We start from the raw sequence: 55,316 nt of genomic DNA, 5'->3' as shown, positions 1-55,316 counted from the left end.
TTAGCTCAGCTGGTTAGAGCATCTCGTTTACACCGAGAGGGTCGGGAGTTCGAATCTCTCACCGCCTACCATTCCGTTGTCCGATGTTGCTCCCATTTCATCGTTGGATTTTGTCGATTGTCTGCGCGCTACGGGCGCCAGACCAATATGGCAGCATCCTTGGTGTAGGAGCCGCCCTGTTCGTCATGTGATAGTATTTGTCCCATGAAACAACGTGCGCGCAAATCGATGTCGGTCAGCTTCATCCGAACCGGCGAGCGCCGCTACGCGGTGCGGGCGACACTGGGTGATGGGCGGGTGCTCGAGATGAATCCGGCGCCCGGGTTCGATCCTTGGATGCCGCATGATCTGCAGCACTTCATTGTCGAGAAATGTCTCGGGCTCGAAGGCGCCATTTTCGGGCGGCTCGCCACGGGCGGCACAGCCAAGACCTTTCATGCGGTTGCAGGGGACGCGTCCAGCCGTACCACCTCGCGGTTGCAGCGGAAACATGCGGCGAAGGACCGTCGCCAGATGCCGGAACAGACCGAGGATTATGGTCGATCCGAGCGGGCCACCTATGTGTGCTGGCACGACTGGCTGCAGCACGCCGATGATCCAGCGCTGCGCGCGCGTGCTGCGGCGATGGCCTCGTCCGCAAGCGGCATGCTGGCGCGGATGGAGCCGAGAGAGCGGGCGCAATTTACGCCGCAACGGCTTGCCGAGATTCGAACCGAGTTTCAGCGCCTGAGTCATCGCTGGGCCGCGCTTGGGGTCGGCGAAAGCATCTCTGAGCGTTGGTGAGGCGCGCTGGGACCTAATCCTTGCCGCACCTTCATGGGTTTGGCTCGCTCCGGGGCTTGCGAATTCCGCATTGTTATCGGGCTTTATTCAGCTAGGCTGATCGCCGCTTGACGGTCAGTTTGGACGAGCACATGAGCGAATTCCTGCGCCACTGCACGGGTGGAAGCGAGCGGACCATTCCGGCAGGCTCCGACCTGCTTCAGGAAGGCATCGGCACGGGACACCTCTACATCCTGCTGGAAGGCCGCCTGGAGGTGATGAAGGCTGGCGCAACGGTCGCGGTCGTCTCCGAGCCAGGTGCGCTGTTCGGTGAGATGTCGCTGCTGCTGGATCAGCCGCACACGGCCACCGTCCGGACCTGCACGGAATGCCGTGTCTACGAGGTCGTCGATGCCGGGCGCTTCTTGGCGGAAACACCAGAACTCGCACTTTCGGTCGCTCGGATGCTGGCGCAGCGCCTGAATGCGGCAAACACCTATCTTGCCGACCTGAAGCGCCAATATGCCGGGCACGGGACCCACCTCGCGATGGTCGGCGAGGTCTTGCAGAGCATGATCAACCTGCCCCCACAGCAGGTTTCACCAGGAACGGATCTGGAATCCGATCCACGGCTTTGAGCCAATCGGGCGGATCGGCGACCGGCCGCGCCGGCCTCTGCAACGGCGCGCTGAGATCGATCCACTCGGCTTGTCCTGCAGCGAGCCAGTAGGCCCGACCAGCGGAAGGCTCGACGACGATGTAGGCCGGCGGACGCCCCGGCTGCCGGCCGGTATTGAACACCCATGTCGAACCCAGCCTATCGAACCAGGAGCCCTGGCCGATGAAGGGCGACTGGTGGACATGACCCGAAACGACCATCGAGGGCTGATAGCGAGTGATCCAGTTCAGGAGCTCAGAATCGCCGAAAAAACGCTTGCCGCCCCAGCTCACCGGCGAATTCGTCGGCGGAGCGTGATGCACCCAGATCCAGTTCGTCGCGCGCTCGGCGGTGGCATCGCTGAGCTGTCGCTCGATCGAGGCCTTGGCCAAGGGGCCATCCCACCAAGGACAGATGGTAAGGGTCAGATCGCCAAGCCGCAGCGTATCGCCATCGCAGGCGATCCCAAGCTCTCGGACCTCGCGTATCCAGCTTGCGATCTTCTCTCCCTCGGGACTCCTGTTGTCGAGGTCGTGGTTGCCCGAGCAGAGGACAACGCGGGTCCTGGCCGCGATGATCGACAGGTATTTTCGAACCACGACGATCTGAGCTCGGTAATCAACGATCGAGCCGAGATCCAGCGCGTCGCCCGCGAAGATGACGAGATCAAAATGAACGGCGGCCGCGACAAGCCAGTCGAACTGCGGCAGCGTGTAATGAAGATCGGCAACGACGAGATATCGCATGAAGTCACTCGGGCTTGCAAAATCAGCAAGCAAGAGAAAGGCCATTTGCGCCAGCGTGGCGACCCGCGCTATTCGGCCGCGCGCTTCTCAAGGCTGATCGCGATCCGCTCCAGATGCGCGTTCATGCGCCTGCTTTCAACGATCTGCTGCTCGTAGAGCTGCACCAGCTTTGCGGCGGAGCCGGCTGACCATCGACGGCTGAGCCAAAGCCAGACACCGATCAGTATGATAAATGGAAGCCACGACACGAACAGCTCCACCAGCCATCGATTTTGCACGCCAACCCTCCGCAATCCCAAAGCTCTGTCATCGGTAGTATGAGAGGTATAGCGCAGGCCTGCAGCGGCATGTAGCAGCACCGCTTTGGCTTATTAGGACACCGTTTACAAATCCCTTCGGCAACTGTTGCTCAACTGCCGCGAGCTGTGGACTACCAGTCTCTGCAACAAGCAGAAGCGGGAACTTGTATGACGGGTCCTGCGTTATGGGGTCATTTCGGCTGGGGCTTTGTCTTACTTATGCTGTTGATGTCAGACGCCGCTGGGGTCTGCTTTCGGCCGCCGGCGCCGGTGCCGCCGGCGGCCCGGTTGGGGCTATTCAGGTTATTGTCCACGCTCAAGCGCAATCCGCTGGAGTGCTGGAGCGCAGATTTTTTCGAGCAGCCGATCGCGCGGGTGACGCTGCCCTTTGCCGATGCGGTGCTGGTGCACGAACCCGCCGCGATCAAGCACGTGCTGGTCGACAACGCCGCCAATTACCGCAAGGACCCGATCCAGCGCCGCATCCTCGCAGTCGGTCTCGGCGACGGACTCTTGAGCGTGGAGGGCGAGCGCTGGGAAGTCCAGCGGCGTACGCTGGCGCCGGTGTTCGCGCGCAGGACGGTGATCGGGCTCACCGCCGCGATGCTGTCGGCCGGGCGAGGGCTGGTCGAGCGCTGGCGCCGATTTGCACCGACCGACGTTGTCGACGTCGCGACCGAGATGACGCTGCTCACGCTCAACGTGCTGGCGCTCACCATCTTCTCGGATGGCGTGGCCAGCGATCTCGACGAATTTCGCCTCGCCATGAACGCCTATTTCGCCACCATCGGCCGGATCGGGGCGCTGGATCTGTTCGGCGTCCCGGAGATCGTGCCGCGACCGGGGCGGAGGCGGCTCAAGCAGACCATGAGCTATTTCGAGGGCGTCATCGACCAGATCATCGCGGCCCGGCAGCGGCGCCTTGGCACCTGCCAGGAGCTTGGCGCCTGTCAACAGTCAGGACCGGCAACCGACCTGCTAACCTTGCTGCTGCGCGCGCTCGATCCCTCGACGGGCCGGCCGATGAGCCTCACCGAGGTCCGCTCGAATATTCTGACCTTCCTGTCCGCAGGCCATGAGACCACCGCCAATACGCTGGGTTGGTCGCTCTTCCTGTTGTCGCAGGCGCCGGACTGGGCCGGGCGGGTGCGAGAGGAGGCGGATCGCGAATTGGCCGGACCGCATGAGGGGCTCGTTGAACGGCTGGTCGTGACGCGCGCGGTGGTCGAGGAGGCGTTGCGGCTTTATCCGCCGATTGCCGCGCTCAGCCGCTCGGCCGAACGGCCCGATGAGATCGGCAGTTTTGCGATTCGGCCGCGGGCGCTGATCGTGGTCTCGCCTTACGTGCTGCATCGCCACCGCACCTTGTGGGACCGGCCGGACGAATTCGATCCCACGCGCTTCATGCCGGAGGCACGCGCCAGGATCGCCCGCTACGCCTACCTCCCGTTCGGTGCTGGTCCGCGCACTTGCATCGGTGCGTCCTTTGCGCTGCAGGAGGCCACCCTGGTCCTGGCCATGCTGATCCGGCACTTCGACCTGACGCTTGCGCCGGGCGCCAAGGTCTGGCCGCAGCAGAAGATCACCTTGCGGCCGGTGAACGGCCTGCCGATGCTGATCACGCCGCGCCACGCGAATTGAGAATGCGTCAAAGCCTCGTGGCTTGACATTGGGGGCGCGCACATGCGCCGATTGCGCCCCGTCATTGTCAGAAGCGCGGATCCCGCCATGCAAGTCACCTCAGGCCACGAACGGAATGCCGATCAGATCGCCTATTGGAACGGCCCCGGCGGCCAGCGCTGGTCGGACCGTGAGGCCGCGCAGGAGATCCTGCTCGCGCCGGTCTCGCAGATCCTGATCGAGCGGATCCAGGCCCGGCCGGGCGATCGCATCCTCGATGTCGGCTCCGGCTGTGGTGGCCTCGCGCTTGCGCTTGCCAAGCAGGTGGCCCCCGGCGGCTTCGTGCTCGGCGTCGACATTTCGGTCCCGATGCTGGCCCGGGCGCAAGCCGCCGCGGCCGCTGAGCTGCCGGTGCAGTTCGCTTTGGCGGATGCGACGGTCCACCCGTTCGAGCCTGCAAGTTTCGATTTCCTGGTGTCGCGCTTCGGCGTGATGTTCTTCGCCGAGCCCGTGGTCTCGTTTGCCAATTTGCACCGCGCCCTCAAATCGTCCGGCCGCGTCGTCTTTGCCTGCTGGCGTGAGCCCAAGCAAAATCCCTGGATGATGGCGCCGCTCCAGGCGGTCTATCGCCACGTGCCCAAGATGCCCGAGGTGGGGCCGGAAGATCCCGGCCCGTTTGCTTTTGCCTCGGAAGCGCGGGTCAGGCGCATCCTGGGCGAGGCCGGCTTTGCCGATATCGCCATGGAGGCATGCGCGCTGTCGCTCGATGTCGCGATCGGCAAGGGCCTGGAAGCGGCGGTGCAGTCGGCACTGGAGATCGGCCCCGCAAGCCGTGCCTTGCAGGGGCATCCTGAGGAGCTGCGCGAGGCGGCGCGCCAGTCGATCCGCGAGACACTGGCGCCGCATCTGCGCGGGGACAACGTGATCTTGCCGGGCTCGATCTGGCTGGTCACCGCCCGCGCCTGAGCTGCCTCGAGAGGCTTCAGCTCCGGTCAGGCTTGGTCGTGGATTGTCGTGCCGGCACATCGCCGGACTTGGTGGCCTCGTGCGGATCGGGCCGCGGTGTCGGCTTCGGCATGCCGGCTTGGCCGCCATGCTTGCCGCCCATATCCGGCGGGCCTTCGAGATCGTTCTCTTTGGGCATCGTGTCCTCCACTCGTTGCTTGCGGAAACGATGCCACGACGTGAATGGTTCCGGTTGCGAGAGGGCCCACGGCGCCGGCCTGCCGGTGCGGCCTGATGTCAGGCCCGCTCCTCCCAGATCATCGCCAGATGCACGATGGTCTGCACCGCCTTCTCCATGTCCTGCACGCTGACCCATTCCTGGCGCGAGTGGAAGGCGTGCTCGCCGGCGAAGATGTTGGGGCAGGGCAGTCCCATGAAGGACAGCCGTGAACCGTCGGTGCCGCCGCGGATCGAGGTCCTGACCGGCTCCAGGCCGGCGCGCCGGATCGCATCTTCGGCGTAAGTGACGATCGCCGGATGGCGATCGATCACCTCTTTCATGTTGCGATACTGTTGTTTGATCTCCATGCGATAGCTGGAGCGCGGGTAGCCCTTCATCACGTCCTTGACGATCGCTTCGAGCAACGCCTCCTTCTGCTTCAGGCCCGCTTCGGAGAAGTCGCGCACGATGAAATCGAGCCGCGCCTGTTCGAGCGCGCCGGAGATGCCCACCGGATGCAGGAAGCCTTCCTTGCCTTCGGTCGTCTCGGGCGAGCAGGTGTCCTTCGGCAGGCGCTCGACAATCGCTGCGGCGATCTTGATCGCATGCTCCATCCTGCCCTTGGCGAAGCCGGGATGAGCGCTGACGCCGGTGATCGTGATGCTGGCGCCATCCGCAGAGAAGGTCTCGTCCTCGATGTGACCGGCGGTCTCGCCGTCCATCGTGTAGCCGAAATCGGCCCCGAGCTTCTTCAGGTCGGCCTTCTCCACGCCACGGCCGATCTCCTCGTCCGGCGTGAACAGGATTTTGATGGTGCCGTGCTTGATCTGCGGATTGTTCACCAGAAACTGCGCCGCATCCATGATCTCGGCGACGCCGGCCTTGTTGTCAGCCCCGAGCAGCGTGGTGCCGTCGGTCGTGATGATATCGCTGCCGATCTGATCCTTGAGGGCCGGATGGTCGGCGGCGCGGATCACCTGGGTGGGATCGCCCGGCAGCACGATGTCGCCGCCCTGGTAGTTGCGCACGACCTGCGGCTTGACGTTGGCGCCGGTGCAGTCCGGCGACGTGTCCATGTGCGAGCAGAAGCAGATGACCGGCACGCGCTTGTCGGTGGTGGCGGGAATCGTCGCGTAGACATAGCCGTGCTGGTCAAGATGTGCGTCGGTGAGCCCCATCGCCTGCAGTTCGGCGGCGAGCACGCGCCCGAGGTCCTTCTGCTTTTCAGTGGACGGGCATGTCGGCGAGTTCGGGTCGGACTGGGTGTCGATCACGACATAGCGCAGGAAACGCTCGGTGACGGTATGGGTGAAGGCGAGGGGAGATTTGAGCATGCTGGCCACGGCGGAATGGGGTGAAGCTGGGCCGACGGTATAACAGACGCACGCCCGGCAGGTTAGACCGGAACCGGCTTTGTGGCTGAAGGACTGCGGCCGGCTGGGCCCGCTTGGACGGGTCGGGTGGCCCTGGGTCCGGTGCGGGCATTCGAGCCCGGCGAGGGGGACAGACCGACTTCCCACAGGGCATCTCATTGTCCTTGACTTCGAAAGTTGGCCCCTTTAAGTCCCGGCTCTCCGCGGGTTTTCGCGATCGCGCGGGAGTAGCTCAGTTGGTTAGAGCGCCGGCCTGTCACGCCGGAGGTCGCGGGTTCGAGCCCCGTCTCTCGCGCCATGTTTTCAATGGCTTAACATTCCATCCTCGATAGCGGCCGGTTCGGGCGCGCACGCTGCTTGGCGCGCCCTTTGGCGCGTTCCACTGTGTTCAGCACCTCCGGTCTGTCAGACACAAAAAAAGGCCGCCCAAGGGGGCGGCCGCGGCTGGGCTGATGCCGTATGCCAGGAGGACTCAGCGGACCATCGGGGTGTCGGAACTGGTGACGACGACCGGCTTGCCGGCTTTGACCACGCGGGCGGATGCGGTCTGGCTGTCGTCAACAGAAGAGCGGGCGGCGATCCCAAAAGCGGCCACCGCGATACCCGCCACCAGCGCCACCACCAGGATCTTCAGGTGGGTCGCACGATCGGCAGAATGGAATGTGTGGTTCATCTCAGCCTCCCGGCGTCTCAGAGCGCCATTTGGTTGCCTGCACCATTAATCGGTGTTTGTTTCGAACCGGTTTCTTCGCTTCCTCGAAATGGTTTCGTTCGGTTGCAATATTCCTAACTTCAATCGGGCTGGAGGTGCCGGGCTGCCGATCAGCCAAGCCGACGGTGATGACGCGCTCCGTGCGCGCCTCCTTCGGGGGCTGGACGTCGTCCTGGACAGTTCCGAATTCCAGCATCTCGCCCGGATACATTGAAGCCGCCAAAGCCGGAGACGCGCACCGCCTGCTGCGGATTGTAGGTCACGATGACGGTCGCATGATCCTGCCGGAGCTCGACGATGGTCTGCCGATCTTGGCGGACGAGATCGGATCGGCGCGGCGCGCAGGGCTCGCCCAAGAGCAGCACCTCGGATCGGACCGCGACGGTACGGGCCATGCCGCTGACCGGGACCTCGCCCTCGGCAGCGGGCCTCGGCGGGGCGGCTGCACCAAGTAGGATAGACGTCCAAGACGTCCATCGATCGAAGCGCGTGACATGGAGAAAAGCTCATGATCTCGCGGTTTGTGTTGAGACGAATCAATTCCTAGATTGCGGACAGAGGCGAGGGGGTGGCCAAGGCGACCTGGTTCTGGTTGCGCGCGAGCTCGCGGACCTATCGCCAAAAGCGCAGGCGCCTCGAGGGTGATGACGCCGCCGCTCGCTTTGTCATTGCTCAGATCCGACCGTGGCGGGGGGACTGCTGGCGCAGCATGCGACGCAGGTCGGATGCAGGCGCAATCCGGCTCTGTCGTATGCGCAGGGCCAAGGTGTGTCGGGCGGACCGCAATGTGGGGAGGGCTGACGGCGTCAAGATAGCTTGTCTTGCGCGGCTTAGTGCGCTGCGCTAAGGCTCAGAACAATTCCAATGCAACGAGTCTGCGGCCCGGTCCCGAAAACCGCAGAAGAAAGTCACGCCGATGACCGGCATTCTCCAGAATTATCTTCCTCTTGTGGTGTTTATCGGTGTCGCAACCTTGATCGGGTTGGCGCTCTTGATCGCCCCCTTCCTGGTCGCCTACCAGCAGCCGGACCCCGAGAAGCTGTCGGCTTATGAGTGCGGCTTCAATGCGTTTGATGACGCCCGGATGAAGTTCGACGTTCGCTTCTACCTGGTTGCCATCCTTTTCATCATCTTCGACCTGGAAGTGGCGTTCCTGTTTCCGTGGGCGGTGGCGTTCGGCAAGCTCGGCGCGGCCGGCTTCTGGTCGATGCTGGTGTTCCTGGCCGTGCTGACAGTCGGGTTTGCCTACGAATGGAAGAAAGGCGCGCTTGAATGGGATTGAGCCCGACCACGCCCGGAACCGGGCCGGCGATCGCTCCGGCTCCGAGGGGCATTCTCGATCCCGCGACCGGCAAGCCGATCGGCGCCAACGACCCGTATTTCCTCGAGGTCAACCACGAGCTGTCGGACAAGGGATTTTTCGTCGCTGCCGCTGACGACCTCATCACCTGGGCCCGCACCGGCTCGCTGATGTGGATGACGTTCGGCTTGGCCTGCTGCGCGGTCGAGATGATGCAGGTCTCGATGCCGCGGTATGATGTGGAGCGCTTCGGCTTTGCGCCGCGCGCTTCGCCGCGCCAGTCAGACGTGATGATCGTCGCAGGTACTCTGACCAACAAGATGGCGCCGGCGCTGCGCAAGGTCTACGACCAGATGCCCGAGCCGCGCTACGTCATCTCGATGGGCTCGTGCGCCAATGGCGGCGGCTACTACCATTATTCCTATTCGGTGGTCCGCGGCTGCGATCGCATCGTTCCTATCGATATCTACGTGCCCGGCTGCCCGCCGACCGCGGAAGCGCTGCTCTACGGTGTTCTGCTGCTGCAGAAGAAGATCCGGCGCACCGGCACGATCGAACGCTGAAGGTTTTTCGAATGGACGACGGCAAGCTCGACGCCCTTGGGCAGACGATCGTTGGCGCGCTTCCCGGCGCGGCGACGGGACATTCGGTGGCCTTCAATCAGCTCACGGTCCATGTTGAGCCGAGCCGGATCGTCGAGGTCGTGAAATATCTGCGCGACGATCCCGCCTGCCGCTTCATCAACTTCACGGATATCACGGCCGTCGACTATCCCGACCGCGGGAAGCGCTTCGATGTCGTCTATCACCTGCTGTCGCCGACACTGAACACGCGCATCCGGCTGAAGGCCGAGGCCGACGAGACGACCCAGGTGCCCTCGATCATCGAGGTGTTTCCGGGGGCCGACTGGTTTGAGCGGGAGACCTACGACCTCTATGGCGTGATCTTCACCGGTCATCCCGACATGCGACGGCTGCTGACGGACTACGGCTTCGACGGCCATCCGCTGCGCAAGGACTTTCCGCTCACCGGCTTCGTCGAGGTGCGATACGACGACGCCGAGAAGCGGGTGATCTACGAGCCCGTCCGGCTCAACCAGGAATTCCGCAAGTTCGATTTCTTGTCGCCCTGGGAAGGCGCGGACTATCCGCTGCCCGGCGACGAGAAGGCGAACAAGTGAGTGGGAGGTCCGAGCATGAACGAGCAAAGCCCCGCACTCCGCAACTTCACCATCAATTTCGGCCCGCAGCATCCGGCGGCGCACGGCGTGCTGCGCCTCGTGCTCGAGCTCGACGGCGAGGTGGTCGAGCGCGTCGATCCGCATATCGGGCTGCTGCATCGTGGCACCGAGAAGCTGATCGAGGCCAAGACCTATATGCAGGCGACCCCTTATTTCGATCGGCTCGACTACGTCGCCCCGATGAATCAGGAGCACGCCTTCTGCCTTGCGGCTGAGAAGCTGCTCGGCATCGAGGTGCCGCGGCGCGGCCAGTTGATCCGCGTGCTCTACTGCGAGATCGGCCGCATCCTATCTCACCTGCTCAACGTCACGACGCAGGCAATGGACGTCGGCGCGCTGACGCCTCCCTTGTGGGGTTTCGAAGAGCGCGAGAAGCTGATGGTGTTCTATGAGCGCGCCTCGGGCTCGCGCATGCACGCCAATTACTTCCGCGTCGGTGGCGTGCATCAGGACCTGCCGTCGAAGCTGATCGACGATATCGAAACCTGGTGCGACCCCTTCCTGAAGGTGGTCGACGATCTCGACCGGCTGTTGACCGCGAACCGCATCTTCAAGCAGCGCAACGTCGATATCGGCGTGGTGACGCTGCAGGACGCGTGGGCCTGGGGCTTCTCCGGCGTGATGGTGCGCGGCTCGGGCGCGGCCTGGGACCTGCGCAAGGCGCAGCCCTATGATTGCTATGCCGAGATGGAATTCGACATCCCGATCGGCAAGAACGGCGACTGCTACGACCGCTATCTGATCCGCATGGAAGAGATGCGGCAGTCCGTGCGCATCATGAAGCAGTGCATCGCCAAGCTGCGCGCGCCGGACGGGCAGGGGCCGGTGATGATCACCGATAACAAGATTTCGCCGCCGCGCCGCGGCGAGATGAAGCGTTCGATGGAAGCGCTGATCCATCACTTCAAGCTCTACACCGAAGGCGTGCACGTGCCGGCCGGCGAGGTCTACGTCGCAGTCGAAGCGCCGAAGGGTGAGTTTGGTGTGTTCCTGGTCTCGGACGGCAGCAACAAGCCGTACAAGTGTAAGATCCGTGCGCCGGGCTTTGCGCATCTGCAATCGATGGATTTCATCTGCCGCGGCCATCTGCTGGCCGACGTCTCGGCCATTCTCGGCTCGCTCGACATCGTGTTCGGGGAGGTCGATCGCTGATGGGGCTTGCGCCGATCCAGTTCGACCGTGCATCGGGGGCGCTCGAAGGAGCGAACCTGTGGGAGCGCACGGCTGCGTTGGCGTTGGCGACCGGCTCGAAGATTTCCTCGCATTTCTCGCATCGCGGCTACAATCACTGCGCCAACCTGCTGCGTAAGACGCTGCCGCGGCGCGACATCGCCATCAAGCTCAACACGGATGCGGTGTTCGCGTTTCCCTATGGTGACGGCTATTGGAGCAAGCTGCTCAACCGCGCCTACACTTACGAGGACGAGCTCGAGCTGTTGTTTCTGGGTGCGGTCGACGTCGACTACACCTTCATCGATTGCGGCGCCAACTACGGCTATTGGTCGGTCCTGGTGTCGAGCGCGCCGTTCGGCGCGCATCGAGTGATCGCGATCGAGCCGTCGTCGCAGAACTTTGCCAAGCTCGCCAACAACGCCGGCATCAATAACGACCGCTTCGAGGTGATGCAGTGCGCGATCGGCGCTGTGCGCGGCACCGCCAATCTCACCGGGACCAAGCACGAAGCGTTCAGCATCGCGGGCAGTGTCGAGGGCGGAGAGCAGGTACCGGTCATCGCGCTCGATGACCTGATCGACGACGGCAAGATCGCTGCATCCGGCAAGTATCTGATCAAGCTCGACGTCGAAGGCGTCGAGGTCGAGGCGATCAAGGGCGGCACTCGGCTGCTTGCGACCGACAGCATGATCCTGTGCGAGGAGCACGGCCATGATCGCAACCATACGGTTTCGCGCTACATCCTCGATCAGACCCCGCTGCAACTGATCGTCTATGACCCCGCGAGCGGCCGGCTCGAGACCGTGAAGGAGCTCTCGATCCTCGACCGCATCAAGGTCTCCACCCACGTCGGCTACAACGTTTTCGGCACCGCGAGCGCCTTCTGGCAGGACCGCATCGATGCGCTCAATGCCGGTGGCACGCGCCGCATGCAATGAAAGACTGAAGAACCATGTCTGTCCGCCGTCTTGCCCCCAAGGAATTGCAGCCCGCGAGCTTCGCGTTCACGGACGAGAACCTTGCCTTCGCCAAGGCCCAGATCGCGAAATATCCGGAAGGCCGGCAGGCGTCGGCCGCGATTGCGATCCTGTGGCGGGCCCAGGAACAGAACGAGGGCTGGGTCTCGGAAGCGGCGATCCGCGCCGTCGCCGACATGCTGCAGATGCCCTATATCCGCATGCTGGAGATCGCGACCTTCTACACGATGTTCCAGCTGCAGCCGGTCGGCAAGAAGGCGCATGTGCAGGTCTGCGGCACCACGCCGTGCCGGCTGCGCGGCGCCGAAGAGCTGATCGAAGTCTGCAAGCATCGCATCCATCACGACCCCTTCCATCTCTCCAAGGACGGTGATTTCAGCTGGGAGGAGGTCGAGTGCCTCGGCGCCTGCGTGAACGCGCCGATGGTGCAGGTCTGGAAGGACACCTACGAAGACCTGACGCCGGAGAGCTTCGGCAAGGTGCTGGACGGCTTCGCCACCGGCAATCCGCCCAAGCCAGGACCGCAGAACGGTCGCCAGTTCTCCGCGCCGTTGGGTGGTCCGACCACGTTGAAGGAGACGACATGAGCCGTCTTCCGACATCAGGCCCGGCCGGGGCAGGGAGGCGCGCGATGAAGAGCTGGCGCACCATCGTCCTGCACACGGCGGCCGCCGCCGTCTTCATGTTCGTGTTGCAGCGCTTTGCGCTCAACGCGTCGCTTGAAACCAGCCTGTTGTGGGCGGTGGTGTTCGGTGGCTGCGCCGCCGGCCTCGCCTACATGCAGTCCAACCGTTGATACGCGAGGAAGCAGTCTGACCATGCTCGACGACAAGGACCGCATCTTCACCAACCTCTACGGCCTGCACGATTGGGGCCTCGAAGGCGCACGCCGCCGCGGCAGCTGGGACGGCACCAAGGCGCTGATCGACAAGGGACGCGACTGGATCCTGAGCGAGATGAAGGCATCGGGCCTGCGAGGGCGCGGCGGCGCCGGCTTCCCGACCGGGCTGAAATGGTCCTTCATGCCGAAGGAATCGACCGACGGCCGGCCGAGCTACCTCGTCGTCAATGCCGACGAGTCCGAGCCGGGCACCTGCAAGGACCGCGAGATCATGCGGCATGATCCGCATCATCTGGTCGAAGGCTGTCTGCTCGCGAGCTTCGCGATGGGCGCGCATGCCTGCTACATCTATGTGCGCGGCGAATTCATCCGCGAGCGCGAGCACCTGCAGGCGGCGATCGACCAGGCCTATGAGGCCAACCTGATCGGCAAGAATAACATTCACGGCTGGCCGTTCGACCTCTACGTCGCCCACGGCGCCGGCGCCTATATCTGCGGCGAGGAGACGGCGCTGCTGGAGAGCCTGGAGGGCAAGAAGGGCCAACCGCGGCTGAAACCGCCATTCCCGGCCAATGTCGGCCTGTATGGTTGCCCGACAACGGTGAACAATGTCGAGTCGATCGCGGTAGCCCCGGCCATCCTGCGGCGCGGCGCCGCCTGGTTCGCCGGCATCGGCCGTCCCAACAATGTCGGCACCAAGCTGTTCTGCATCTCCGGCCATGTCGAGCGGCCCTGCAACGTCGAAGAGGCGATGGGCATTCCGTTCCGCGAGCTGATCGAGAGGCATTGCGGCGGCATCCGCGGCGGCTGGGACAATCTGAAGGCGGTGATCCCCGGCGGCTCCTCGGTCCGCATGGTGCCGGCCGAGCAGATCATCGACACGCCGATGGACTTTGACAGCCTGGGCAAGCTGCGCTCGGGCCTCGGCACCGCGGCCGTCATCGTGATGGACAAGTCGACCGACCTGATCCGGGCGATCGCGCGCATCTCGTATTTCTACAAGCATGAGAGCTGCGGCCAGTGCACGCCGTGCCGTGAGGGTACGGGATGGATGTGGCGGGTGCTGACCCGCATGGCCGAGGGCCGCGCCCACAAGCGCGAGATCGACATGCTGCTCGAGGTCACCAAGCAGATCGAGGGCCATACGATCTGTGCGCTCGGCGATGCTGCGGCCTGGCCGATCCAGGGCCTGATTGCGCATTTCCGGCACGAGATCGAGGCGCGGATCGACCAGTATTCGCACAAGGCTGATATCGACGACATCGGCGTGCGCGATCCCGTGCAGATGGTTGCGGCGGAGTAGGGGATGGCGCGCCATCCGACACCAGAACATTCATGCGCGCGTCGCGCCGATTGGGCGCTCGACGTGCGTACGCATTGAGAGAGATGTGAGGCGATGACCAAAATCATCATCGACGGCAAAGAGATCGATGTTCCGCCGGAGTACACGCTGCTCCAGGCGTGCGAGGCGGCCGGCGCTGAAATCCCGCGCTTCTGCTACCATGAGCGGCTGTCGATCGCCGGCAATTGCCGGATGTGCCTGGTCGAAGTGAAGGGCGGCCCGAAGCCGGTTGCCAGCTGCGCCTGGGGTGTGCGCGACTGCCGTCCGGGCCCGAAGGGCGAGCCGCCGGAGATCTCGACCCGGTCGCCGATGGTGAAGAGGGCACGCGAAGGCGTGATGGAATTCCTGCTGATCAACCATCCGCTGGACTGCCCGATCTGCGACCAGGGCGGCGAATGCGACCTGCAGGACCAGGCGATGGGCTATGGTGTCGACACCAGCCGCTTCGCTGAGAACAAGCGCGCGGTCGAGGACAAATATCTCGGCGCGCTGGTCAAGACCTCGATGAACCGCTGCATCCAGTGCACGCGCTGCGTCCGCTTCTCGGCGGAGGTCTGCGGCGTGCCGGAAATGGGCGCGATCGGCCGTGGCGAGGACATGGAGATCACGACCTATCTGGAGCAGGCGCTGAGCTCCGAGCTGCAGGGCAATCTGGTCGACATCTGCCCGGTGGGCGCGCTGACCTCGAAGCCCTATGCCTTCACCGCGCGCCCCTGGGAGCTCGGCAAGACCCAATCCATCGATGTGATGGACGGGCTCGGGTCGGCGATCCGGGTCGATACCCGTGGTCGCGAAGTCATGCGCATCCTGCCGCGCATCAATGATGCCGTGAACGAGGAATGGATCTCCGACAAGGCCCGCCATATCGTCGACGGCCTGCGCACGCAGCGGCTCGACCGCCCCTATGTCCGCGAGGGCGGCAAGCTGCGCGCGGCGTCCTGGCCGGAGGCGTTCAAGGCCATTGCCACGAAGCTTGGCCGCATCGACGGCAAGCGGATCGGCGCCATCGCCGGCGATCTCGCCGCGGTCGAAGAGATGTTCGCGCTGAAGGAGCTGCTCGCCAAGCTCGGCTCGACCAACGTCGCGGTGCAGGGTGGCGACAGCTTCGATCCGAAGGCTGGCCGCGCATCGTATCTGTTCAACCCGACCATCGCTGGCATCGAGCAGGCCGACGCGATCCTGATCGTCGGGGCCAATCCGCGCCGGGAGGCCGCGGTCTTGAACGCGCGCATCCGCAAGCGCTGGCGGTCAGGCCAGCTCAAGGTCGGCCTGGTCGGCCCGCGTGCCGATCTCACCTATCCTTACGAGCATATCGGCGCCGGTACGGATTCCCTGAGCGATCTTGCCGCCGGCAAACACTCCTTCGCGTCTGTTTTCAAGGGTGCCAAGAACCCGATCGTATTGGTCGGCGCCGGTGCGGCCGCGCGTCACGATGGCGCGGCGATCCTGTCGCTGGCGGCCAAGCTCGCGCTCGACGCCAACGGCGTCAGGGACGACTGGAACGGTTTTGCCGTGCTGCATGACACGGCGTCGCGGGTCGGCGCGCTCGACATCGGCTTCGTCGGTACCGGTTTGACCGCCGCGCAGATGACGACGTTCGGCACCATGGACGTCCTGTTCCTGCTCGGGGCCGACGAGGTCGAGGTGCCCGAGGGCGTGTTCACGGTCTATATCGGTACCCATGGCGACCGCGGCGCGCATCGTGCCGACGTGATCCTGCCGGGGGCGGCGTACACCGAGAAGTCCGGCATCTATGTCAACACCGAGGGGCGCGTGCAGATGACGGGCCGCGCGTCGTTCCCCCCGGGTGAGGCGCGCGAGGACTGGGCGATCATCCGCGCGCTGTCGGACGTGCTGGGCAAGAAACTTCCTTATGACTCGCTGGCGGCTCTGCGCGCCGCGATCTTCAAGGCCGTGCCGCATCTTCAGCGCCTCGACCAGATCGCGCCCGGCGCGATCGGCGACCTCAAGGCTCTGGCGGGCAAGGGCGGCAGCCTGGAGAAGGCGCCGTTCAAGCCGCCGTTCGAAGACTTCTATCTCACCAACCCGATCGCGCGTGCTTCGGCGGTGATGGCGGAATGTTCCCGCCTCGCCTCAGGGCGCGTGCTCGTGGCAGCGGAGTGAGCGTGACCTGATGGCTGATTTCTTCGCAAGCTCGTTCTGGACCGGCTTTCTGTGGCCGCTGATCATCATGGTCGCGGAAAGCGTGCTGCTGCTGGTCGTGCTGCTGGTCGCGATTGCTTACATCCTGTTGGCGGACCGCAAGATCTGGGCGGCGGTGCAGATCCGGCGCGGCCCCAACGTGGTCGGGCCGTTCGGTCTGCTGCAATCCTTTGCCGACCTGCTGAAATTCGTGCTGAAGGAGCCGATCATCCCGGCCGGCGCCAACAAGGGCGTATTCCTGCTGGCACCGCTGGTGTCATGCGTGCTGGCGTTGGCGGCCTGGGCGGTGATCCCGACCAATCTCGGCTGGGTGATCGCCGACATCAATGTCGGCGTCCTCTTCATCTTCGCCATCTCGTCGCTGTCGATCTACGGCATCATCATGGCGGGGTGGTCGTCGAACTCGAAATACCCGTTCCTGGCGGCGCTGCGCTCGGCGGCGCAGATGGTATCCTACGAGGTCTCGATCGGTTTCGTCATCATCACCGTGCTGCTCTGTGCCGGCTCGCTGAACCTCTCGGCGGTGGTCGAGGCGCAGAACACGCGCGGGCTCGCCAGCCTGATCGGCCTGCCGCAGCTGACCATCCTGAACTGGTATGTCTGGCCGCTGTTCCCGATGTTCGTGGTGTTCTACGTCTCGGCGCTGGCCGAGACCAACCGCCCGCCGTTCGACCTGGTCGAAGCGGAATCGGAGCTGGTCGCCGGCTTCATGGTCGAATACGGCTCGACGCCGTATCTGCTGTTCATGCTCGGCGAATATGTCGCGATCACCACGATGTGCGCGCTGGCGACGATCCTGTTCTTGGGCGGCTGGCTGCCGCCGGTGGCGCTGCCGCCCTTCACCTGGATCCCCGGCGTGATCTGGTTCGCGCTGAAGCTGTTCTTCATGTTCTTCCTGTTTGCGATGGCGAAAGCGATCGTGCCGCGCTACCGCTACGACCAGTTGATGCGGCTGGGCTGGAAAGTGTTCCTGCCGCTCTCTTTGGCGATGGTGGTGCTGGTGGCGGGCGTGCTGCATTTCGCCGGCATCGCCCCACAATGAGGCTTCCATGAACATCAACGCCACCGCACGCTCGCTGTTGCTGTCGGAGTTCGTCTCGGCGTTCTTCCTCGCCATGCGCTACTTCTTCCAGGCCAAGCCGACCCTGAACTATCCGTTCGAGAAGGGGCCGATCTCGCCGCGCTTCCGCGGTGAGCATGCGCTGCGCCGCTATCCCAATGGTGAGGAGCGCTGCATCGCCTGCAAGCTCTGCGAGGCGGTCTGTCCAGCGCAGGCGATCACCATCGAGGCCGGTCCGCGCCGCAACGACGGCACCCGCCGCACCGTGCGCTACGACATCGACATGGTGAAGTGCATCTATTGCGGCCTCTGCCAGGAGGCCTGCCCGGTGGATGCGATCGTCGAGGGGCCGAATTTCGAATTCGCGACCGAGACCCGCGAGGAGCTCTATTATGACAAGGCGAAGCTGCTCGCCAATGGCGACCGCTGGGAGCGCGAGATCTCCAAAGCCATCGCGCTCGACGCGCCGTATCGCTGAGGCCGTCCGATGATCCTGCCAGCGCTTTTCTTCTACCTGTTCGCTGCGGTCTGCGTGGCGTCCGCCGTGATGGTGATCGTCTCGAAGAACCCCGTGCACTCGGTGCTCTATCTGATCCTCGCCTTCGTCAACGCCTCCGGCCTGTTCGTGCTGATGGGTGCCGAATTCCTGGCGATGATCCTGGTCGTCGTCTATGTCGGCGCGGTCGCGGTGCTGTTCCTGTTCGTGATCATGATGCTGGACGTGGACTTCACCGAGCTGCGTGAAGGCTTCCTGCAGTATATGCCGATCGGCCTCGTGATCGGCGGCATCTTCCTGTTCGAGCTGCTGCTCACGGTCTCCTATTGGGTGATCGATCCCGCCAAGCCCAAGGCCATCACGGCGGCGATCCCGGCCAATGTGAGCAACACCGAGGCGCTCGGGCTCGTGCTCTATACGAAATATATCCACTATTTCCAGCTCGCCGGCATGGTGCTCCTGGTTGCCATGATCGGTGCGATCGTGCTGACGCTCCGCCACAAGGCGAACGTCAAGCGGCAGGACATCAACGTGCAGAATGCGCGCACGCCGGAGATGGCGATGGTCGTGCGCAAGGTCGCGGTCGGGCAGGGGCTGCAGGATGCGGACGCGGCGGAGTGGGTGAAATGACCATCGGGCTCGGACATTATCTCTCGGTCGCCGCGATGCTGTTCACGCTCGGCATCCTCGGCATCTTCCTCAACCGCAAGAACATCATCGTGATCCTGATGTCGGTCGAGCTCATCCTGCTCGCCGTCAACATCAACCTGGTGGCGTTCTCAACCTTCCTCGGCGACATCGTCGGGCAGGTGTTCGCGCTCCTGGTGCTGACGGTAGCCGCGGCGGAAGCCGCGATCGGCCTTGCGGTGCTGGTGGTCTATTTCCGCAACCGCGGCTCGATCGCGGTCGAAGACGTCAATCTGATGAAGGGCTAGCGCATGGTCCGCGAAGGTGGGGGCCGGTTCGCCGGCATGGTCATGCGTAAGGGAACGGACGAATGATTCAGGCCATTGTCTTTCTGCCGCTGCTCGGCGCGATCCTTGCCGGCCTGATCGCATTGTTCGGGGCGCATGCGCGCAATCCGAGCGGCGATACGGTCGAGCATCATGATGACGGCCATCACCACGGCACGGCGGCGCATGTCGGCGGCGATGCGGCGCTGGTGCACGTCGCCCACGACGAGCCGCTCGCGCATGACGATCATGGCCATGGCCATGACGACCATCATGTCGCCGAGCCGCCGGCTGCGGGTTCGCGCGGCGCGGAGCTGATCACGACGGCGCTTTTGTTCGTGGCGGCTGCGCTGTCCTGGGCGACCCTGATCAATGTCGGTTTCTTGCACCACGACGCCGGCGTCCTGGAGCTGTTCCCCTGGATCAATTCCGGCGAGCTGCAGGTGTCCTGGGCGCTGCGCGTCGACACGCTGACGGCCGTCATGCTGGTGGTCGTCACCACCGTGTCCTCGCTCGTCCACCTCTATTCGATCGGCTACATGGACGAGGACCCGAACCGGCCGCGGTTCTTCGGATACCTTTCGTTGTTCACCTTCGCGATGCTGATGCTGGTGACCGCGAACAATCTGGTGCAGCTGTTCTTCGGTTGGGAAGGCGTCGGCCTCGCCAGCTATCTCCTGATCGGCTTCTGGTATCAGCGCCCCTCGGCCAATGCTGCCGCGATCAAGGCGTTCGTGGTCAACCGCGTCGGCGATTTCGGCTTCGCGCTCGGCATCTTCGCCGTGTTCTGGCTGACCAACTCGACCGACTTCGAGACCATCTTCCACGCAGCGCCGAGCCTGACCGGCAAGACCATCAACCTCCTCGGCTGGCACGCCGATGCGCTGACGTTGACCTGCCTGCTGCTGTTCATGGGCGCGATGGGCAAGTCGGCGCAGTTCCTGCTGCACACCTGGTTGCCGGACGCGATGGAAGGCCCGACCCCGGTCTCGGCCCTGATCCACGCCGCGACCATGGTCACCGCCGGTGTGTTCATGGTGGCGCGGCTGTCGCCTTTGTTCGAGCTCGCACCGAATGCACAGGCCGTGGTGATGTTCGTCGGCGCCACCACCGCGTTCTTCGCGGCGACCGTCGGCCTGGTGCAGAACGACATCAAGCGCATCGTCGCCTATTCGACCTGCTCGCAGCTTGGCTACATGTTCGTGGCGATGGGGGCGGGCGCCTATTCAGTCGGCATGTTCCATCTGTTCACGCACGCGTTCTTCAAGGCGCTGCTGTTCTTGGGCTCGGGCTCGGTGATCTACGCGATGCATCACGAGCAGGATATCCGCAACATGGGCGGGCTGTGGCGCAAGATCCCCTATACCTTCGCAGTGATGTGCGTGGGCACGATGGCGCTGACCGGCGTGCCGGGTTTCGCGGGCTTCTTCTCCAAGGACGCCATCATCGAGTCGGCCTACGCCTCGCACAATACGTTCGCGACCTACGCCTATTTCCTTACGGTCGTGGCGGCAGGCCTGACCTCGTTCTATTCCTGGCGCCTGATCTGGAAGACCTTCTTCGGCACGCCGCACGATCAGCATCACTACGAGGCCGCACATGAGAGCCCGATCTGGATGCTGATCCCGATCGGGGTGCTGGCGGCAGGTTCGATCCTTGCGGGGTTCCCGTTCAAGGAGTTGTTCGTCGGCGAGCATGGGGTCGAGGAGTTTTTCCGCGAGTCCGTCAAGATGAACCCGCACATCCTGGCGGATATGGAGCACATGCCGTTCTGGCTGGGCCAGCTGCCGCTGTTCATGATGATCGGGGGCTTTGCGATCTCCTACTTCTTCTACATCAGCCGACCGGACATTCCGGAGGAGCTCGCGAGCCAGCAGCCGCTGCTCTACAACTTCCTGCTCAACAAATGGTACTTCGACGAGCTCTATGACGTCATCTTCGTCCGTCCGGCGAAATGGCTCGGCCGCTTCCTGTGGAAGAAGGGCGACGGCTTCGTCATCGACGGCTTCGGACCGGACGGCGTCTCGGCGCGGGTGCTCGACATCACGCGCAACGTCGTCAAGATCCAGACCGGCTATCTCTATCATTACGCTTTCGCCATGCTGATCGGGGTCGCCGGCCTGATCACCTGGTTCATGTTCATGGGAGGCCAGCAATGACCACCTGGCCAATTCTGTCGGTCGTCACTTTCCTGCCGCTGGTCGGCGCGCTCCTGATCTATCTGGTCCCGGGCGAGGATGAGGCGGCGCGTCGCAACGCCCGCTGGATCGCGCTGTGGACCACGCTGATCACCTTCGCGATCTCGGTGATCCTGGTGCTGCGCTTCGATCCGGCACAGTCGGACTTCCAGTTCGTCGAGAAGGCCAGCTGGCTGGCGAGCGGCATCACCTATCACATGGGCGTCGACGGCATCTCGCTGCCGTTCGTGATCCTGACCACCGCCTTGCTGCCGTTCTGCATCATCGCGAGCTGGAAGTCGGTGACGGTTCGGGTGCGCGAATACATGATGGCGTTCCTGATCCTGGAAACGCTGATGGTCGGCACCTTCTCCGCGCTCGATCTCGTGCTGTTCTATCTGTTCTTCGAAGGCGGTCTGATCCCGATGTTCCTGATCATCGGGGTCTGGGGCGGCCCGCGCCGGGTCTATGCTTCCTTCAAGTTCTTCCTCTACACGCTGCTCGGCTCGGTGCTGATGCTGCTGGCCATCATGGCGCTGTACTGGAATGGCGGCACCACCGACATCCCGACCTTGATGCACACCGCCGTGCCGCGGTCGCTGCAGACCTGGGCATGGCTCGCCTTCTTCGCCTCTTTCGCGGTGAAGATGCCGATGTGGCCGGTACACACCTGGCTGCCCGACGCCCACGTCGAAGCGCCAACGGCGGGTTCGGTGATCCTCGCCGCGATCCTGCTGAAGATGGGCGGCTACGGCTTCCTGCGCTTCTCGCTGCCGATGTTCCCGCTGGCCTCGCACGACTTCGCGCCCCTGATCTGGACGCTGTCGGCGATCGCGATCATCTACACCTCGCTGGTCGCGCTGATGCAGGAGGATATGAAGAAGCTGATCGCGTACTCCTCGGTGGCGCATATGGGCTTCGTCACCATGGGCATCTTCGCCGGCACCATGCAGGGCGTAGCCGGTGGCGTATTCCAGATGATCTCGCACGGCATCGTGTCGGGTGCGCTGTTCCTCTGCGTCGGCATCGTCTACGACCGCATGCATACCCGCGAGATCGCGGCCTATGGCGGCCTGGTCAACCGGATGCCGCTCTACGCCTTCGTGTTCATGGTCTTCACCATGGCCAATGTCGGTCTGCCCGGCACCTCCGGCTTCATAGGCGAGTTCATGACCTTGCTCGGCACCTTCAAGGTGTCGACGCCGACGACGTTCTTCGCCACCTTCGGCGTGATCTTCTCGGCGTGCTATGCGCTCTGGCTCTATCGCAAGGTGGTGTTCGGCGCGCTGGTGAAGCCGTCGCTGATGACCATCAAGGATCTGACCGCACGCGAGTGCCTGACGCTGTTTCCGCTGGTCGCGCTGACGATCCTGTTCGGCGTCTATCCGAAGCCGGTGCTCGACATGTCGGCAGCTTCGGTGCAGCAGCTCGTCAGCAACTACAATACAGCCGTGTCGGCCGTGAAGGCGGCCGCGCTGCTGCAATAGACCTCAAGAGGTCGGGACAAGGACGATGATCGAGAATCTTGGGGCTTACCTTGGGGTCGTGCTGCCGGAGCTGGTGCTGGCCGTCGGCGCCATGGTGCTGTTGATGCTGGGCGCATTCCGCGGGCAGGGAACGACGGCACTCGTCACCGGCCTTGCCGCGTGTCTGCTGGTCGTGGTCGGTCTGCTGGAGCTGCGCCAGCCGACGGGCCAAGCCTTCGGCGGCAGCTTCATCGTCGATGACTACGCCCGCTTCCTGAAGATCCTGGCGCTGATCGGCTCGCTGGCGACCCTCGTGATGTCGACCGAGTTCTTGTCGGCCCCCGATCGGCGGATCTTCGAATACGCCATCCTGGTCCTGCTCTCGACGCTCGGCATGATGGTGCTGATCTCGGCCGGTGACCTGATCTTGCTCTATCTCGGCCTCGAGCTGATGTCGCTCGCGCTCTACGTGGTGGCGTCGAGCCATCGCGATAATGTCAAGTCGACCGAAGCTGGCCTGAAATATTTCGTCCTCGGGGCGCTCTCCTCGGGCATGCTGCTCTATGGCGCCTCGTTGATCTATGGCTTCACCGGCACGGTCAGCTTCGCCGGCATCGCGACTGCCGCCAAGGCCGGCAGCGTCGGCGTGATCTTCGGCCTGGTGTTCCTGTTCGCCGGGCTCTGCTTCAAGGTCTCGGCGGTGCCGTTCCACATGTGGACGCCTGATGTCTACGAGGGCGCGCCCACGCCGGTGACCGCGTTCTTCGCGTCCGCGCCGAAGGTCGCCGCACTCGCCGTGTTCACGCGCGTGGCGCTGACCGCATTTCCCGGCATCACCTTCCAGTGGCAGCAGATCGTCGTATTCGTCTCGATCGCCTCGATGGCGCTCGGCTCCTTCGCCGCGATCGGCCAGACCAACATCAAGCGCCTGATGGCCTATTCCTCGATCGGCCATATGGGTTTTGCGCTGGTCGGCCTTGCGGCGGGCACGGTGGAAGGCGCGCAGGGCGTCTTGATGTATATCGCGATCTACGTCGCGATGACGCTCGGCTCGTTTGCCGTGATCATGGCGATCAAGCGCAACGGGCAGTCGTTCGAGAAGATCAGCGACTTCGCCGGCCTGTCGCGCACCAACCCGCTGCTGGCCTTCTTCTTCGCGATGCTGCTGTTCTCGCTGGCCGGCATCCCGCCGCTCGCGGGTTTCTTCGCCAAGTGGTACGTGTTCGTCGCCGCGATCAAGGCTGGCCTGTTCACGCTCTCGGTGATCGGCGTGCTGACCAGCGTGGTCGGCGCCTACTACTATCTGCTCATCGTCAAGACGATGTATTTCGACGAGCCGCTGCCGACGGTGGATCCGGTCAGGATCGAGCTGCGCACCGTGCTCGCCGTGTCCGGCCTCTTCAACATCCTGTTCTTCGCCTATCCCGGTCCGCTGGTCAGCGCGGCCACCGCGGCGGCGAAGTCGCTCTTCTAGATGCCGTTTGCTCTCGGCTCGCGCGCGGCACAGGCCGGTTACCGGCTCGTTGCGTTCGACCAGACCGGCTCGACCAATGCGGAGGCTCTCGCGCACGCCCGTCAAGGTGAGCGAGGGCCGTGCTGGTTTGTGACAACCGAACAGACTGCCGGTCGCGGCCGCCGCAGCCGGCCTTGGATTGCACCACGGGGCAATCTCGCTTCGAGTGTCCTCGAACTCCTGGACGTCGCGCCAGCAGTGGCCGCCACACTCGGCTTTGCCGCAGGGCTTTCGATCGAGAGCGCGCTGCGGCAGGTCAGCCTGGAGGCTGCGCTGCGCGCAGGCGGCAGTGGCCAATTTACGTTCGCCCTGAAATGGCCCAACGACGTGCTCGCCAATGGCCAGAAGCTGTGCGGTATCCTGCTGGAGGCCGAGCAGGTCCAGGCCGGTCTCGCAGTCGTCGTCGGGATCGGCACCAATGTCATCGCGGCGCCCACGGGCACGCCGACGCCTGCGACGTCGCTGAAGACGCTCGGGATCGACATCGCAGCGGAAGATCTGTTCAGCGCACTTTCGGACAGCTGGACCGAATTTCGCGGCATCTGGAACAACGGCCTGGGTTTTGGCGATATTCGCAGGCTCTGGCTCGAGCGGGCGGCCGGCCTCGGCGAGGCGGTCGCCATCAGGTCCGGACATGCTATCATCGAGGGAACTTTCGACACCATCGACGAGCAAGGTTGCATGGTGGTCCGGACGAGGGAGGGACGATTGGTGCCGATCACGGCGGGGGATGTTCATTTCGGCTCGGCTGCCTCGGCGGGGGCAGTGTAGATGGCCCGACCCGATGAACTGACCTTTGCGCCGCTCGGCGGCGTCGGCGAGATCGGCATGAACCTGTCGATCTATGGCCTCGGCAACCGCCACCAGCGCTCCTGGCTCGCGGTTGATCTCGGCGTCTCCTTTGGTGATGAGGAGCATCTGCCGGGCATCGACCTGATCATGCCCAACATCGGCTTCCTGGAAAAGGAGCGCCACAACCTGGTCGGACTGGTGCTGACCCACGCCCATGAGGACCATTTCGGCGCCATCATCGATCTCTGGCCGCGGCTGCAATGCCCGATCTACGCGACCAAGTTCAGCGCCGCGCTGTTCGAGGCCAAATGCGAGGCCGAGCGCAATCCGCCGAAGATCCCGGTGACCGTGATCCCGTCGGGCGGCCGCGTCGATATCGGGCCGTTCAATGTCGAGTTCATTCCAGTCGCGCACTCGATTCCGGAATCGCACGCGCTTGCGATCCACACCGAGGTCGGCACGGTCCTGCACACCGGCGACTGGAAGCTCGATCCGACGCCGATCCTCGGGCCGCCCACCGATGAGAAGCGCCTGCGCGAGCTCGGCGATGCCGGACTGCTGGCGCTGATCGGCGACTCCACCAATGCGGTGCGCGAGGGGCGCTCGCCCTCCGAGGCCGAGGTCGCCAAGACCATCGCCGAACTGGTGAAGGGCGCGAAAGGTCGAGTGGCGGTGACCACCTTCGCCTCGAACGTCGCGCGCATCCGTGCGGTCGCGGACGCTGCACGCGAAGCTGACCGCGAAGTCGTGGTGGTCGGCCGCGCCATGGACCGCGTCGTGCAGGTGGCGCGCGAGACCGGCTATCTCGAGGGCGTGCAGAATTTCCGCGGCATGGACCTGTACGGCCATTTCCCGGCAGACAAGGTGCTGGCGCTGTGCACCGGCAGCCAGGGCGAGCCGCGCGCGGCGCTGGCACGGATCGCCAATGATGACCATCCGCTGGTCACGCTGAACCGCGGCGACACCGTGATCTTCTCGTCGCGGACCATTCCCGGCAACGAGAAGGCGGTCGGCGCCATCATCAACGGGCTGGTCGAGCAGGGTGTCGAGATCATCACTGATCGCGACCATCTGGTCCACGTCTCCGGCCATCCCCGCCGCGACGAGCTGCGCGACATGATCGCCTGGACGCGGCCGCAGCTGCTCATTCCCGTCCATGGCGAGGCGCTGCACCTGCATGAGCATGCGCGGCTGGCGCGCGCCTGCGGCGTGCCAAAGGTGATCACCTGCCGCAACGGCGATCTCGTCAAGCTCGGCCCGGGCGAGCCCGGGATCATCGACCAGCTGCCCGCGGGCCGCTTCTACAAGGACGGTACCATCATCGAGGATGCCAAGTCGCGCGCGGTGATCGAGCGGCGCAAGATGGCCTTTGCCGGCTGCATCTTCGTCGCGCTCGCGATCACCGAAAAGGGCGAGCTTGCGGACGATCCGGAAGTGGATCTGGTCGGCATCCCTGAGAAGAACACCGCCGGCGAAGAGATCGACGATATCGTGTTCGACACCGTGGTCTCGACCTTCGAGAGCCTGCCGCGGGCGCGGCGGCGCGATCCCGATGCGATGGCGGAGTCGGTGCGCCGCGCGGTGCGCGCCGTCGTCAACGAGCACTGGGGCAAGAAGCCGATCTGCCTCGTGCATGTGCTAGAAGTGTAGCGACGCCTGCCTGACAGGACGGTCGCGCCAATACAAGAGCGGAGGGAGCAATGCTGGGCCGGCTCAATCATGTCGCCATCGCGGTCAAGGACGCCGAGAAGGCCGCGAAGATCTATGGGGCAGCGTTCGGCGCGGACATCTCCTCCCCGGTGGCGCTGCCAGAGCACGGCGTCATCACCGTGTTCGTGACCTTGCCGAACACCAAGATCGAATTCATCCAGCCGCTCGGCGACGCCTCGCCGATCGCCAAGTTCCTCGAGCGCAATGCCGATGGCGGCATCCATCACGTTTGCTACGAGGTGCCCGACATCATCGCCTCGCGCGACACCTTGATCAAGGAGGGCGCGCGGGTGCTCGGCGACGGCCAGCCCAAGATCGGCGCCCACGGCAAGCCAGTGCTGTTTCTGCATCCGAAGGATTTTTCGGGTGCGCTGGTCGAGATCGAGCAGGCCTGAGGGGCGGGGCAGGCGATGGCCTATACGATTTCGACCTGGCTTGCGATCTACTTCGTGCTGTGGTGGGTCACGCTGTTCGTGACCCTGCCGTTCGGCGTGCGCAGCCAGCATGAGGAGGGCGGCGGCGCGCCCGGCACCGATCCCGGCGCGCCGACCGTGAGCCTGATGGGACGCCGGCTGCTTTGGACCACGCTGCTCTCGGCCGTGATATTTGCACTCGCCCTGGCCGCCTACCGCGCCGGCTATCTCAGCATCGAGTGGCTGTCGAAGCTGATGGGCGTGCCCTATTAAACCGGTTTGCGCTGCAACACTTTGCTCTGGAGCCGACACGCGGACGCGAGTCGGCTTTTTTGCTATGAGAGGCTCATAAACAAGATCAACAGGGGAGGTTGCGCATGACAGCGGTCCAAGTGCGGCAGCAGGCGTCGTCGGGCTATCGCATTTTGAGGGAAGCCGATTTGCGCGATTATCTCGCCGGCGTGCCCGCGGTCACGGCCGGGCTCGGCGGCGCACCGCAATCATGGATCATCAGTGAAGTCGGCGACGGCAATCTGAACTTCGTCTTCATCGTTCGCGGGACGACCGGCGGCGTCGCCGTCAAGCAGGCGCTGCCCTATGTGCGGCTGGTCGGCGAGAGCTGGCCGCTGCCACTGTCGCGCGCGCATTACGAACATCTGGCGCTGACGCATCAGGCGCGGCTCGCGCCGGGGCTGGTGCCGGCAGTGCTGCATCACGACGAGACGCTTGCGCTCACCGCCATGGAGCTGCTGGAGCCGCATATCATCATGCGCAAGGGGCTGGTCGCAGGGACGATCTATCCTGATTTCGTCGGTCACGTCGCCACCTTCCTGGCGCGCACGCTGTTCTTCTCCTCCGACCTGGCGCTGCCGGCTGCTGCGAAAAAGGAGGGGATTGCGGCTTTCGCCGGTAATCACGCGCTCTGCAAGATCACCGAGGACCTGATCTTCACTGATCCCTATCGGCTGGCCGAGCAGAACCGCTGGACCTCGCCGTGGTTAGACGCGACCGCAGCCGACATCCGCGCCGATCTCGATCTGCATGTCGCGATCTCCAGGCTGAAGCTGAAATTCCTGAGCAGCGCGGAGGCGCTGATCCATGGCGATCTGCACACGGGATCGATCATGGTGACCGAACATGAAACCAAGGTGATCGATCCCGAATTCGCCTTCTATGGTCCGATGGGCTTCGATATCGGCGCGGTCATTGCCAATCTGCTGATGGCTTATTTCGCGTCTGTCGGCCATGAGCGCGAGCCTGGGGCACGAGCCGCCTTCGAGGCGTGGCTGCTGACGACGGTCGAACAGGTCTGGATCGAGTTCGCGCGCAAGTTCGGAGAGTTGTGGCGCGAGGCGGCGGCTGGCGATGCCTATCCGACCGCGCTGTTCGAAGGGCAAGCGGGCGCGGCGCGGCTGGAGATCGAGCGCCAAGCCTATATGGCCAGGTTGTTTCAGGACACGATCGGCTTTGCCGCCGCCAAGATCATCCGCCGCATCCTCGGGCTCGCCCACAACATCGATTTCGAACTGATCGAGGATGCGAAGTTACGCGCGACCTGCGAGGCGCGCAGCCTGCGGCTGGCGCGGATGATGATGGTGGAGACGGGGTCATTTCCGACGATTGGCGCTGTGACGGACGCCGCGCGCCGCATCCGCGACTGGCAGCCGGAGTTTTGAGGCTGTTGTGATCAGTGCGTAGGGTGGGCAAAGGCGCGTCCAACGCTGTTGCACCGTTCGCGGTCGCAGGTGCGCCGTGCCCACCGTCTATGCGCCTCTGCAACTGAGCGGTGGGCACGCTTCCGCCTTCGCCCTTCGGGCTTCGGCGGACAAGTCGCTTTATCACCGTACAGAGACTAGAGCTGCGACCTCAATCCGCCGCCTTGGCGCGCAGCCGTTGCGCATAGACGTTGATGACGAGCGCGGCGAGCAGGATCAGGCCGCGGATCAGGATCTTCAGGAAGCTGTCGATATTAACGTGGTCGAGGCCGTTGTTGAGGACGCCGAGCACGAACAGGCCGATGATGGTGTTGCCAATGCCGCCGCGGCCGCCGAACAGGCTGGTGCCGCCGACCACGACGGCGGCGATCGAGTCGAGCAGATAAGTGTCGAACTCGTTCTGCTGCGCGCTGCCGAAATGGGCCACCCCGAGCATGCCGCCGATCCCAGAGCAGACGGCAGAGATCACCATGACGCTGCCGAGGATCAGCTTGACGTTCAGCCCGGAATATTCGGCCGCCTCGCGATTGCCGCCGACCATGTACACGTAGCGGCCAAAGCGGGTGTAGGTCAGCACCAGATGGCCGGCGAGCAGCATCAGGGCGGCCACGATCACGATCCAGGGCACGCCGGCAATCGAATTCGAGCCGAGCGTCGCGATCAGGTCCGGCACCTTGTAGGCGATCTGGCCGCGGACCAACAGCGCCGAGATGCCGGCCGCGATCTGCATCATGGCGAGCGTCATGATGAAGGAGGGAATGCCGATCACCGTCAGGCCAAAGGCGTTGACCAGACCGAGCAGCGCGCATAGCGCGAGCGCGAGCAGGATCGCGGCCCACCCGGGCAGCGGCAGGTTGGCGATGTTGACGTAGGATTCCTGCATCGTGAAATAGGCGACCGCGATGCCCGTCACGTTGGCGATGCTGGCGATCGAGAGGTCGATCTCGGCGCACAGGATTACGAAGGTCAGCCCGACGGCGATGATGCCGGTCACCGAGACCTGGGTAAGGATGTTGCCGACATTGTCGAGCGTCGCGAATGACGGGCTTGCAACGGCGAAAAAGGCGCTGAGGAAGATCAAGGTGAGGAACGGTGCGATGTTGCGCATCTGCGAGCGCAGCAACGCGACGGCGCCGCCGCCATGACGCACAGGGGCCTCGGACATCGGGACGCCTTCACTCGCCATCGCGGTCTCTCCTCACGCCGCCTCGAGCAGACGGTCTTTGCTGATGGTCTCGCCGGCAAATTCGCGCACGACTTCTCCGCGCTTGAGAACGATGATGCGGTCGGCAAGCGACAGCACGGTTTCCGGCTCGGTCGACAGCACGATGACGGCGATGCCGCGGTCGCGCAGTTGACGGACGATCTGGATCACGTCGCTCTTGGCGCCGACATCCATGCCGCGCGTGGGTTCGCAGAGCACCAGCAGCCGCGGCGGATGACTGAGCCATTTCGCCAGCGCGACCTTCTGCTGGTTGCCGCCGGACAGCAGGCCGAGATCGATCTCGACGTCAGCGGGGCGGATCTGCAACTGCTCGACCTGGGCTTGCGCGATCGTCCGTTCACGCGCGGGCTTGAGGAGCACCGCACTGATGCGGTCGAGAATGCTGACAGAGACGTTCTTGTAGACCGGCTCCTGGTGGAACAGCATGTCGCGGCGGCTTTCCGGCACGAAGGCGATGCCGGCACGGCGCGCATGCGCCGTGTTGCGGAAGGTCTGGCGATTCCCCGTGACGCGCAGCTCGCCGGCATCGGGCGCCAGCTTGCCGAACAGAATCCGCGCCAGCTCCAATTGCCCGCACCCCATGAAGCCGTAGACGCCGAGCACTTCGCCCGCACGCACCGCGAACGACACGTGCTTGAGGCTGCGCGCCAAAGACAGGCCCTCGGCCTCGACCACGACCGGCTTCTCCATCGCCGGTGCCGGCAGGGTGATGTCGTGGGTGTAGGTTTCCTCCAGCGCGTCGCGACCTTTGCCGATCATGGCCTCGATCAGGGCCGCTTTGCTGGTGTCCGCGGCGCTCGTCTGCATCACCTTGCGGCCGTTGCGGAACACCGTGACCTCGTCGGAGATCAAGAGAATGTCTTCGATGAAGTGCGAAATGAAGATGATGCCGGTGCCCTGGCTGCGAAGCCGGCGCAGCGCCGCAAACAGGCGTTCGACCTCGGGCGGCGACAGCGCCGAGGTCGGCTCGTCCAGGATGATGATGCGGGCGCCGGAGAACAGGACGCGGGCGATCTCGATCAGCTGCTGCACGCCGATCGGCAGGTCGCCCAGCCGCGCCATCGGGTCGGCATCGATGCCGAGCTTCTTGAGCTGTTCGGCGGCATCGCGCGCCATGCGCCGCCATTGCACGAGGCCAAAGCGGTTGGTCGGCTGCGTGCCGAAGAACACGTTCTCCGCCACGGTGAGGTCCGGTGCGACGGAAAGTTCCTGATGCACCATGGCAATGCCGGCCGCCCGCGCATCACGCGCGGAGCGGAAGTGCACGTCGCGGCCGTCGAGCAGGAAACGGCCGGAGAATTCCGGGTGCACGCCGGCGATGATCTTCATCAGCGTGCTTTTGCCGGCGCCGTTCTCGCCGACGAGACCATGGATCTCGCCGGGGAGAAGCGTGAAATCCACGCCGCGCAGCGCGGTGACGCCCCCGAACGACTTGGTGATGTCCTGCAATTCGAGCAGGGGCGGGCGGCTGTCCGACATTGGATGTCACTCACTCAGATCAGGAAGTGATCCTCCATCCATTGCATCCCGGCCGCATTGTTCTTTGTCACCACGGGGCCATCGGTCACGACGCTCTTGGGAATGCCCTGGCCGCTCTTCTCGCCCGCGGTGACCGCCGCAACGCCGGCCACGATGGCGCCGCCATGGATGCGGCAGGACGGGTTGCGCACGGTCGCGAACATCCGGCCCTCGCTGACGGCCTGGATCGCGGGCGGCATCGCGTCGACGCCGCCGATCAGGATATTGGTGCGGTTATGCGCCTTCATGATGTTGTAGGCGGCGAGCGCCATGTCGTCATTGTGGAAAAACGCCGCGTCGATCTGCGGATATTTGGTGAGATAGGTCTCCCACAGCCGCGCCGTCTTCGAGACGTCCCAGTCCGCCGGCTGAGTATCGAGCACCTCGATCCCGGGATACTGCTTGACGACGGACTCGAAGCCCTTGGCGCGGCCCTGCGCGCCGGTATGGCCAAGCGCGCCCTGCGTCATGATGATCTTGCCCTTGCCGTTCAGCTTATTGACCAGCGCCTGCGTCACGGACGCGCCCATGAACTCGTTGTCCGGGGCCAGGAAGGAGTGCACGTTGATCTGATCCAGCGGCGCGATCAGCGTGTCCATGTCGATCACCGGAATGCCCGCGTCGATCATCTTCTGCACCGGCTGGGTCAGGGTTCCGATGCCGAAGGCCTGGATCGCGACGAAGTCCCATTTTTGCGATGCCATATTGTCGATCGCCGCGCGCTGCTTGACGGCGTCGAGCTGGCCGTCGAACCAGGTGACCTCGACATTGAACAGCTTGCCCCACCATTCGGCGGCCTGCTTGCCTTGCGCGCACCAGGTGGCCTGCAGGCCGGCATTGGAGAAGGCGGCCTTCAGCGGCTTTTCCGAGCGTCCCATTTCCGCGGCCAGGGCCGGATCGACACCGAAACCGGCGAACAACGCCGCCGCCGAGCCCGCGGCCGCGGCTGCCTGCAGAAGATCGCGTCTGGTCGTGGAGGATTTTGCAGTTCCGGACATCACTCACTCCCTGTCATCTTGTTGCTGAGCAGCGTCATTGATCGCGCTGCCAGATCGAGAGTGTTTCACAACCCTGCGCGTCTCGCTACAGCCGGATGTTGTGCAGTGCGTTCGCGAGTTGTCGCAACGCAGGTCGCGCGACGGCGACCGCTGCGACGCGACCTTCGTTCAGACGACGTCTCTCACGCCGTCCATTCCCGATCACAGCGCACAGGCCGCTCGGTCATTCGTGATCGAGCGTGATGTTGTGTGCTGGCGAGTCGCGCACGAGCAAGACGCGCTCGCGACGCATCGGCGTGCGATTTGGGTATTGGCGCGGAAGACTGCACAAGTTGTCGCAGCAGGGAGGCCGTGCATTCAGCCTGCGTTCATGCGCGGTAGCTTACTTGCTTGAAGCCGCAACGCTGCTCAAAAGACCTGCTCAAAAAAAAGAGCAGGGCAGCGGGCCCTGCTCGGAATTGTGTCGACCCTTTCATATCCCGCAAATTCAGATTTGATCTTATTTGGCGGGGTGACGCTGCTTGTTGCGCGCCAGGGCTCCTCCCGAGACTTGGACCACCAGACTTCCGTAAGCGTCAGCCTGAGCCCGAATTCGTAGACGATCTTTTGACGTTTGTCATCCTTTTCGGCAACGATTGTTCAAATTTCGCGCATTTGACGAAATGATCGCGAACGAGCCCGGAGCGGATTATTTCAGCTGTCATATGACTTACGTAAAGGTAGTATTGTAAGGAGAGGTCGCCAGCGTCCGGCAGGGAATAATTTTGAGGCAGAGGGCGTCTCCTCGCGTGGCCGCCCTGCACCAGTCGCAGGGCAAACGACGGGGAGGCGAGACACGACCTCGACTCGCTGGAGCCGCAGGCGTACGAAAGCGTGTTGATTTGGTGGACTTTAGATGCGGCAGCGGCTGCACGGATTTTTTCCACTCCTGCTGATCGCGCTGGCGGTGCAGTTCCTGGCACCGATCGGCGCGACGTGGGCGGCTGCGCTTGCTGCATCCGACCCACTGCGCGGGATCGAGATCTGCCACAGCGACTCAAGCGGCGCCCCCGCGAGCGACGATCAGAGCGGACAGCACGTCCATGACGCCTGCGCCTTGTGCTGCGCCGCGCAGGCCGGTGCGGCACTGGATACGCCGCAGCCCGTCGTCTTCGCCGCTCCCATTCTCGAAGCCCGTCGCGTCGCCTGGCGCGACAGCGCATTCGTGCTTGCGGCGTCGCGCATCGGCTCGAATGCAAAGGCCCGCGCCCCGCCTGTGTCAGCGTGAAGCGTGGCGGCTTGCGGCCGCAATCGTCTTTTCACGTTGGATGGATCCGCGGAGATCATCATGTTCATCAGCCAGTGGCGTACGGGCCTGTCCGGGCTCGTGATCGCGCTCGTGCCATTTGCGCCGAGCGTTGCGCACGAAATCGTCGGCAATCGCTTTTTCCCGGCGACGCTCGGCATCGACGACCCCGGCGTCAACGACGAACTGTCAGTTCCGACCGTTGACAGCTTCAAGACCGGCGACGTTCCGCCGGTCCGCCAGCACGATGTCTCCGGCGAGATCTCGAAGCGCATCACCGAAGATTTCGCGATCGCGCTCGGCGCGACCTACACATTTCTCAATCCGACCGATCCCACTATCGCCGGCGCCAACGGGTTCCAGAACCTGGAGACCACGTTCAAGTACCGGCTGTTCAAGGACCCGGCGCATGAATTCGTGGTGTCGGTCGGGCTCAGCGTCGAGTGGGGCGGGACCGGTGTGGCCAATGTCGGCGCCGATCCGTTCAACACCTACACGCCGACGCTCTATTTCGGCAAAGGCCTTGGCGATCTGCCGGACGCGGTGTCATGGCTGCGTCCGATCGCGGTGACCGGACAGATCGGCTATGCCATTCCCGGCCGCACCTCGACAACCACCTTCGGCATCGATCCCGACAGCGGCGCGCTCACGGCCGATACCGAATTCCATCCGAAGGTCCTGAACTGGGGCGCGACGATCCAGTACAGCATGCCCTACCTGAAGGCCTCGGTGATCGATCTCGGGCTGCCGGAATTCGTCAACCGGATGGTTCCCCTGATCGAGGCCAATCTGCAGACGCCGGTTGCGAATACCTTCACATCGGGAACCCGGACGACCGGGACCATCAATCCCGGCGTAATCTGGGTCGGCAACCAGTATCAGATCGGTGTGGAGGCCCTGATTCCGATCAACCGGCAGAGTGGCAGCAATGTCGGCGTGATCGCCCAACTGCATTTCTATCTCGACGATATCGATCCGCGCGGCATCGGCAGGCCGCTGTTCGGCAACGTCACGGCGCCCGCAAACCCGGCACGGGGGAACTGATCATGCGCCGTCCATCATTGCTTGTCCTCGCCATGCTCGCGCTGCTGTCCACCGTCGGCAAGGCCGATGCGCATGCCGAGCTTGCCCATGCCGAACCACGGGTCGGCAACAAGGTCGCGACGCCGCCACGCGAGGTGACCTTGTGGTTCACGCAGAAGCTCGAGCCCGCTTTCAGCAAGATCACCGTCACCAATGCGGCCGGAGCGCGCGTCGACAGCGGCAAGACCCGGGTCAGTGGGGAGCAGATGTCGGTGTCGCTGCGCGGTGGTGGTGCCGGTCTCTATCACGTCAACTGGCATGTGTTGTCGGTCGACACCCATACGACCGAGGGCAACTTCACCTTCCAGGTCGGGGAATGAAGGCGCAAGCCGCGATGAGTTGGTTTGGCGTCGAGATTGCTGGTCCCTTGGTCGCGGCGCGCGCGACGCATTTTGCCGCGAGCGCGATCGTGGCGGGCGTCATGATCTTTCGCTCCGCCGTCCTTGCGCCATCCTTGCGATCCACGCCGCGCGCGACGATCGACCGGCAGCTCCGTATTGGCGTCTGGCTTGGGCTTGCGGCAGCAATCGTGAGCGGTCTGGTCTGGCTGGTGCTGGAAGCCGCATCGATGAGCGGGCTTTCGGTCGATGAGGCGACCACGCCGGAGACGCTGTCGACGGTGCTGACTGCTACTCAGTTCGGGAGCGTCATGCAGCTGCGTTCGATCTGCGTCGTCGTGCTGGCCGCCTCTCTGGTCCAGGAGCGCACAGCATTGCTGCGCTGGCTCGGCCTTGCCGCCGCGCTTGGCCTGGTCGGAGCGATCGCCTGGACCGGACACGCCGGTTCGACCGCGGGCAATGCGGGCATCCTGCATCTTGCTGCCGATGTCCTCCACCTCTGGGCCGCCTCGGCCTGGAGCGGTGGCTTGCTCGCGCTGGTGCTGCTGTTGGCTGCGCCGCGACAGCTATCGGGTGAGGCGACGCTGCAGACCATGGTGGTGCGGCGCTTCTCGACCCTCGGCATCATCGCCGTCGGAATCCTGATCGTGTCGGGCGTGATTCAGACCTGGCTTCTGGTCGGCTCGATCCAGGCCATGGCTGTCACGGCGTACGGACGGCTGCTCACGGTCAAGATCGTCGTGTTCACGGCGATGCTGCTGTTGGCGGCGATCAATCGAATCTGGCTGACGCCGCATCTCGCAACGGCCGCGGCGGAGCGCGCCACGGCGATGCTGAGGCGCACCGCGGCGGCAGAACTGATGCTTGCGCTTGTCGTTTTTGTGCTGGTTGGGGCGCTCGGCACCCTGCATCCGGCCGCTCATTTCATGATCTGACTGCATGAGAACCGAAGAAAGGATTTGGACATGCAACCTCTCACTCTGACGATCCGGTCGCTCGGCGCCGCTCTGTGCGGCATGCTGCTGCTCTTGAGCGCAACCGCGCGCGCCGATGACATCAAGGCGGGCGATCTCGTGATCAGCCAGGCCTGGAGCCGGGCGACGCCCGGCGGCGCCAAGGTCGGGGGCGGTTATCTCACCATCGAGAACAAGGGCAGCGCTCCCGATCGGCTGGTCGCAGTATCAGGCGACATCGCCGGCAAGATCGAAATCCACGAGATGGCGGTCACCAACGGCGTCATGACGATGCGTCCGCTGGAGCAGGGGCTTGCGATCGAGCCCGGCAAGACGGTCACGCTCGCGCCGGGCGGCTATCACCTGATGATGATGGAGCTCAAGAATCCGTTGAAGCAGGGCGACAAGCTGCCGCTGACACTCGAGTTCGAGAAGGCCGGCAAGGTCGCGGTCACGCTCGATGTTCAGGCCGTCGGAGCGAAGGGGCCCGGCGGCGAGGGCGGCAGCATGATGAACATGAAGAAAATGCCGGACCATCCGGGAATGAAGATGTAGCTCGGCCGTTCACCTCCGGAGAGCGGAGACATCGATGAAATGCCACGTCACCACCCGTGCGCTGGATGCTGCCTGTGGCAGCCGCCGTCGTCGCGCGGGTGGTGTCGTTGCGTTGCGCTCATCTATGGAGCGTTTGCTGCCGATCGCGCTGCTTGCACTGCTGCTGCAAGTCCTCGCGCCTGTTGCCGCGTCCTGGATGGCGGCGGCTGCGATGGCCGATCCGCTTGGGCGCACGGAGATCTGCCATACCGATGCTGGATCGCCGGCGCCCGATCATGGCAGCGATCGCGATGCCTGCAACCTCGATTGTATGCTGTGTTGCGTGCTGCATGCGGGCGGCGCGCTTGATGTTCCTGCAGCGGCTGCTGCCGCTGCCCCACGACGCCAGACGACGCCGGTTACGTGGCGCGAGGCTGATCTCGGCCTTGTCCATGGCAGGCTGGACGCGGTTGCCCAGGCGCGCGGACCTCCCATCCCCTTCCTGATCTGATCGTTGTCGGCGGTGCGGGCTCAGCCCGCGCCGTCAATCTCGTCAATCATTGATCTCAGGAAGACCGGCCGTCGTGCCGGCAATGGGAAGATTCAACTATGTTTGGTCGTCATGCGCTCGCGGGGACGAGCGTGATTGCTGTCGAGCTCGTGCTGATGCAACCGGCCGCAGTGTTCGCAGAGGACAGCAAGGAACTGCCGGCAGTCACGATCGACGCGCCGCGCACAACGGCGCATCGTGCCGTCCGCAAGCAAAGGCTGCCCGCGCAGCCGGCTGTTGCGCGTCGCTCCACGGCGGCCCAACTCGCCGCTGGTTCCGGCTCTGCGCAGGCCCCACCCGAGACGGGGCGGGGGACTGCGGGCGAGGCGCGGGCCAGGATCGATCAGGCCCCGACAGGCCAGACTGCGACCACGATCGACCGCAGCCGCTTCGAGAACAGGCCGGTGTTCTCGGTGAACGACATCCTGCGGGATAGTCCCGGCATCTCACTGAAGCAGGGCAACGGCCCGCGCGACTCCGGCATCTCGATCCGCGGATCGAATGCGCGTAACGGCTTCGCAATCCGCAACATCGTCGTGTTCGATGACGGCTTTCCCGTCACGCAGCCCGACGGCCTGTCGCGGACCGACCTGATCGATCCCCACGCCTATGGCGCAGTCGACGTGATCCGAGGGCCGTCCTCGGCGCTGTATAGCAACTACGCCACCGGCGGCGCGATCAATTTCCGCACCCGTCCGGGCGGGACCATCGACGGCGTCGAGATCGGCAGCGAGGGCGGCAGCTTCGGCTATCTCAGCAACTATCTCACCGCAGGGAAGAAGGTTGGCAATTTCGAGGCCTCGTTGTTCGCCAGCGACGCGCGGGGCGACGGCTTTCTCGGCAACAGCTGGTTCAACACCCAGACCGTCAATTTCCTTGGCACCTACAAGGCGACGCCGGACGACCGCTTCACGGTCAAGATCATCAACAATGCTCTGCTCGCACGGCTACCGATCCGCTCGTCGTTGAACCAGTACTATCAAAATCCGTACCAGCTGGGCTGCACGAGCGGAACTTCGCTCGCGGCGGGGTGCGGCACCGTGACGCTCAACAACAACGGTTTCAACACTGCAGCCGGAACCGACAAGGAAACGGCGCTCCAGGCCGGGCTTGGTCGCAACGACCGCAGGACCATCGTCGGTGGCCGTTGGGAGCATGATTTCGACAACACGATGACCTGGCGCAATCAGTTCGTGTTCGACGATCGCAACATCAGCCAGCCGACTGGATCTACCAGCGCGATCGGGGACTATCCATCCTACAACTACATGAGCGACATCACCAAGCGCGGTGAGATCTTCGGCCTGGATTCAACCTCGTTTTTCGGAACTTTCTACAATACGCTGACGTCGTCCGGAGACACCCGCAACGTGATGCCCGGCGGTGACGCGACACTCGGGCGTCTCTCGAGCAACCTGTTCAGCGTCACGACGAACTACGGTCTGCGCGCCCGTGAGGAACTCAAGCTGACAGCGGCGTTGACCGCCGTCGCGGGGGTGGGTTGGGAGACCACGCATCTGAGAGGAACGAATACCGCCTACACCTATTCGGGCCTGGCAGGTGTCGCGAGCACGGCACTGACGTCGGCAGACCGCGCGTTCCAGAACACCGCGCCGGAGCTTTCGCTGCTCTACAAGGTCTCCAGCGACTGGCTGCTGCGCGCCCGCGTCGCGACCGGCTACGGAACCCCGCAGGTCTCCAATTTGTTCGTGCTGCCGAACGGCGCCTCCGGCAACAACACGGGCCTGAATGCACAGACCAATCTCGGCTATGACCTCGGCGTCGACTGGACGCCGAACCGCACGCTGACGCTTAGTGCCACCGGATTCTACGAATTCTTCCGCAACGAGATCGTCAATCAGGCAACCCCCATCTCTGGCGTGACCTACTCATTCAACGCACCTCGGTCGGAGCATCGCGGCTTCGAGCTCGCTGCCGACTGGAAGTTCTTTCCCGGCTGGCAGTTCACGGCAGCCTATACCTACCTCGACGAGGTCTACACGGAATATACGGAGAACCTTGCGAGCGGCGCGACCGTGTTCAGCTTCAACCGCGTCGGCAACAAGATCCCCGGCATCTCGCCGAACGAGCTGACCGCACGGCTCGGCTATGACCAGGAGACGGGCCGGTTCGCGGGGCTTGGCGCGTTCGTCGAGGTGCAGTGGAAAGACGCCTTCTACATGGACAATGCGAATTTGCTGAAGGCACCGGGTTACGAACTGGTCAATCTCAATATTCACTACAAGACCGAGCTGCCCTCCGACACGTTCAAGACGCTCAACGTGTTCTTTGAGGTCCGGAACGTGTTCGACCGCACCTATGTCGCTTCCGCGAACAACATCTCGGACTCCGTGACCGGGGCCGGGGTGCAGAACCCGGCGAGCGTTCTCGCCAATACGACCAACTCGATTTACGCAGGCGCGCCCCGCGCCTTCTTGGCCGGCATGAAGGTGGCATTCAAATGAGGACGCTTGCAATGATCCGATCGATTGTCGGCGCCGGTCTCGCGGTTGCCTTTGCAGCCGCGCTGCAATCGCCGGCTTCCGCGCAGATGAGCCACCAGCATGCTTCTGAGGCGGCCTGCGAGGGGACGGAGTTGAGATGCGCGACCAAGGTGACGCCGTTTTTCGCCGCCGATGGGACGCTATGGCTGACCTGGATGGCGGGCGGGCTTGTCTCGGTCGCGAACTCTCAAGATGCCGGTGGGACGTTCTCGCAGCCGGTGCCAGTGACGACGCAAAAGCTCAATCTCGACTGGGGACCGGATGCCCGCCCGGCGGTCGTGGTCGACCGCAAGGGCGGCATTGCGGTGGCATTTGCGACCTTTCGCGATCAGGCCTTCAACGGCGAGGTGCTGTACACGCGCTCCGATGATGGCGGCAAGACGTTCGCGCCGGTGAATCCGATCACCGCCAACACCGTGAGCCAGCGTTTCCAAGCGCTGGCGCTCGATGAGGACGGAACGGTGTTTGCAGCCTGGCTCGACAAGCGCAACCGCGTTCCCGCCAAGGAGGCGGGCCAGGCCTATGACGGGGCAGGGCTGTTCTTCGCGTCATCGCACGATGGCGGCGCGAGCTACACCGAGGCAAAGCTCGCCCAGGACAACACCTGCGAATGCTGCCGGCTCGGCCTCGCCTTTGCCGGCCCGGGCCGGCCGGTGGTGGTGTTCCGCAACATTTTCGATGGCGGCGTGCGCGACCATGCCATCGTGACTTTCAACGATCTTGCCACGCCAGGGGAAGTCTACCGGGTCAGCGAGGATGACTGGCAGATCAAGGCCTGTCCGCATCACGGACCGAGCCTCGCGGTCTCGCCGACCGGCGCCTATCACGTCGCCTGGTACACGAACGGAAAGACGCGCAAGGGATTGTTCTACGCCCACTCACGCGATGGCGGCCACACCTTCTCCGCGCCGATCCCGATCGGCCAGGCGGACAGAAATCCGACGCGGCCTTATGTCCTGTCGACCAAGGCCGTAACCACGCTGGCGTGGAAGGAGTTTGATGGCGAGACCACGACCGTCATGATCATGCAATCTCGCGACGACGGCGACACGTGGTCGAAGCCGAGCGCCATCGCCAGCACCAAGGATGCGTCGGATCATCCGCTGCTCGTCGCGGACGGCGAGCACATCTATCTGTCCTGGATGACCAAGGCGGATGGCTATCGATTCCAGCGGATCGGAGATCAATCATGAGACGCGTCGTTCTCGGTATCGTTGCGCTGGCCGGGTTGACGCTCGGCCTGTCCGCCATCTTCGCCGCAACCTCGCCGTTGAAGCCGTTCGAGCGCGGCAGCTGGCGCGAGGTGTTGCACGCGCATGCAGGTCGTCCCACGCTGGTCCATTTCTGGGGCGTCACCTGCGGGCCCTGCAAGGTGGAGCTGCCGCAACTCGGCGAGTTCATGAAGGCGCATCCCGGCATCGACGTGGTGACCATCAGCGCTGATCTTGTTCCGAACCTGCCGGCTGCAACGCAGGCCACGCTCGACCGAGCGGGCCTGTCTGCGGCCGAGAACTTCATCTTCAACGACGGCTATGCCGAACGTTTGCGCTTCGAGATCGATCCGTCGTGGCAGGGCGACATTCCGCGCACCATGCTGATCGGCCGCGATGGCGCGATCTCCACGATTGAGGGCTCGGCCGATCTTGCCGAGCTGGACAAGTGGTCTGCCGAGCAATTGGCAGCGGGCCCGCAGCATTGATCCGTGCCCGGGGTGCGGCATTGCCAGTCCTGAATTGAACCTCCGTCTCAGCCAAACCGGTAAAATGATTGAAAATCCGGCAGTTTAGCTGCTTTTTCTTGAGTGTGGCCTTGTGTTTTGCCGCGTGATCCGGTTTGACTGCCCGGGCCAAAAGCGAATCTTCAAGGCTTCATCTCATGCGTTTGACGCGGTTCTTCCTGCCCATCCTGAAAGAGAATCCGAAGGAAGCGGAAATCGTCTCGCACCGGCTGATGCTGCGTGCCGGCATGCTGCGGCAGGAGGCCGCCGGCATCTATGCCTGGCTGCCGCTCGGCTTCAAGGTCTTGAAGAAGATCGAGCAGATCGTGCGCGAGGAACAGAACCGCGCCGGCGCGCTGGAACTGTTGATGCCGACGCTGCAACTCGCCGATCTCTGGCGCGAGAGCGGGCGTTACGATGCCTACGGTCCGGAGATGCTGCGCATCAGCGACCGCCACAAGCGCGAGCTCCTGTACGGGCCGACCAACGAGGAAATGATCACCGAGATCTTCCGCGCTTACGTGAAGTCTTACCGGAGCCTGCCGCTCAATCTCTATCACATTCAATGGAAATTCCGCGACGAGCAGCGTCCGCGCTTCGGCGTGATGCGCGGCCGCGAATTCCTGATGAAGGATGCCTATTCCTTCGATCTCGACGAGGCCGGCGCGCGGCGCGCCTACAACAAGATGTTCGTGGCCTATTTGCGCACCTTCGCGCGGATGGGGCTGAAGGGCATTCCGATGCGTGCCGAAACCGGGCCGATCGGCGGCGACCTCAGCCATGAATTCATCGTGCTCGCCGAGACCGGCGAGTCCGGCGTCTATTGCGACCGCAACGTGCTCGACCTGCCGATCCCGCCGGCGGACGTCGATTATGACGGCGATCTAACGCCGATCATCAAGCAGTGGACCTCGCTCTATGCCGCCACCGAGGACGTGCACGACGCCGCGCGCTTCGAAAACGAGGTGCCGCAGGAGCGCCGCGTCCACACCCGCGGTATCGAGGTCGGCCAGATCTTTTATTTCGGCACCAAATATTCACAGGCGATGCAGGCGCTGGTGGCCGGGCCCGACGGCGCCGAGGTGCCGATTCATGGCGGTTCCTATGGTGTCGGCGTGTCGCGCCTCGCGGGTGCGATCATCGAGGCTTGCCATGACGAGGCCGGCATCAAATGGCCGGAGGCGGTGGCGCCGTTCCGGGCAGTGATCATGAATCTCAAGCAGGGCGGCAGCGACACCGATGCGGCTTGCGAGCAGCTCTATCGGGAGCTCCAGGCCAAGGGCGTCGACGTGCTCTATGACGACACCGAGCAGCGCGCCGGCGCCAAATTCGCGACCGCCGATCTGATCGGCGTTCCCTGGCAGATCATGGTTGGGCCGAAGAGCCTTGCCGAGGGCAAGGTGGAGGTCAAGACGCGCAGCGATGGCGCGCGCGAGATGATGTCGCCGGCCGACGTCGTGGCGCGGCTGACCGGCTGATCTTCCCGCTTCGCGGGGGATATCCACCAGCGAGCTCCGACAATCCGGCCAATCCAGCCACAATTGGCCCGAATCATGGGATTATCGAGCAATGGATGCCACCATGACCGAACTCTCGCAGACACCACCCTTTGCGCCATTCGAATGGATGCTGTCGGGGCGGTATTTGCGCGCGCGGCGGCGCGAAGGCTTCATCTCGGTGATCGCGGGCTTCTCGTTCCTCGGCATCATGCTGGGGGTCGCCACGCTGATCATCGTGATGGCGGTCATGAACGGCTTCCGCAAGGAACTGCTGGACAAGATCCTCGGCCTCAACGGCCATCTGCTAGTGCAGCCGCTGGAATCGCCGCTCACCGATTGGAAGGACGTGTCCGAGCGCATCAGTCAGGTGCAGGGCATTCGCCTCGCGGTGCCCGTCGTCGACGGCCAGGGCCTCGGCTCATCGCCGTTCAACGCCGCGGGCGTGTTCATCCGCGGCATCCGCGCCCAGGACCTCGCCAACCTTCCTTCGATCGCCAAGAACATCAAGCAGGGCTCGCTGGAAAATTTCGATGAGGGCCAGGGCGTCGCGATCGGCCGGCGTCTGGCCGACCAGCTCTCGCTGCATGCCGGCGACATGATCACGCTGGTGTCGCCGAAGGGCGCGGTGACCCCGATGGGCACCACGCCGCGCATCAAGCCCTACCGGATCGCAGCCGTGTTCGAAATCGGCATGTCGGAATACGATTCCGGCTTCGTCTTCATGCCGCTCACCGAGGCGCAGGCCTATTTCAACCGCAACAACGACGTGACGGCGATCGAGGTCTTCACCAGCAATCCCGATCGCATCGAGGCGTTTCGCAAGACCGTGACCGAGGCTGCAGGACGGCCGGTGTTCCTGGTCGATTGGCGGCAGCGCAATTCGACCTTCTTCAACGCGCTTCAGGTCGAACGTAACGTGATGTTCCTGATCCTCACTTTGATCGTGCTGGTCGCCGCGCTGAACATCGTCTCCGGCCTGATCATGCTGGTGAAGGATAAGGGCCAGGATATCGCCATTCTGCGCACCATGGGCGCCTCGCAAGGCTCGATCATGCGGATCTTCCTGATTACCGGCGCCTCGATCGGCGTGGTCGGGACCCTGACCGGGTTCATGGTGGGACTTCTGATCTGCGCGAATATCGAGGCGATCCGGCAGTTCCTGTCCTGGCTCACAGCCACCGAACTGTTCGATCCGACGCTCTACTTCCTTTCCAAACTGCCGGCTGAGGTGGATTTCGGCGAGACTGCAGCCGTCGTGATCATGGCGTTGACCTTGTCGTTTCTGGCCACCCTCTACCCATCCTGGCGCGCCGCACGGTTAGATCCGGTCGACGCGCTCCGCTACGAGTGAGGCGTCGATGGCTGAAGAGGGGGCGCAGGATGTCCCGGTCATCTATCTGCACGAGATCAAGCGCCAGTACATGCAGGGAGAGGTGCCGCTGACCATTCTGGACGGCGCCAAGCTCGCGCTGTGGGCCGGACAATCGGTCGCGCTGGTTGCGCCGTCAGGCTCGGGCAAGTCGACGCTGCTCCATATCGCGGGACTGCTGGAGAGCCCGGACCAGGGCGAGGTCTACGTTGCGGGCGCGCCGACCTCGCAATTGACCGATATCGAGCGCACCCAGCTTCGGCGCACCGATATCGGCTTCGTCTATCAGTCGCACCGGCTGCTGCCGGAATTCACCGCGCTTGAGAACGTGATGCTGCCGCAGATGATCCGCGGTCTGAAGCGGACGGAGACCGTGAAGCGCGCCACAGAGATTCTGGCCTATCTCGGGCTCGGCGAACGCATCAAGCATCGTCCGGCTGAGCTTTCCGGCGGCGAGCAGCAGCGCGTGGCGATTGCACGCGCGGTCGCAAACGCTCCGCGCGCCTTGCTGGCCGACGAGCCGACCGGCAATCTCGATCCCGCCACCGCCGACCACGTGTTCCACGCCCTGATGCAGCTGATCAAGGCGACGCGGGTCGCGATGCTGATCGCGACCCACAACATGGAGCTCGCCGGCCGCATGGACCGCCGCGTCTCGATCGTCGGCGGCAAGGTGGTCGAACTCGACTAATGGCTACGGCTTGATCACAGTCATCCTGAACGGACCCGCATGTGCCGCGGCATGCGCGACGGCTTCGTTGGCCTGCGCGAGATCGAACGTCGTCACGTCCGAATGATCGAGACGGAGCAGACCGCCACGGATCAATCCCACCAGCTTGACGGTCGCATCCGGCGGATACATCCAGACGCCATGGATGGTGATGCAATTGCGCATGATCCAGGGATAGGGCAGGTCGAGCCCGGCGCCACCGAGCATGCCGACGCCGCCCATCAGCACGGCGCGGCCATATGGGCGCACGGTCATGATTGCCGCCCGCACGACGCTCGTCGCCACTGACGGCGGCATGATGTCGAGCACGCAATCGATCGGTCCGGGCGCCACACGCTTCATCCGCTCGCGATCATCATCCTCATGGCCTGAGAGCCTGACGGTGCGCACGCGGTCGCCGAAGCGGCTCTCCAGGTCCGCGAGGACGGCCTCATTGCGACCGGGCGCAACGACGCAGGCGGCGCCCATGGCAAGCGCGACGGCCACGGCTGCGCTGCCGAAATTGCCGGTGGCCCCGCTCACCAGCACGGTTTCGCCTGCTTGCAGATTGGCGGCGAGAAAGCCGCCATAGGGCACGAGCAGGGTGTTGATTGCGCACCAATGCGCGGCGTCACTCTCGCTGATCTCGCCGATGGGTTTGGCGTTCTCAGTGGGCACCAGCACCTTTTCCGCAAAGGCGCCGTCGCCGAAATGACGCTGCAGCTTCAATGCGCCTGGACCGCGGGCGCTCCAGCCCTGCAGCGTGATGTCGGGCATCATGGCGTTGTCGCGGGAACGAATGGTCGGATCGCAGAATACCCAGTCGCCGATCTTCAGATGCGTCGCGTCGGGGCCGACCGCGCTCACACGGCCGATGCATCCGGGACCCGGAACCACCGGCAGTTGGAGCTGATAGTTGCGTTCACCGCTAAAGACCTCATTGGCGTAGGACAGTACGCCGGTCGCCACGACGTCGACCACGATCTCGCCTGTGCCCAGCACGGGATCGGGAACGGTCTCGATCGCGAGCGGCGATCCAAACGCTCTTAATACGGCAGCTTTCATCATGTCCTCCGTCTTGGATGGTGCACACGACCATGCCGGGATATGCTGCAGCCAGGAAGGCCTGGTATTATCCTAGGACTATGTGGACCTAGCCTTGCGGGCTTGGTTCGACCATGGGTCATCGGGAGCAACGAGATGAATGATCCGCGTCGGGCCGAATTCGGCAATTTTCTGCGCTCACGGCGTGAAAAGCTGACGCCGAAGGCGGTCGGGCTTGCGGCCGGACGGCGGCGCCGCACCGCGGGCCTGCGGCGCGAGGAAGTGGCTGAGCTCGCCGGGATCGGCGTCGACTGGTACATCCGGCTGGAGCAGGGCCGCAGCGTGAACCCGTCGGCGTCGACGATCGAAGCGCTGGCGCGCGCATTGCGGCTATCCAAGGCCGAGCATGCGCATCTCAAGGCGCTGGTGCGCGACGCTGACCGCAAGCCGTTCGTGCGCGAAGATGTGCCTGTGCATTTGCGCAAGCTGGTGGAGGGCCTCAACCAGCCGGCCTACATCACCGGGCGGCGCTGGGACGTGCTGGCATGGAATGCGGCAGCCGACGAGATCTTCGGTTTCTCAGGGCTTGCCGAGCCGGAGCGCAACACGTTGCTCCTGGTGCTCTGCACCCCACATGCGCGAAAACTGTTTGGCGCGGGCTGGAAGGAGCAGGCGAGGCGCATGGTCGCGCAATTCCGCGCCACGCATGATTTGTGGGCCGGCGATCCCGCTTTCGTCGATCTCATCGATCGGCTCAATCGCGGCAGCCACGAATTCCAGAGCTTTTGGGCCGCGCATGATGTTCGCGGAGCTGCCGCGGGACAGAAATTACTCGAGCATCCGAAAAAGGGGCGCTTGCGGCTGCAATATGCAAGCTTCCAAGCCAATGATGATCCCGCACTCAAGCTCACCATCTACGATACGCAGATGTAGTTGCCTCACAAGCAAGCCGTATCGACGTCAAGCGCGCCCATGATTGAGACGCGATCGTGCCGACATCGTGGTGCAATACGTTTCATCGCGGTCATGCAATGTGACCGACGAAAGGCGTGCGCCACGAGTCCTTCACACATGAGTGCGGCTTTTGCATCACAGCGCATGCAACCCCCGCAATTTAGAGGGATTCTGCGAATCCCAGAAAAGCCGGAAACGCAGATCAATTCTTCCGCGGAGTGCTGATCGCGTGAGCTTGGTTCTGCCGGCGTTACGGGCGCGCTGATAGTTGAGAGACCAGGGTTTGGGGACTTTGGATCGAATGTACGGAGTTCGACAATGAAGAAGCTCTTTCTTGCAACCGTGTCGCTTGGCGCTGTGGCGTCGGCGTCCGCGGTCGCTGCCGACCTTCCAGTCAAGGGGCGCGCCTACACCAAGGCTCCCCCGGCCGTCGTGGAGGCGGTGTATGATTGGAGCGGCTTCTACGGTGGTATCAACGCCGGTGGCGGCTCCAGCCGCAATTGCTGGAATCTGCTGCAGAATGCCGGCGTCGCCGTCAATCCGGCGATGAATCGCGAGGGCTGTAGCGGTGGCGGCGGGGCGGCGGTCGGCGGTCAGATCGGCTATCGCTATCAGTTGACGAACTGGGTGTTCGGCCTCGAGGCTCAGGGGGACTGGGCGGACTTCAAAGGCACCAATCGCAACCTGATACTTCCGAACGTCAGCGACCGCTCACGCACCAATGCCTTTGGCCTGTTCACGGGCCAGGTCGGTTACGCCTTCAACAACGTGCTCGGTTATGTGAAGGGTGGTGCGGCAGTTGTCGGCGACAAATACGACACGTTCAACACGGCCACCGGCGCGATGCTGGACAAGGCCAATACCACGCGCTGGGGCGGAACGGTCGGTGCTGGCCTCGAATACGGCTTTGCGCCCAACTGGACGGTCGGCGTCGAATACGACCATATCTTCCTCGGCAACAAGACCTTGAACTTCACCAACGCGGCCGGCGCAGTGCAAATGCAGCGTAACATCAACGGGGATGTCGACATCGGGCTGGTGCGGGTGAACTACAAGTTCGGCCCCGGCTTCGGAATGGGCATGTTCCGTTAGCCACCCCAATAGGCTGGCCACCCCCGGCTGCAAGTGCCGGGGCGAGCCACCTCAATGTTATCGCCGATCATGGCGGCGCCGAGCGGGCGCCGTCGTCGTGAAATAGGGATTGAGCTCGCAGTCGGCTGGGCGGCCGACCGCATTGAACTTGCACTGCTCGAGCGATCGAAAACGGCAGTCGATGTAGCCGTTCGGGCCATACGTGTGCAGGCAGACCGGAAAGTTCGGATCATAGGTCTGCGCATGTCCTGCGCCGCCCGTGAGCAGCGCAGCTGACGCCAGCAGTTTCAGCGCAAGCTTACGCATAATTCGACCGCTGACTTCGGCAGGCGTGGTCCGCGCCGCTGCGTGGGCTGCGAATCGCTCAGTCCTCCTCGAACACGAAGGGGTTCGGAAGCGGCGCGAATGGATTCGGGCGGGGCGGACGCTGCCGAATCCGCTGCCTCTGAGGATATGGGTAAGGCGTCGCGCGCGGGTCGTCACTGACACCCGCGAAATAGGGATTGGCGATGCAGTAGAGTCGGCGACCCGACGCGGTGGCCAGGCATTGGTCGTAGGTATCGAAGCTGCAATTGCTCAAGCCCGGATATTCGTCGCCCTGGATGCAGAACGGGTGCCGGATACCGACCGCATGGGCCGGCGCGTTGGCGACCGCCAGCAAACCGCCGGCAGCAAGGGCTGCGAAGAGTGCATTACGCATCTGGGGAGATTCTCCATGGACCACGCGTCGCGCCACTTGGAACCGGATGTTAGCGGAACATGCAAGGTCAAAACGAATGTCCCGGCGGGATCGCGGGCGACGTATCTTTCATGTCACGCGGGTTCCATCAACTCATTGTGAGATCACGTGAATTCGGTGTAATTTCGTCAGCCTTTCAGTCCGACCTGTGTCCCCCGCGCTACAGCAATTGTGGCCGAGCTTGCTAAGACGAGGCGAAGGCCTGGGGGCCTTGAGACCAAAACTGGACTGAGAGATGAAGAAACTTCTTTTGATTACGACCGCGCTTGTGGCGCTCGGTTCGCCGGCCATGGCCGCCGATCTCGCCGCGCGTCCGTACACCAAGGCGCCGCCGATGGTGGCTGCTGCGATCTACGATTGGAGCGGCTTCTACATCGGTCTCAACGGCGGTGGCGGCTGGACCCACAACACCTGGGATCTGGTCGGGGGCGGCCGTGAGGGCTCGAACGACGCGTCGGGCGGCACCGTCGGTGGCCAGATCGGCTATCGCTGGCAGACCGGTCCGATCGTGTTCGGCGTCGAGGCGCAGGGCAACTGGGCTGATTTCTCGGGCGATCATCTGAGCGCGTTGTTCGCGACTCGGAATCGCACCAAGACCGACGCGTTCGGCCTGTTCACCGGTCAGATCGGTTATGCCTGGAACAACGTGCTGCTCTACGCCAAGGGCGGTGCGGCGGTTGTCGACAACAAGTACGATATCTTCTCCAGCGTGAACGGTGCGAACCTCGCATCCACCAGCAACACGCGCTGGGGCGGCACCGTCGGGGCCGGCTTCGAGTACGGCTTCGCGCCGAACTGGTCGGTTGGCGCCGAATACGATCACATCTTCCTGGATCGGCAGACCGTCAGCTTCGGTGCGTTCGGTTCCGACAGCATCAAGCAGGACGCCGACCTGTTCACCGCCCGCCTGAACTACAGGTTCGGCGGTCCGATCATCGCCAAGTACTGATTCTCCCGATATCAAACGGCGGATCAAAAGAACCCCGGCGCGCAAGCGCCGGGGTTTTTCTTTGCTGCGGCGACCTGAGACATTAACCACGCCTGCAGGAGCGTGGCGGCGGCACGACCACGCTGGCTTGACCCAAGAACAAAAAAGGAACAATGTTCTTCCTATGTTCTAGGTCAAGGAGGCTCTCATGCTGAAGGTTTTCGTCGAAGAAGCCGCCGCATTGGCGTCGATCGCACTGTTCGTCGGGATGATCGCGCTGTGGGCGCAAATCATTCCGCAGCTTTGATTTTCGTCGCGGGACCGGGCGAGCGATTCGCTGCTGGGGACAATGGGGATCGGTCGCGGAGTGGAGTCGGACTCTCGGAGCTAGTCTCCGTATCATAGAGGAGCGAGTCGGCCGGTTGGCGCATGGATGTCGACGGCGGGCTCGCCCCTTCACCGTATGATCCCGCAAACCGCAAGGCGAGCATGTCCAGCGCTGGATTCGTCCATCTCCACGTCCATTCCGCCTATTCGCTGCTGAAGGGCTCGATCAAGATCGCCAAGCTCAGCGAACTCGCCAAGGCCGACCGCCAGCCGGCGCTGGCCTTGACCGACACCGACAACATGTTCGGTGCGCTGGAATTCTCCGAAAAGCTGGCGGGCTATGGCATCCAGCCGATCATCGGCTGCGAGCTTGCGATCGATTTCGGCGATGTCGACCCGAATGCGCGCAGTGCGGCCGCGATCGTCACGCCGGCGCGAATCGTTCTGCTCGCGGCCCGCGAGGAGGGCTATCGCCACCTGATGCGGCTGAATTCGCGCGCGTTCCTGGAGACGCCGACGCACCAGGCGCCCCATATCAAGTTCGACTGGCTGCAAGACAATCACGAAGGCCTGATCGCGCTCACCGGCGGACCTGACGGGCCGATCTCGCTTGCGCTTCAACATGACCATGCTGCGCTGGCCGCACAACGCTGCGAGCGGCTGGCGAGCCTGTTCGGCGATCGGCTCTACATCGAATTGCAGCGCCACGGCATGGAAAAGGAGCGCCGCGTCGAGAGCGGGCTGATCGATATCGCCTATGCCAAGGGCCTGCCGCTGGTCGCGACCAACGAGCCTTATTTCGCTGCGGCCGAGGATTACGAGGCCCATGATGCGCTGCTGTGCATCGCCGGCGGGCACTTGATTGCCGACACCGAGCGCGAGCAGCTCACCTCCGACCACCGCTTCAAGACCCGCGCGGAAATGGCGGTGCTGTTCGCCGACATTCCGGAAGCCCTGGCGTCCACGGTCGAGATCGCCGAGCGCTGCTCGTTCCGGCCGCGGACGCGCAAGCCGATCCTGCCGCTGTTCACCGTCGGTGCCGGCACCGACGCGGCGGATGCCGCCAGCGCCGAGGCGGCCGAGCTGAAGCGGCAGGCGGAAGAGGGGCTGGAGCGCCGTTTGAAGGTTCACGGCCTCGCGCCGGGCATGACGGAGGAGGACTACCAGAAGCGACTCGCCTTCGAGCTCGACGTCATCACCCGCATGAAATATGCGGGCTACTTCCTGATCGTGTCCGACTTCATCAAATGGGCCAAGGCGCACGGCATTCCGGTGGGGCCGGGCCGCGGCTCCGGCGCAGGCTCGCTGGTCGCCTGGGTGCTGACCATCACCGATCTCGATCCGATGCGATTCGCGCTGCTGTTCGAGCGCTTCCTCAATCCCGAGCGCGTCTCGATGCCGGACTTCGACATCGACTTCTGCCAGGACCGCCGCGGCGAGGTGATCTCCTATGTGCAGCAGCGCTACGGCCGCGACCAAGTGGCGCAGATCATCACCTTCGGTACGCTGCAGGCGCGCGGCGTGCTGCGCGACGTCGGCCGCGTGCTGCAGATGCCATATGGCCAGGTCGACAAGCTGACCAAGCTGGTGCCGCAGAATCCGGCGGCGCCCATCACCTTGGCGGCGGCCATCGAAGGCGAGCCGAAGCTGCAGGCGTTCCGCGACGAGGACCCGGTGGTGGCGCGCGCCTTCGACATCGCGATGCGCCTCGAAGGTCTGACGCGCCATGCCTCGACCCACGCGGCGGGCATCGTGATCGGCGATCGCCCGTTGAGCGAGCTGGTGCCGCTCTATCGCGATCCGAAGTCCGACATGCCGGTGACCCAGTTCAACATGAAATGGGTCGAGCCGGCTGGGCTCGTGAAGTTCGACTTCCTAGGCCTCAAGACGTTAACTGTGCTCGATGTCGCGGTGAAGCTGTTGAAGCAGCGCGACATCCATGTCGATCTCGCGACATTGCCGATCGACGACGCCGAAAGCTATCAGATGCTGGCGCGCGGCGACGTAGTCGGCGTGTTCCAGGTTGAAAGTCAGGGCATGCGGCGGGCGCTGATCGACATGCGGCCCGACCGATTCGAGGACATCATCGCGCTGGTCGCGCTGTACCGGCCGGGCCCGATGGCGAACATCCCGACCTATTGCGCGCGCAAGCATGGCGAGGAGGAGCCGGAATATCTGCACCCGCTGCTGGAACCGATGCTGAAAGAAACGTTCGGCGTCATCATCTACCAGGAGCAGGTGATGCAGATCGCGCAGCGGATGAGCGGCTATTCGCTTGGCGAAGCCGACCTGTTGCGCCGCGCCATGGGCAAGAAGATCCGCGCCGAGATGGACAAGCAGCGCGTTCGCTTCGTCGAGGGCGCGACCAGGAACGGCGTGCCGAAGAACCAGGCCGACACGATCTTCGACCTGCTCGCCAAGTTCGCCGACTACGGCTTCAACAAGTCGCACGCAGCGGCCTATGCGCTGGTGTCCTATCACACCGCCTATATGAAGGCGCATTATCCGGTCGAGTTCATCGCGGCGTCGATGACGCTCGATCTCAACAACACCGACAAGCTGTCCGAGTTTCGCGCCGAGGCGCAGCGCCTCGGCATCAAGGTCGAGCCGCCCTCGATCAACCGGTCGGGCCCGACCTTCGAGGTCAGCCCCAACACAATCTATTATGCGCTCGCCGCCCTGAAGGGCGTAGGACCCCAGGCGATCGAGCTGATCGTCGAGGCCCGCAACAAGGGCGGCCCGTTCACCTCGCTTGCGGACTTTGCGGCGCGGGTCAATCCGCGTGCCATCAACAAGCGCATCATCGAGAGTCTCGCGGCGGCGGGCGCGTTCGACGTGCTCGACAAGAACCGCGCGCGGGTGTTTGCCGGTGCTGATGCGATCGTTGCCGCCTGCCAGCGGGCGCATGAAGCGGAAACCTCGGGCCAGAACGACATGTTCGGCAATGCCGCCGATGCGCCGACCATCGTGTTGCCGAACGTCGAGAACTGGCTGCCGGCCGAACGCCTGCGCCGCGAATATGACGCGATCGGTTTCTTCTTGTCGGGCCATCCGCTCGACGACTACGCGACCGCGCTGAAGCGGCTGCGGGTGCAGAGCTGGGCGGAGTTTTCGCGCGCGGTGAAGACCGGTGCCACGGCCGGCAAGGTGGCCGCCACGGTGGTCTCGCGGATGGAGCGGCGCACCAAGACCGGCAACAAGATGGGCATCATGGGCCTGTCCGACCCGACCGGCCATTTCGAGGCGGTGCTGTTCTCGGAAGGGCTCGCGCAATATCGCGACGTGCTGGAGCCCGGCGCGGCGGTGCTGCTGCAACTCGGCGCCGAACTGCAGGGCGAAGATGTTCGCGCCCGTGTGCTGCATGCCGAGCCGCTCGATGACGCCGCGGCCAAGACCCAGCGCGGCTTGCGCATCTTCCTGCGCGATACCAAGCCACTGGAGTCCATCGTGCGGCGGCTGCAGGGGCCGGAGGCCACGACCAGCAATGGCAACGGCGCAAACGCGAAGGGTGCCGCACCGCCGCTGGCGCCGCGTACGGCGGCCGGGGAGGGGGAGGTCTCGCTGGTGATGATGCTCGACATCGAGACCGAGGTGGAGATGAAGCTGCCCGGACGCTTCAAGGTTTCGCCACAAATTGCTGGCGCGATCAAAGCAGTCACCGGCGTGGTCGACGTGCAGACGCTATAATGTCCATGGCGGCGCTCTCAGCCGGTGCTCCCCGCTCGGCGGCGCTAAAAGAGGACGGACATCGCTTTCGGGTGGCTCAGGCCTGTCGCTGAGGCCGTTGCGGCGCACCCGAAAGGTCGCGGGGAACCTCTCTGTTCAACTGCGGTTCAGCTGACAGATCGCTGAATCGCGCGTGTATTTTGTTAAAGAGTTGGAGGGCCCCATGCGATTGGCCAGGACCTTGTCATTCAGGACGTTGTCATTCGCCGCCATCTGCCTGTTGTTGGGCATGGCCATGCAACTCGTGCCGGCAGCCGCGCAGCAATCCGCCCAGGAAAAGCGCATTGCGCTCGTGATCGGCAATGGAGCCTATGCCAAGGGACCGCTCGCCACCGCCGCCAACGATGCCGGGCTGATCGCACAGACCCTGCAGGCAGCAGGCTTCGACGTGATCGGCGCCCGCGATCTCGACGGCGACACCTTGCGCAAGAGCTTTCGCGACTTCATGCAGAAGGCGCAGTCTTCGGACAACAACACGGTCGCGATGGTCTATCTCGCCGGTTACGGCGTGCAGCTGGCGGGGGAGAACTATTTCATCCCTGTCGACTCGACGATCGCGCATGACACCGACATTCCGACCGAGGGCTTGCGGATCAGCGACTATATGCGGCAGCTCGCGGCGATCCCGCTGAAGGCGAGCATCGTCGTGCTCGATGCCGCGCGCCAGCAGCCCTTCGTCGAAGGCGGGCGGCCGCTCGCCGGCGGGCTCGCTCTGGTCGAGCCCGACAACAACATGCTGGTCGCCTTCAACGCAGCGCCCGGCACGGTGGCGCCGAATGAGAGCGGCACCTACGGCATTTACGCGCAATCGCTGGCGGAGATGATCCGCAGCGGCGGCCTGTCGCTGCCGGAGGTGTTCGATCGGGTGCGGCTGCGCGTCGACGAGGCAACCAAAGGCGCCCAGGTGCCGTGGGACGCGCAGAAGATCCAGACCGCCTTCAGCTTCTTCGAGCGCGCGCCGGACGCGCCGGCAGAGCAGGCGCAGCCGGCACAGGTTGCCGCCATACGCGATCGGCCGCTGCGCGAGTTCTCCGTGCAGGAGGCCTATACGGCCGCGCTCGAGCGCGATTCGCTGCAGGCCTATGAGGAATTCCTGGCCGCTTTCCCCGACGATCCGCTGGCGAAACGGGTGAGGGCGCTGGTCGCCGCACGTCGCGAGGCGATCACCTGGCGTCGCACCTATCGCGCCGATACGCCCGATGCCTATTGGTCTTATCTGAGGCGCTACCCGCGGGGGCCGCATGCGGAAGATGCGCGGCGACGGCTCGCCATCCTGACCGCGCCGCTGGAGCCGCCGCCCTCCTTTGCGATGATGGACTATGACGTGCCGCCTCCGCCTCCGGACGAGATCGTCTATGTCGATCGGCCGGTGCTGGTGTTCTCCGATCCCGAATTCGCCTTCGCGCCGCCGCCACCACCGCCGATCTTCCTGCTGCCGCCGCCGCCGCCGGATTTCGTCGTGCTGTCGCCCCCGATCGCGCCGGTCGCCCTCTTCGTGCTGCCGCAGCCGGTGTTCGTGCCGATCCCGGTCTATGTGCGGCCGCCGCGTTTCGTGGAG

At 64.0% G+C, this 55,316-nt stretch carries 54 protein-coding genes and 2 tRNA genes (1 of these 56 running past the window's edge); 45 read left to right on the top strand and 11 right to left on the bottom strand.

The genetic code is table 11. The features are described 5' to 3' along the window. The 3 genes from BRAS3843_RS08780 to BRAS3843_RS08770 form a co-directional block, all read left to right on the top strand. Window positions 1–71: transfer RNA gene (locus tag BRAS3843_RS08780), tRNA-Val, on the top strand (it extends 6 nt beyond the left edge of the window). 133 nt (window positions 72–204) lie between these two features. Further along, window positions 205–783, top strand: coding sequence for a hypothetical protein (locus BRAS3843_RS08775; RefSeq protein WP_244425189.1), 579 nt, complete (start codon window positions 205–207; stop codon window positions 781–783). A gap of 131 nt (window positions 784–914) precedes the next feature. Continuing rightward, the gene (locus BRAS3843_RS08770) at window positions 915–1,400 is read left to right on the top strand and encodes a cyclic nucleotide-binding domain-containing protein (protein ID WP_008968472.1); all 486 of its coding nucleotides are present in this window, start codon (window positions 915–917) and stop codon (window positions 1,398–1,400) included. Here BRAS3843_RS08770 and BRAS3843_RS08765 read toward each other — a convergent pair. Further along, the gene (locus tag BRAS3843_RS08765) at window positions 1,339–2,166 is read right to left on the bottom strand and encodes a metallophosphoesterase (RefSeq protein WP_008968471.1); all 828 of its coding nucleotides are present in this window, start codon (window positions 2,164–2,166) and stop codon (window positions 1,339–1,341) included. The two genes, BRAS3843_RS08770 and BRAS3843_RS08765, sit on opposite strands and share 62 nt — an antisense overlap. Window positions 2,167–2,234: 68 nt before the next feature. Continuing rightward, window positions 2,235–2,426 (bottom strand): hypothetical protein, encoded by a 192-nt coding sequence (locus tag BRAS3843_RS08760; protein WP_244425187.1) that lies wholly within the window; start codon window positions 2,424–2,426, stop codon window positions 2,235–2,237. Window positions 2,427–2,633: 207 nt separating this feature from the next. On the opposite strand from BRAS3843_RS08760, the gene BRAS3843_RS08755 reads away from it, so the two are divergent. Together BRAS3843_RS08755 and BRAS3843_RS08750 are read left to right on the top strand one after the other, a co-directional pair. Further along, window positions 2,634–4,106, top strand: a complete 1,473-nt coding sequence (locus tag BRAS3843_RS08755) for a cytochrome P450 (RefSeq protein ID WP_244425185.1) — start codon at window positions 2,634–2,636, stop codon at window positions 4,104–4,106. Window positions 4,107–4,193: 87 nt separating this feature from the next. Next, a complete protein-coding gene (locus tag BRAS3843_RS08750) occupies window positions 4,194–5,051 on the top strand; it encodes a methyltransferase domain-containing protein (protein ID WP_008968468.1) in 858 nt (285 codons plus the stop codon). A 16-nt stretch (window positions 5,052–5,067) separates the two neighbouring features. Here BRAS3843_RS08750 and BRAS3843_RS41400 read toward each other — a convergent pair whose 3' ends face one another. Beyond that, complete coding sequence (locus tag BRAS3843_RS41400; protein ID WP_008968467.1) at window positions 5,068–5,229, bottom strand: hypothetical protein; 162 nt, start codon at window positions 5,227–5,229, stop codon at window positions 5,068–5,070. A 98-nt stretch (window positions 5,230–5,327) separates the two neighbouring features. After that, entirely contained in the window at window positions 5,328–6,584 is a 1,257-nt protein-coding gene (pepT, locus tag BRAS3843_RS08745; protein ID WP_008968466.1) for a peptidase T, read from the bottom strand. A 260-nt stretch (window positions 6,585–6,844) separates the two neighbouring features. Here pepT and BRAS3843_RS08740 point away from each other — a divergent pair. Then, window positions 6,845–6,921 (top strand) — tRNA-Asp (locus tag BRAS3843_RS08740). A 174-nt stretch (window positions 6,922–7,095) separates the two neighbouring features. On the opposite strand, the gene BRAS3843_RS08735 is transcribed toward BRAS3843_RS08740, so the two are convergent. Next, the gene (locus tag BRAS3843_RS08735) at window positions 7,096–7,296 is read right to left on the bottom strand and encodes a hypothetical protein (RefSeq protein ID WP_008968465.1); all 201 of its coding nucleotides are present in this window, start codon (window positions 7,294–7,296) and stop codon (window positions 7,096–7,098) included. 167 nt (window positions 7,297–7,463) lie between these two features. Between BRAS3843_RS08735 and BRAS3843_RS40625 the strand changes: the two genes are divergently transcribed. The 22 genes from BRAS3843_RS40625 (at window position 7,464) to mtnK (ending at window position 28,627) form a co-directional block, all read left to right on the top strand. Beyond that, window positions 7,464–7,790, top strand: a complete 327-nt coding sequence (locus BRAS3843_RS40625; RefSeq protein ID WP_139024781.1) for a hypothetical protein — start codon at window positions 7,464–7,466, stop codon at window positions 7,788–7,790. A 461-nt stretch (window positions 7,791–8,251) separates the two neighbouring features. Continuing rightward, window positions 8,252–8,617: an NADH-quinone oxidoreductase subunit A gene (locus BRAS3843_RS08720; protein ID WP_008968462.1), complete on the top strand. Its 366-nt coding sequence runs from the start codon at window positions 8,252–8,254 to the stop codon at window positions 8,615–8,617. Then, window positions 8,608–9,198: an NADH-quinone oxidoreductase subunit B gene (locus BRAS3843_RS08715; protein WP_035981169.1), complete on the top strand. Its 591-nt coding sequence runs from the start codon at window positions 8,608–8,610 to the stop codon at window positions 9,196–9,198. The genes BRAS3843_RS08720 and BRAS3843_RS08715 overlap by 10 nt, the downstream gene beginning before the upstream one ends. 11 nt (window positions 9,199–9,209) lie before the next feature. Then, the gene (locus BRAS3843_RS08710; RefSeq protein ID WP_008968460.1) at window positions 9,210–9,815 is read left to right on the top strand and encodes an NADH-quinone oxidoreductase subunit C; all 606 of its coding nucleotides are present in this window, start codon (window positions 9,210–9,212) and stop codon (window positions 9,813–9,815) included. Window positions 9,816–9,830: 15 nt separating this feature from the next. After that, window positions 9,831–11,027 carry an NADH-quinone oxidoreductase subunit D gene (locus tag BRAS3843_RS08705; RefSeq protein WP_008968459.1) on the top strand — a complete coding sequence of 399 codons (1,197 nt, stop codon included), beginning with the start codon at window positions 9,831–9,833 and terminating at the stop codon, window positions 11,025–11,027. After that, the gene (locus BRAS3843_RS08700) at window positions 11,027–11,986 is read left to right on the top strand and encodes an FkbM family methyltransferase (protein WP_008968458.1); all 960 of its coding nucleotides are present in this window, start codon (window positions 11,027–11,029) and stop codon (window positions 11,984–11,986) included. The genes BRAS3843_RS08705 and BRAS3843_RS08700 overlap by 1 nt, the downstream gene beginning before the upstream one ends. A 14-nt stretch (window positions 11,987–12,000) precedes the next feature. Further along, window positions 12,001–12,612, top strand: coding sequence for an NADH-quinone oxidoreductase subunit NuoE (nuoE, locus tag BRAS3843_RS08695; RefSeq protein ID WP_008968457.1), 612 nt, complete (start codon window positions 12,001–12,003; stop codon window positions 12,610–12,612). Further along, window positions 12,609–12,821, top strand: coding sequence for a hypothetical protein (locus BRAS3843_RS08690; RefSeq protein ID WP_035981167.1), 213 nt, complete (start codon window positions 12,609–12,611; stop codon window positions 12,819–12,821). The genes nuoE and BRAS3843_RS08690 overlap by 4 nt, the downstream gene beginning before the upstream one ends. A gap of 22 nt (window positions 12,822–12,843) precedes the next feature. Further along, the gene (gene nuoF / locus BRAS3843_RS08685) at window positions 12,844–14,169 is read left to right on the top strand and encodes an NADH-quinone oxidoreductase subunit NuoF (RefSeq protein WP_008968455.1); all 1,326 of its coding nucleotides are present in this window, start codon (window positions 12,844–12,846) and stop codon (window positions 14,167–14,169) included. Between the two features lie 93 nt (window positions 14,170–14,262). Further along, window positions 14,263–16,332, top strand: coding sequence for an NADH-quinone oxidoreductase subunit NuoG (nuoG, locus tag BRAS3843_RS08680; protein ID WP_008968454.1), 2,070 nt, complete (start codon window positions 14,263–14,265; stop codon window positions 16,330–16,332). Between the two features lie 10 nt (window positions 16,333–16,342). Continuing rightward, window positions 16,343–17,413 (top strand): NADH-quinone oxidoreductase subunit NuoH, encoded by a 1,071-nt coding sequence (nuoH, locus tag BRAS3843_RS08675; protein WP_008968453.1) that lies wholly within the window; start codon window positions 16,343–16,345, stop codon window positions 17,411–17,413. A 7-nt stretch (window positions 17,414–17,420) separates the two neighbouring features. After that, the gene (gene nuoI, locus BRAS3843_RS08670) at window positions 17,421–17,909 is read left to right on the top strand and encodes an NADH-quinone oxidoreductase subunit NuoI (protein WP_008968452.1); all 489 of its coding nucleotides are present in this window, start codon (window positions 17,421–17,423) and stop codon (window positions 17,907–17,909) included. Between the two features lie 9 nt (window positions 17,910–17,918). Next, a complete protein-coding gene (locus BRAS3843_RS08665) occupies window positions 17,919–18,557 on the top strand; it encodes an NADH-quinone oxidoreductase subunit J (RefSeq protein ID WP_008968451.1) in 639 nt (212 codons plus the stop codon). Further along, window positions 18,554–18,862, top strand: a complete 309-nt coding sequence (nuoK, locus tag BRAS3843_RS08660; RefSeq protein WP_008968450.1) for an NADH-quinone oxidoreductase subunit NuoK — start codon at window positions 18,554–18,556, stop codon at window positions 18,860–18,862. Before BRAS3843_RS08665 ends, nuoK begins: the two co-directional genes overlap by 4 nt. A gap of 62 nt (window positions 18,863–18,924) precedes the next feature. After that, complete coding sequence (gene nuoL / locus BRAS3843_RS08655) at window positions 18,925–21,039, top strand: NADH-quinone oxidoreductase subunit L (RefSeq protein ID WP_008968449.1); 2,115 nt, start codon at window positions 18,925–18,927, stop codon at window positions 21,037–21,039. Then, complete coding sequence (locus BRAS3843_RS08650; protein WP_008968448.1) at window positions 21,036–22,544, top strand: NADH-quinone oxidoreductase subunit M; 1,509 nt, start codon at window positions 21,036–21,038, stop codon at window positions 22,542–22,544. The genes nuoL and BRAS3843_RS08650 overlap by 4 nt, the downstream gene beginning before the upstream one ends. 25 nt (window positions 22,545–22,569) lie before the next feature. After that, window positions 22,570–23,997, top strand: coding sequence for an NADH-quinone oxidoreductase subunit NuoN (gene nuoN / locus BRAS3843_RS08645; protein WP_008968447.1), 1,428 nt, complete (start codon window positions 22,570–22,572; stop codon window positions 23,995–23,997). Beyond that, complete coding sequence (locus tag BRAS3843_RS08640) at window positions 23,998–24,807, top strand: biotin--[acetyl-CoA-carboxylase] ligase (protein ID WP_008968446.1); 810 nt, start codon at window positions 23,998–24,000, stop codon at window positions 24,805–24,807. Next, window positions 24,808–26,478 (top strand): ribonuclease J, encoded by a 1,671-nt coding sequence (locus BRAS3843_RS08635; RefSeq protein ID WP_008968445.1) that lies wholly within the window; start codon window positions 24,808–24,810, stop codon window positions 26,476–26,478. 50 nt (window positions 26,479–26,528) lie between these two features. After that, window positions 26,529–26,933, top strand: a complete 405-nt coding sequence (mce, locus tag BRAS3843_RS08630) for a methylmalonyl-CoA epimerase (protein ID WP_008968444.1) — start codon at window positions 26,529–26,531, stop codon at window positions 26,931–26,933. Between the two features lie 15 nt (window positions 26,934–26,948). Beyond that, a complete protein-coding gene (locus BRAS3843_RS08625; RefSeq protein ID WP_008968443.1) occupies window positions 26,949–27,224 on the top strand; it encodes a DUF1467 family protein in 276 nt (91 codons plus the stop codon). Between the two features lie 104 nt (window positions 27,225–27,328). After that, window positions 27,329–28,627, top strand: coding sequence for an S-methyl-5-thioribose kinase (gene mtnK / locus BRAS3843_RS08620; RefSeq protein WP_008968442.1), 1,299 nt, complete (start codon window positions 27,329–27,331; stop codon window positions 28,625–28,627). 190 nt (window positions 28,628–28,817) lie between these two features. On the opposite strand, the gene BRAS3843_RS08615 is transcribed toward mtnK, so the two are convergent. Genes BRAS3843_RS08615 through BRAS3843_RS08605 form a run of 3 tightly spaced genes read right to left on the bottom strand, consistent with a single transcriptional unit; the run spans window position 28,818 to window position 32,407 of the window. Then, a complete protein-coding gene (locus BRAS3843_RS08615; protein WP_008968441.1) occupies window positions 28,818–29,852 on the bottom strand; it encodes an ABC transporter permease in 1,035 nt (344 codons plus the stop codon). 12 nt (window positions 29,853–29,864) lie between these two features. Beyond that, on the bottom strand, window positions 29,865–31,370 hold the full coding sequence (locus BRAS3843_RS08610) for a sugar ABC transporter ATP-binding protein (RefSeq protein WP_008968440.1): 1,506 nt from the start codon (window positions 31,368–31,370) through the stop codon (window positions 29,865–29,867). Window positions 31,371–31,384: 14 nt separating this feature from the next. Continuing rightward, window positions 31,385–32,407: a sugar ABC transporter substrate-binding protein gene (locus BRAS3843_RS08605; protein WP_008968439.1), complete on the bottom strand. Its 1,023-nt coding sequence runs from the start codon at window positions 32,405–32,407 to the stop codon at window positions 31,385–31,387. Window positions 32,408–33,302: 895 nt separating this feature from the next. Here BRAS3843_RS08605 and BRAS3843_RS08600 point away from each other — a divergent pair. The 12 genes from BRAS3843_RS08600 to BRAS3843_RS08545 all read left to right on the top strand — a co-directional run bounded on the left by BRAS3843_RS08600 (window position 33,303) and on the right by BRAS3843_RS08545 (window position 44,930). Then, entirely contained in the window at window positions 33,303–33,674 is a 372-nt protein-coding gene (locus BRAS3843_RS08600; protein ID WP_008968438.1) for a DUF2946 family protein, read from the top strand. Window positions 33,675–33,734: 60 nt separating this feature from the next. Beyond that, window positions 33,735–34,736 carry a hypothetical protein gene (locus tag BRAS3843_RS08595; protein ID WP_008968437.1) on the top strand — a complete coding sequence of 334 codons (1,002 nt, stop codon included), beginning with the start codon at window positions 33,735–33,737 and terminating at the stop codon, window positions 34,734–34,736. A gap of 2 nt (window positions 34,737–34,738) precedes the next feature. Further along, entirely contained in the window at window positions 34,739–35,095 is a 357-nt protein-coding gene (locus BRAS3843_RS08590) for a copper resistance CopC family protein (protein ID WP_035981165.1), read from the top strand. 14 nt (window positions 35,096–35,109) lie between these two features. Beyond that, window positions 35,110–36,048 (top strand): copper homeostasis membrane protein CopD, encoded by a 939-nt coding sequence (gene copD / locus BRAS3843_RS08585; protein WP_244425183.1) that lies wholly within the window; start codon window positions 35,110–35,112, stop codon window positions 36,046–36,048. Window positions 36,049–36,129: 81 nt separating this feature from the next. Continuing rightward, window positions 36,130–36,621: a copper chaperone PCu(A)C gene (locus BRAS3843_RS08580; RefSeq protein ID WP_139024783.1), complete on the top strand. Its 492-nt coding sequence runs from the start codon at window positions 36,130–36,132 to the stop codon at window positions 36,619–36,621. Window positions 36,622–36,655: 34 nt separating this feature from the next. Continuing rightward, window positions 36,656–37,111 carry a DUF2946 family protein gene (locus tag BRAS3843_RS08575; protein ID WP_008968433.1) on the top strand — a complete coding sequence of 152 codons (456 nt, stop codon included), beginning with the start codon at window positions 36,656–36,658 and terminating at the stop codon, window positions 37,109–37,111. 98 nt (window positions 37,112–37,209) lie between these two features. Continuing rightward, window positions 37,210–39,615: a TonB-dependent receptor gene (locus BRAS3843_RS08570; RefSeq protein ID WP_008968432.1), complete on the top strand. Its 2,406-nt coding sequence runs from the start codon at window positions 37,210–37,212 to the stop codon at window positions 39,613–39,615. A gap of 11 nt (window positions 39,616–39,626) precedes the next feature. Then, the gene (locus BRAS3843_RS08565) at window positions 39,627–40,847 is read left to right on the top strand and encodes a sialidase family protein (protein WP_035981179.1); all 1,221 of its coding nucleotides are present in this window, start codon (window positions 39,627–39,629) and stop codon (window positions 40,845–40,847) included. After that, entirely contained in the window at window positions 40,844–41,353 is a 510-nt protein-coding gene (locus tag BRAS3843_RS08560) for a TlpA disulfide reductase family protein (protein WP_008968430.1), read from the top strand. Before BRAS3843_RS08565 ends, BRAS3843_RS08560 begins: the two co-directional genes overlap by 4 nt. A gap of 176 nt (window positions 41,354–41,529) precedes the next feature. Beyond that, window positions 41,530–42,849, top strand: coding sequence for a proline--tRNA ligase (gene proS / locus BRAS3843_RS08555; RefSeq protein WP_008968429.1), 1,320 nt, complete (start codon window positions 41,530–41,532; stop codon window positions 42,847–42,849). Between the two features lie 91 nt (window positions 42,850–42,940). Beyond that, window positions 42,941–44,221 (top strand): lipoprotein-releasing ABC transporter permease subunit, encoded by a 1,281-nt coding sequence (locus BRAS3843_RS08550; RefSeq protein WP_035981161.1) that lies wholly within the window; start codon window positions 42,941–42,943, stop codon window positions 44,219–44,221. A 7-nt stretch (window positions 44,222–44,228) separates the two neighbouring features. Beyond that, complete coding sequence (locus BRAS3843_RS08545; protein ID WP_008968427.1) at window positions 44,229–44,930, top strand: ABC transporter ATP-binding protein; 702 nt, start codon at window positions 44,229–44,231, stop codon at window positions 44,928–44,930. Window positions 44,931–44,933: 3 nt separating this feature from the next. On the opposite strand, the gene BRAS3843_RS08540 is transcribed toward BRAS3843_RS08545, so the two are convergent. Then, window positions 44,934–46,013 (bottom strand): zinc-binding alcohol dehydrogenase family protein, encoded by a 1,080-nt coding sequence (locus tag BRAS3843_RS08540; protein ID WP_035981178.1) that lies wholly within the window; start codon window positions 46,011–46,013, stop codon window positions 44,934–44,936. Between the two features lie 135 nt (window positions 46,014–46,148). On the opposite strand from BRAS3843_RS08540, the gene BRAS3843_RS08535 reads away from it, so the two are divergent. Next, entirely contained in the window at window positions 46,149–46,925 is a 777-nt protein-coding gene (locus BRAS3843_RS08535) for a helix-turn-helix transcriptional regulator (protein WP_008968425.1), read from the top strand. A gap of 339 nt (window positions 46,926–47,264) precedes the next feature. After that, window positions 47,265–48,038 carry an outer membrane beta-barrel protein gene (locus tag BRAS3843_RS08530; RefSeq protein ID WP_008968424.1) on the top strand — a complete coding sequence of 258 codons (774 nt, stop codon included), beginning with the start codon at window positions 47,265–47,267 and terminating at the stop codon, window positions 48,036–48,038. Between the two features lie 57 nt (window positions 48,039–48,095). On the opposite strand, the gene BRAS3843_RS08525 is transcribed toward BRAS3843_RS08530, so the two are convergent. Beyond that, a complete protein-coding gene (locus tag BRAS3843_RS08525) occupies window positions 48,096–48,344 on the bottom strand; it encodes a DUF3551 domain-containing protein (RefSeq protein WP_008968423.1) in 249 nt (82 codons plus the stop codon). 58 nt (window positions 48,345–48,402) lie between these two features. Continuing rightward, window positions 48,403–48,738: a DUF3551 domain-containing protein gene (locus BRAS3843_RS08520; RefSeq protein WP_008968422.1), complete on the bottom strand. Its 336-nt coding sequence runs from the start codon at window positions 48,736–48,738 to the stop codon at window positions 48,403–48,405. Between the two features lie 274 nt (window positions 48,739–49,012). Between BRAS3843_RS08520 and BRAS3843_RS08515 the strand changes: the two genes are divergently transcribed. The 3 genes from BRAS3843_RS08515 to BRAS3843_RS08505 all read left to right on the top strand — a co-directional run. Beyond that, window positions 49,013–49,726, top strand: a complete 714-nt coding sequence (locus BRAS3843_RS08515) for an outer membrane beta-barrel protein (RefSeq protein ID WP_008968421.1) — start codon at window positions 49,013–49,015, stop codon at window positions 49,724–49,726. A 468-nt stretch (window positions 49,727–50,194) separates the two neighbouring features. After that, entirely contained in the window at window positions 50,195–53,719 is a 3,525-nt protein-coding gene (gene dnaE / locus BRAS3843_RS08510) for a DNA polymerase III subunit alpha (protein WP_008968420.1), read from the top strand. A 202-nt stretch (window positions 53,720–53,921) separates the two neighbouring features. Then, window positions 53,922–55,316, top strand: a 1,395-nt coding sequence (locus BRAS3843_RS08505) for a caspase domain-containing protein (protein WP_035981176.1), incomplete at its 3' end; no start/stop codon positions are given.

Source organism: Bradyrhizobium sp. STM 3843 (genome assembly GCF_000239815.1).
Classification (GTDB): Bacteria; Pseudomonadota; Alphaproteobacteria; order Rhizobiales; family Xanthobacteraceae; genus Bradyrhizobium.
The sequence above is the reverse complement of the archived record's forward strand: the minus strand, read 5'-3'. Positions and strand labels throughout refer to the sequence as shown.

What these genes read in the sequence shown, in the direction of transcription:
- BRAS3843_RS08775 (WP_244425189.1), top strand. Translation starts at nt 205, where the DNA reads ATGAAACAACGTGCGCGCAAATCGATGTCGGTCAGCTTCATCCGAACC.
- BRAS3843_RS08770 (WP_008968472.1), top strand. Translation starts at nt 915, where the DNA reads ATGAGCGAATTCCTGCGCCACTGCACGGGTGGAAGCGAGCGGACCATT.
- BRAS3843_RS08765 (WP_008968471.1), bottom strand. Translation starts at nt 2,166, where the DNA reads ATGCGATATCTCGTCGTTGCCGATCTTCATTACACGCTGCCGCAGTTC.
- BRAS3843_RS08755 (WP_244425185.1), top strand. Translation starts at nt 2,634, where the DNA reads ATGACGGGTCCTGCGTTATGGGGTCATTTCGGCTGGGGCTTTGTCTTA.
- BRAS3843_RS08750 (WP_008968468.1), top strand. Translation starts at nt 4,194, where the DNA reads ATGCAAGTCACCTCAGGCCACGAACGGAATGCCGATCAGATCGCCTAT.
- BRAS3843_RS41400 (WP_008968467.1), bottom strand. Translation starts at nt 5,229, where the DNA reads ATGCCCAAAGAGAACGATCTCGAAGGCCCGCCGGATATGGGCGGCAAG.
- pepT (WP_008968466.1), bottom strand. Translation starts at nt 6,584, where the DNA reads ATGCTCAAATCTCCCCTCGCCTTCACCCATACCGTCACCGAGCGTTTC.
- BRAS3843_RS08735 (WP_008968465.1), bottom strand. Translation starts at nt 7,296, where the DNA reads ATGAACCACACATTCCATTCTGCCGATCGTGCGACCCACCTGAAGATC.
- BRAS3843_RS40625 (WP_139024781.1), top strand. Translation starts at nt 7,464, where the DNA reads ATGACGCGCTCCGTGCGCGCCTCCTTCGGGGGCTGGACGTCGTCCTGG.
- BRAS3843_RS08720 (WP_008968462.1), top strand. Translation starts at nt 8,252, where the DNA reads ATGACCGGCATTCTCCAGAATTATCTTCCTCTTGTGGTGTTTATCGGT.
- BRAS3843_RS08715 (WP_035981169.1), top strand. Translation starts at nt 8,608, where the DNA reads ATGGGATTGAGCCCGACCACGCCCGGAACCGGGCCGGCGATCGCTCCG.
- BRAS3843_RS08710 (WP_008968460.1), top strand. Translation starts at nt 9,210, where the DNA reads ATGGACGACGGCAAGCTCGACGCCCTTGGGCAGACGATCGTTGGCGCG.
- BRAS3843_RS08705 (WP_008968459.1), top strand. Translation starts at nt 9,831, where the DNA reads ATGAACGAGCAAAGCCCCGCACTCCGCAACTTCACCATCAATTTCGGC.
- BRAS3843_RS08700 (WP_008968458.1), top strand. Translation starts at nt 11,027, where the DNA reads ATGGGGCTTGCGCCGATCCAGTTCGACCGTGCATCGGGGGCGCTCGAA.
- nuoE (WP_008968457.1), top strand. Translation starts at nt 12,001, where the DNA reads ATGTCTGTCCGCCGTCTTGCCCCCAAGGAATTGCAGCCCGCGAGCTTC.
- BRAS3843_RS08690 (WP_035981167.1), top strand. Translation starts at nt 12,609, where the DNA reads ATGAGCCGTCTTCCGACATCAGGCCCGGCCGGGGCAGGGAGGCGCGCG.
- nuoF (WP_008968455.1), top strand. Translation starts at nt 12,844, where the DNA reads ATGCTCGACGACAAGGACCGCATCTTCACCAACCTCTACGGCCTGCAC.
- nuoG (WP_008968454.1), top strand. Translation starts at nt 14,263, where the DNA reads ATGACCAAAATCATCATCGACGGCAAAGAGATCGATGTTCCGCCGGAG.
- nuoH (WP_008968453.1), top strand. Translation starts at nt 16,343, where the DNA reads ATGGCTGATTTCTTCGCAAGCTCGTTCTGGACCGGCTTTCTGTGGCCG.
- nuoI (WP_008968452.1), top strand. Translation starts at nt 17,421, where the DNA reads ATGAACATCAACGCCACCGCACGCTCGCTGTTGCTGTCGGAGTTCGTC.
- BRAS3843_RS08665 (WP_008968451.1), top strand. Translation starts at nt 17,919, where the DNA reads ATGATCCTGCCAGCGCTTTTCTTCTACCTGTTCGCTGCGGTCTGCGTG.
- nuoK (WP_008968450.1), top strand. Translation starts at nt 18,554, where the DNA reads ATGACCATCGGGCTCGGACATTATCTCTCGGTCGCCGCGATGCTGTTC.
- nuoL (WP_008968449.1), top strand. Translation starts at nt 18,925, where the DNA reads ATGATTCAGGCCATTGTCTTTCTGCCGCTGCTCGGCGCGATCCTTGCC.
- BRAS3843_RS08650 (WP_008968448.1), top strand. Translation starts at nt 21,036, where the DNA reads ATGACCACCTGGCCAATTCTGTCGGTCGTCACTTTCCTGCCGCTGGTC.
- nuoN (WP_008968447.1), top strand. Translation starts at nt 22,570, where the DNA reads ATGATCGAGAATCTTGGGGCTTACCTTGGGGTCGTGCTGCCGGAGCTG.
- BRAS3843_RS08640 (WP_008968446.1), top strand. Translation starts at nt 23,998, where the DNA reads ATGCCGTTTGCTCTCGGCTCGCGCGCGGCACAGGCCGGTTACCGGCTC.
- BRAS3843_RS08635 (WP_008968445.1), top strand. Translation starts at nt 24,808, where the DNA reads ATGGCCCGACCCGATGAACTGACCTTTGCGCCGCTCGGCGGCGTCGGC.
- mce (WP_008968444.1), top strand. Translation starts at nt 26,529, where the DNA reads ATGCTGGGCCGGCTCAATCATGTCGCCATCGCGGTCAAGGACGCCGAG.
- BRAS3843_RS08625 (WP_008968443.1), top strand. Translation starts at nt 26,949, where the DNA reads ATGGCCTATACGATTTCGACCTGGCTTGCGATCTACTTCGTGCTGTGG.
- mtnK (WP_008968442.1), top strand. Translation starts at nt 27,329, where the DNA reads ATGACAGCGGTCCAAGTGCGGCAGCAGGCGTCGTCGGGCTATCGCATT.
- BRAS3843_RS08615 (WP_008968441.1), bottom strand. Translation starts at nt 29,852, where the DNA reads ATGGCGAGTGAAGGCGTCCCGATGTCCGAGGCCCCTGTGCGTCATGGC.
- BRAS3843_RS08610 (WP_008968440.1), bottom strand. Translation starts at nt 31,370, where the DNA reads ATGTCGGACAGCCGCCCGCCCCTGCTCGAATTGCAGGACATCACCAAG.
- BRAS3843_RS08605 (WP_008968439.1), bottom strand. Translation starts at nt 32,407, where the DNA reads ATGTCCGGAACTGCAAAATCCTCCACGACCAGACGCGATCTTCTGCAG.
- BRAS3843_RS08600 (WP_008968438.1), top strand. Translation starts at nt 33,303, where the DNA reads ATGCGGCAGCGGCTGCACGGATTTTTTCCACTCCTGCTGATCGCGCTG.
- BRAS3843_RS08595 (WP_008968437.1), top strand. Translation starts at nt 33,735, where the DNA reads ATGTTCATCAGCCAGTGGCGTACGGGCCTGTCCGGGCTCGTGATCGCG.
- BRAS3843_RS08590 (WP_035981165.1), top strand. Translation starts at nt 34,739, where the DNA reads ATGCGCCGTCCATCATTGCTTGTCCTCGCCATGCTCGCGCTGCTGTCC.
- copD (WP_244425183.1), top strand. Translation starts at nt 35,110, where the DNA reads ATGAGTTGGTTTGGCGTCGAGATTGCTGGTCCCTTGGTCGCGGCGCGC.
- BRAS3843_RS08580 (WP_139024783.1), top strand. Translation starts at nt 36,130, where the DNA reads ATGCTGCTGCTCTTGAGCGCAACCGCGCGCGCCGATGACATCAAGGCG.
- BRAS3843_RS08575 (WP_008968433.1), top strand. Translation starts at nt 36,656, where the DNA reads ATGAAATGCCACGTCACCACCCGTGCGCTGGATGCTGCCTGTGGCAGC.
- BRAS3843_RS08570 (WP_008968432.1), top strand. Translation starts at nt 37,210, where the DNA reads ATGTTTGGTCGTCATGCGCTCGCGGGGACGAGCGTGATTGCTGTCGAG.
- BRAS3843_RS08565 (WP_035981179.1), top strand. Translation starts at nt 39,627, where the DNA reads ATGATCCGATCGATTGTCGGCGCCGGTCTCGCGGTTGCCTTTGCAGCC.
- BRAS3843_RS08560 (WP_008968430.1), top strand. Translation starts at nt 40,844, where the DNA reads ATGAGACGCGTCGTTCTCGGTATCGTTGCGCTGGCCGGGTTGACGCTC.
- proS (WP_008968429.1), top strand. Translation starts at nt 41,530, where the DNA reads ATGCGTTTGACGCGGTTCTTCCTGCCCATCCTGAAAGAGAATCCGAAG.
- BRAS3843_RS08550 (WP_035981161.1), top strand. Translation starts at nt 42,941, where the DNA reads ATGGATGCCACCATGACCGAACTCTCGCAGACACCACCCTTTGCGCCA.
- BRAS3843_RS08545 (WP_008968427.1), top strand. Translation starts at nt 44,229, where the DNA reads ATGGCTGAAGAGGGGGCGCAGGATGTCCCGGTCATCTATCTGCACGAG.
- BRAS3843_RS08540 (WP_035981178.1), bottom strand. Translation starts at nt 46,013, where the DNA reads ATGAAAGCTGCCGTATTAAGAGCGTTTGGATCGCCGCTCGCGATCGAG.
- BRAS3843_RS08535 (WP_008968425.1), top strand. Translation starts at nt 46,149, where the DNA reads ATGAATGATCCGCGTCGGGCCGAATTCGGCAATTTTCTGCGCTCACGG.
- BRAS3843_RS08530 (WP_008968424.1), top strand. Translation starts at nt 47,265, where the DNA reads ATGAAGAAGCTCTTTCTTGCAACCGTGTCGCTTGGCGCTGTGGCGTCG.
- BRAS3843_RS08525 (WP_008968423.1), bottom strand. Translation starts at nt 48,344, where the DNA reads ATGCGTAAGCTTGCGCTGAAACTGCTGGCGTCAGCTGCGCTGCTCACG.
- BRAS3843_RS08520 (WP_008968422.1), bottom strand. Translation starts at nt 48,738, where the DNA reads ATGCGTAATGCACTCTTCGCAGCCCTTGCTGCCGGCGGTTTGCTGGCG.
- BRAS3843_RS08515 (WP_008968421.1), top strand. Translation starts at nt 49,013, where the DNA reads ATGAAGAAACTTCTTTTGATTACGACCGCGCTTGTGGCGCTCGGTTCG.
- dnaE (WP_008968420.1), top strand. Translation starts at nt 50,195, where the DNA reads ATGTCCAGCGCTGGATTCGTCCATCTCCACGTCCATTCCGCCTATTCG.